Below are 57,471 nucleotides of genomic sequence, written 5' to 3'. Positions count from 1 at the left end.
TCGAGGTTAATCTCTTCCACGCTCAGCTCGGCATGGCGCCAGACCACCTGAACCGGTTCGTCGAGGTCTTCCCAGAGTACGCTGGTGCGTAAGATGTCGTGGCGGGCAATCAACGTCTGCAAGGCCGCAGCAAGCTGTTGCACACGTTCCTGGCTGTCAAAATTGAACAGCACTGTTCGCCGGTATGGATCATCCTCGGGGGCCATCAGATGGTGGTACAGAATGCCTTCCTGCAGTGGCGCCAAGGCATAGATGTCCTGCACGTTGACCACGCCACCCGGCACACGGGTCACGATCTGGTCGATGGCACCCTGGCTCAGGTCCACCAGTGGCAACATGCCCGGAGTGATGTATTCGCAGCCCTCAGGGATCAGGTTGGCCGGCACCACGATTTCCGTGCCGCCGCCCACGGCTGCGGCCAGCGCGGCCAGGGTTGGCTGGCTGAATAACACACGCACGTCGGCGCTCATACTTTGTTGGCGCATGCGCTCGATCAGCTTCACGGCGAGCAGCGAGTGACCGCCGAGCTCGAAGAAGTGGTCATGACGACCGACCTGATCAATGCTCAGCAGGTCTTGCCAGATATCGGCAATGGCCCGTTCGGTGGCGCCTTGCGGCGCCTGGTATTCGCGGCTGATCACCGACGACAGATCGGGAGCGGGCAGGGCGTTGCGGTCCAGTTTGCCGTTGGGAGTCAGCGGCAGAGACTCAAGACGGACGTAGGCCGCGGGCACCATGTAGTCCGGCAGGTGTGCCTGCAAATGGGCACGTAGAGTTTCGATGTCCAGCGTTTCGTCCGCTACCCGTGATGTGTAATAGGCCACCAGACGCTTATCACCCGGCACGTCTTCGCGGGCCATGACTACTGCTTCTTTTACCGATTCATGTTTTGCCAGACAGGCTTCGATCTCACCCAGTTCGATACGGAAACCCCGGATCTTGACCTGATCATCGTTTCGGCCCAGGTATTCGATGTTGCCATCGACCAGCCAGCGGCCCAGATCACCGGTTTTGTACATCCGCGCGTTCGGGACTTTGCTGAACGGGTCACGCAGGAACCGCTCAGCGGTCAGGTCATCACGGTTCAGGTAACCCCGAGCGACCCCGGCACCGCCGATGTGGATTTCTCCCGGCACGCCCAATGGCACTGGCTGCATCTGCGCGTCAAGCAGGTAAAACTGTGTATTGCCAACCGGCTTGCCAATGTGCGCCGCAAAACCCTGTTCGCGGTCCATTGATACCCAGCTTGAGTATGTGGTGGTTTCCGACGGACCATAGAGGTTGCACAGACGTTTGACGCTGGTCTGCTCGAACAGGCTTTCCGCCAGGCTGCGCTTCAGCGCTTCACCGGCGACGTTGACGGTGTGCACGCTTCTCAATCCACCTGACTCCAGCAGCGCTTTAAGCGCCGAAGGTACGGTGTTGATCAAGCTAACGTCGTGGTCACCGTGCTGCAGTGCCAGCACATTAGTGACCACATCGACGCTGCCACCGGATGTCAGTGGCGCGAAGCACTCGTAGACCGCGAGGTCGAAGTTCAGCGAGGTGGAGAACAGGGTTTTTGCCAGCACCGTCGAATCAAATGATTGATGCGCCCAGGTCAGGAAGTTCACGGCGTTACGGTGTTCGATCATTACGCCTTTTGGCAGACCGGTCGAACCCGAGGTGTAGATTATGTAGGCCAAGTGGGCCGGTGTCAGGTCTGGGATCAGCAGATTGGCGACCGATTTCCCCTTCCAGCTATCGCTATCCAGCGCAATGGCCGGCACTGAAACGCCCGCAAGCAAGCCCAATGTCGTGCTTTGTGCCAGCACCGCAGTCGGCGCGCTGTCCTGCAACATGTAGGCAATTCGGTCCGCAGGATAAGCCGGATCCAGCGGCACGTAACCGCCGCCTGCTTTCAAAATGGCCAGCAGACCGACGACCATCGACTCACTACGTTCTACGCAGATGGCGACACGAGAATCCGGTTTGACCCCGATATCACGCAAGTGATGCGCCAGCTGGTTGGCCCTGTTATTCAGCTCACGGTAGCTCAGGCGGACATCACCATGCACCACAGCGACCGCTTGCGGTGTGCGCTCGACCTGGGCTTCGAACAGCCCATGAATGGTCTGCTCCAGCGGGTAATCCAGCGCGGTGGCGTTGAAGTCCACCAGCAGTTTTTGTAGCTCCTCCTGCGGCAGGATTGGCAACGTGTTGAGCGCGGATGACGGTGCGTCTTCCAATGCCTTGACCAGGCTTTCCAGTGCTTCCTGCATGTAGTTGCAGACACGTTGTGCACCGATGTCGACAACGGTCTGGGCGTTGAGCACGAAGTCCTCACCCAGATCGTCCACGTTCATAGCCAATGGGTAGTTGCTGCGTTCCTCTGCGTTCAATACGTGAATGCCAGCCCATACAGCATTGGCTTCGAGACTCGACGCTTCGTCGCCGCTGTGCCGGTAGTTGAGCAGGGCGCTGAACAACGGCAGATCGCCAGGTACACCGCTGCAGCGTTGCGCCAGTGCCAGCGAGGCATGCTCATGTTCGAGCAGCGCCGACAGCTGCGCATGAGTAGCTTTGACGCTGGCCTGAGCCCCCTGATGACCCAGGTCAATGCGCATCGGCAAGGTGTTGATGAACATGCCCAGCGCCTTGTCCGTGCCCGCCGAGCCGCTCATGCGGCCCATCAGGACGGTGCCGAAGACCACGACGTCGCGTCCGGAAAAGCGTCCGACGACCTGGGCCCAGGCGAGGTGCACCAGGCTGGCTGCGCTCACACCGGACAGCCGAGCCTGCTTGCGCAGGCGCTGGCTCAACGTGTCATCGATACGGTGATGCACTTCTTCGATCGTGCGGCCGTCGCCTTGCACATCGCGCAGGTCGAACGGCAGGGTGGGCTCGTCGATGTCGCCGAGCAGATCGCGGAAGAAGGCTTCGTGGGATTCGAGACTGACGCCCAGACGGGCCTGAGCGACGTAGTTGCGGTAAGGCACCGAGGCATGCAGTTCATGGCCTTCACCCGACATAAGGGCCTGTATTTCGTTACGCATTACTTCCAGAGCGGTGTGATCGAGCACGAGGTGATGGCACAGCAGCAACGAGACGATGCGCTGGTTGGGTGCATCGTAGGCACTGACCAGCCGCATCAAGGGTGCCTGCCCCAGATCCAGTCGATAGTGCCGAGGGTCATACCGATCCTGCAGTTGCGCAGAGATATCGCCCTGCGCCGGGTCGAGGTCTAGGGTTTCCATGCTCAGGGAAGCCTGACGCCAGACCACTTGCACAGGTTCATCCAGGCCTTCCCAGAGCAGGGAAGTGCGAAGAATATCGTGGCGCTGGATCAGCTGTTGCAGTGCCTGGCTGAATGCGTCCAGACGTGCTTGATCCTGAAAGGCGAAAACCGATTTCAGTACGTAGGGATCGCCGCGTTCAGCGCTGAGGTGGTGGTACAGAATGCCTTCCTGCAGGGGCGCCAGGGCATAGATATCCTGCACGTTGGCCGCGCCGCCGGGCACCGTGGTCACGATGCGATTGATTGCTGCCTGGGTGAGGTCGGCCAGTGGCAGCATGTCCGGGGTGATGAGCTCGCAGCCCTTTGGTATCAGATTGGCCGGCACCACGATTTCCGTGCCGCCGCCCACAGCTGCGGCTAGCGCGGCCAAGGTCGGCTGGCTAAACAGTACGCGCACGTCGGCACTCAGGCCGATCTCGCGCATGCGCTCAATCAGCTTGACGGCCAGCAATGAATGCGCGCCCAGTTCGAAAAAGTGATCATGGCGACCCACCTGTTCAATGCTCAGCAGTGTTTGCCAGATACCAGCGATGGCGGTCTCGATGTCACCAATAGGCGCCTCGTATTTACGGCTGACCATCGACGACTGGTCGGGAGCGGGCAGGGCGTTGCGATCCAGCTTGCCGTTTGAAGTCTGGGGCAGCGAATCGATGCGCACATAAGCAGAGGGCACCATGTAATCCGGCAGTTGCGCCTGCAAATGCTCGCGCAGTACGTCACGGCCCACTTCAGCATCCGCGGTGAAGTAGGCCACCAGACGTTTGTCGCCCGGCACGTCTTCACGGGCCATGATCACGGCTTCCTTCACCGATTCATGTTTTGCCAGCAGCGCTTCGATCTCTCCCAGCTCGATACGGAAACCCCGAATCTTGACCTGATCGTCATTACGTCCCAGATACTCGAGGCTGCCATCGACCGACCAGCGCACCAGGTCGCCGGTGCGGTACAGCCGGGCATCGGGCTGTTCGCTGAACGGGTTGGCGAGGAAGCGTTGTTCATTCAGCTCAGGGCGATTCAGGTAGCCTCGCGCAACCCCGGCGCCACCCACATACAACTCACCGACCACGCCCACAGGCACGGGCTCGCTGCGGTTATCCAGCACATAGAGCTGCAAGTCCGGTATTCGCCGGCCAATCGGGCTGAGGCCCGCGTTCTGGGCATCGGCAGCCTGCAGCGGGTAATACGTCACATGCACCGTGGTTTCAGTGATGCCGTACATGTTCACCAATTGCGTTCCGGCGTTGGCCGGTCTGGCGTACCAGGGCTTGAGCATGGCGGTGTCCAGCGCTTCGCCACCGAAGATCACTTGACGCAGGGCGTGCGTCTGCTGGCTTTCACCTTGAGTGGCAATCAACTGCCGGAACGCGCTCGGCGTCTGGTTAAGCACCGTGACGCCCGCGTCGCAGAGCAGCGCATAGCATTCCTGCGGCGAACGGCTGACCAGTTGCGGGATGATCAGCAGTTGCCCACCGTGAACCAGCGCGCCCCAGATTTCCCAGACCGAGAAGTCGAAAGCGAACGAGTGGAACAGCGCCCAGACGTCATTGGCGTTGAAGCCGAACCACGCCTCGGTGGCCGAGAACAGACGCGCCACGTTGCGATGCTCGACCTGCACGCCTTTGGGCAAACCGGTGGAGCCGGAGGTGTAGATCACGTAGGCCAGATGGGCCGGGTTCTGGCCCTGCACGTGCGGATTCTGTACGGATTGCGCCTGTAAAGCGGCATCGTCCAGATTGATGACGGGCATCGAGCCAAGCGACAGCACATCCGCTGTCGCAGTTTGCAGCAGCACGGCGACCGGTGCGCTGTCCTGCAGCAGATAGGCCAGACGTTCAGTAGGGTAGGCGGGGTCCAGCGGAACGTAGCCCGCGCCTGCCTTGAGGATCGCCAACAGACCTACGATCATGCCCGGTCCACGCTCTACGCAGATTGCCACCCGATCATCCAGGCCGATGCCCTGTTCGATCAGGTGATGCGCCACTTGATTGGCTTTACGGTTCAGTTCGGCGTAAGTCAGTACCTTGCCGGTGTGGTCGCTGACTGCGCAGGCGTCTGGTTGGCGTTCGGCCTGTCGCTCGAATCGGGTGTGAATGAGCTCGTCGTGTGGGTAAAGGTGTTCTGCAGCATTGAATGTCTGCAGCAGTTGTTGCTGTTCGGCCTTCGACATAATCGGAAAGTGCGAAACCGGCGTGTCTTGCCATTCGATCACGTGGGTGAGCATTGAAAGAATGCGCGTTTGAATCTGCTGCACTTCTTCGCGCGTGAAAAACGCCGTATTGAAGTTGAAGTCCAGATAAACGTCTTTGTCCGGGTGATAGTCACAGGTGGAAATCGCCAGCGGCAGGCGTTCATACCCGCTGTACTGGCGGAAGACTTCGGTCGGGCTATTCCCGAATAGCGCATTTGTGTCGAGGCTTTCAAACGACAGTGACAGGTCAAACAGTTGCCGACGGCCCGTCTGGCCAAGTTTCAGGACTCTGTTAAGTTCTTCGATCGGAAAGCGTTGATGCCGGTAGCTGCGGCGCAAGCTGGCGGAAGTAGCCTGCATCAGTTGCAGAAACGAGGCCTCTGGGTCCACGTCGAGACGGACGGGGTTCAAGGAGGAAAACATGCCCGCCGTGTTCTTCTGATAAGCCGTTGTCCTGTTGTGGACCGGCATGCCGATGACGATGGAATCAACACCGGTGGTACGGCAGAAGTACGTGCTGATGATGCTTATGAAAATATGCGCAAGTGACAGGTTTTTGCCGCGTGCAAACTGCGCAAGTTCATTGAACAGCCGCCGGGGAATCTTCATCTGGCTCAGTGCGCTGGGCGCTACGCGGTTGTCGGCCACCGCGACGCGTGGCTGTAGCAAAGGGGGCGGGAGCTCGGCATACAGCTCTTTCCAGAACGCCTTGTCACGTTCGAAGCGGGGTGATCCTGCATAGGCTTGATCTTCTGCGAGGAACGACAGATAAGCGTTCCCCTGAGGTGGGTTGTGGTCATCACGCAGCAAACCGTTGTAAGCATCTGCGACAGCGTGAAGAAGCAAATGGACCGTGACGCCATCACATATCAGGTGGTGGTAACGGTGCAGGCAGTAATACCGATCCGGCCCGCAGCGCACGAGCCGGGCCTCCCAAAGCACCTCACTCACCAGGTTGAATGGCTGACGAAAAGCATCCTGCAGGTACGCCTTTACATGCTGCTCTGAAGCCTGTTCGCCAGAAAACTCGACAACGCTTAACTGCGACTTGACGTAAGGCAGCACACGCTGACGTACATTGCCGCCTTGCACTCTGAGCACCAAGCGCAAGGCGTCATGGCGATCCACGACCAACTGGAACGCTTTCTCGAAAAGCGCAACATCCAGTTCCCCCTTGATCTCCAGGACCATGCCGATGTTGTAGTAGGGCAGTTCAGGGTTCGCGATCTGGTCAAACCAGATACCTTGCTGAGGGGAGGTGAGTTCGAAGTATGGACTTTTATTGTCGAACATTGGCAAGTCAGCGGAGATCATGTTGGTGCCTGCAATTCACATCACTCAGGCTCGTCAACAGCCAATGCACCGGCCGTGAAAAGTCAGAGGACAGGGGATCGGTATGTGCAATGGGGTGGTGTCTGTTCGGTCATCACAGCGAACCGATCGTGACGCCATCGTCGTCGCACGCTTGCTTCAGCAGCCGATATCATCGCGTGACGTGCCGGCGGCGTTGATCCAGAAGCGTGTACGAAATCAGTGGATTCCAGAGCGCAGGCGCAGCCATGAATGAAACGATCAGCTTGAGCTGATTAGACGTTTGGTGAGGGGATAAATCTGCACTGGAAAGCGGGGACTTCTTCGTCATCGAATCGGCAGGATGGAGCGTGGGGCGATGCTTCTGGACAAGGTGGTTGGTCAGGTTGTCTGCTCGAGCATGAGCAGACAACCATTCCGAAAAACCTTAATCCACAACGCCGATACGCTGCTCATCCGGCCAGAACAACGCGGCTTGCCCGCACGCCTGGCCCTGCGAATTCAATAAGGTCCACACCACACCTGCGTAGATCATGAACGGTTGATTATTCGCATCCACTCGCCAGCCGCTGTAGCCCTCAGCGATGCCGTTGGCGGTGACTTGCTCCAGCAATACCTGACGCTGAGCACGATCGAGCTCCGAGGCGCTGAAACGTGAGGGCATGCCGATGAAACTGTCGCGCGGGTACTTGAAGCATTGCAGCGCGCATTCGTTCACGTAGGTAAAGCGCGGGTCCGTGGCGCCATCGTGGGCCAACAGGCTATAGGGAGCTTGTGTATGCAGCCAGGTGAGGCGTTGTTGCGAGTCCAGTTGCCGAGGGGACGGCAGTCCGTGGCCGGTCCAATGTCGGTAGCTTTCATCGAGCATCTGTATGAACTGTTCTTGAGACACCTGTCACCTCGCATCGTCAGTTGGAAACGTTTGCCCTTTGGTTGCCCACCATAGCGAGCGCAAGATCGCCACGATGCTGCCGGCCTCGTCGCTGCTCTTGGCCGCCAGGGGTGTAATCAACGAGCACGCAAAGATACGTTTATTAGAGACTTTATTTCTGAAATAGCACGCTATATCAAGGCGGCAACGGCAAGTTGATGTTGTTTCGCCATCCTGGTCGCCTGGCTTCAATGAAGGAATACGTTATCGAAGAGCCTATTCTCTGGGTTTACATCATAAGTCATTATGATATATTTAGGGCGCGTGATATTTAAAGATTGATAAATTAAATTTAATTATTATTTGTCGGTCAGTGAAGGTAGTCTGGTTTAAATGTTGCCAGAGGGCAAGGATGAGCGTTCTTGCGTCAAGCATCACAGGGATTAACGTAATAAACTGCCCGCTAATATGAGTGACTGTCATGAGTGATATTTTAAACAAAATAAAACATTACAAACTTCAAGAAATAGAGGCGGCGAAAGCTGACTTGCCATTCAGCCGCCTCGAACAGCGTGCCCTCGAACAGTCCAGCCCACGCGGTTTTTATAAAGCACTGAAAGCAAAAGAGCAGCAGGGTCTGATAGGCTTGATTGCAGAAATCAAAAAAGCCAGTCCATCAAAAGGTCTGATTCGCGAAGACTTCAACCCTCCTGAACTGGCGAAGGCTTATGAAACCGGTGGCGCCGCCTGTTTATCCGTTCTGACCGACACGCCAAGCTTCCAGGGCTCGCCGCAGTTTCTCATCGATGCGCGAAACGCTTGCGCCCTTCCTGTGTTACGAAAAGACTTCATGTTTGATACGTATCAGGTGTATGAGGCACGTGCCTGGGGCGCGGACTGCATATTGCTGATCATGGCCTCATTGAGTGATGACCTGGCTGCCGAACTTGAAAGTGCGGCCATGACGCTGGGGATGGACGTCCTGGTAGAAGTGCATGACGAACATGAAATGGAGCGTGCGCTCAAACTGTCCTCCCCGCTGCTCGGTGTCAATAACCGTAACCTGCATACCTTCGAAGTAGACCTCGGCACAAGCGAGCGACTGGCATCCATGGTGCCCGCAGGCAAGCTGCTGGTCGGTGAAAGTGGCATCGGCAACCATAACGATTGCCTACGACTCAAAAAATCCGGCATTACTACCTTTCTGGTCGGCGAAAGCCTGATGCGTAAAGAGGATGTTACTGCGGCGACAAGAACACTGCTGACCGGCAGTGCTGACTGACACGTATTAAGCTCCAGGCCCAGAGGAGCGGTTGTGCGCTCCTCTGACGAGTCATGTAGGCAATTGATTTGCCCTGAATGCTGTGGAATCAGTATCCACAGCATTCCGACCTGAAGCAGTAGAAACCCTTTAAAGCGAAAACCTCGCCACCAGCTTGTTCATGTCTGCAGCAAGTACTGAGAGCTCGGAACTGGCCGCCGCTGTCTGATTGGCCCCCGTTGCACTCTGAATGGAAAGATCGCGGATACTCATCAGGTTGCCGTCGACCGAGCGGGCGACTTGCGCCTGTTGCTCCGATGCAGTCGCAATCATCAGGTTCATTTCGTTGATTTCATTGATCGCTTTCGCGATCAGGGTCAGCGCTGCTCCGGCTTCATGAGCGATGGTGAGTGTGCCATCGGCCTGATCGCAACTTTCGCTCATGGCCTTGGTGGCCTGTGCAGTGCCCGTGAGGATGTCGCCAATCATTTTCTCGATTTCCTGAGTCGAGGTCTGAGTGCGATGTGCCAGCGCTCTGACTTCATCCGCCACCACTGCAAAACCGCGTCCCTGCTCACCTGCCCGGGCCGCTTCGATGGCCGCGTTGAGGGCCAGGAGATTGGTTTGCTCCGCAATCGTACGAATGACTTCCAATACCTTGCTGATGTCCTTGGACTGCACGGCCAGACGCTCTACATCGACACTGGTGCTCTGCACGGTCTTGCTCAGTTTCTCGATGGCGTCGACCGTGCTGGTGACCCGCGCTGCGCCGGTGCGGGTTGATTGATCAGAGGCTTTGGCTGCATCCGATGCAGCGGCAGCATTGCGCGCCACCTCATCGACCGCAGCGGTCATCTGGTTGACGGCGGTGGCTGCCTGATCGATTTCGTTATTCTGGCGCAGCAGACCTCTGCTGGACTCTTCGGTGACCGCGTTCATTTCTTCGGCCGCAGACGCCAGTTGAGTGGATGAATCGCCGATCAGCTTGATCGTATCGCGCAGATTGTTTTGCATCACTTGGGTAGAACGCATCAGATCGGAAAATTCGTCCTTGCCCGTGACAGTAATCACGCTGCGCAGATCTCCCCTGGCGATGGTGTCGTTGACCCGCAGCATGTCGCGCAATGGTGCAACGATACTTTTGGTAAACAGCACGGCCAGCACAATCGTCGCCAGCGTCGCTGCTGCAATAATGAAGATCACAAACGTTAAGCCGCTTTGATACGAATCCTCGGATTCTTTTCCTGAGTTTGCGGCCTCGTCAATGTTCATTTGAACAAGTCCGTTTACAGCGTCGTCGAGAAGACGGGTAACAGGAGTGACGTTGGAGCTCAGGTAGGCCAGCGCTTCGTTGGCTGCGTTTTTACGGATAAGTGCAGTCACCTGATCGAATGCAACCAGTGCTTTATCGGTGTTTTCAGACACGGCCTTGAACAGTTGTCCTTCTTTATCGCTGGCGACAAACGGGGCGTAAAGGGCTACCTGCTTTTTCAACTCTTCGCTCAGCGAAGCGATCATGCCGGTCGTAGTGGCCATGTCCTGCGGATTGGTCTGGGACAGCATTCTGCGGACTTCCAGGCGCAGGCGCAGCATGGTGGCGTTGATTCGGTCTGCAACCACCACGCTGGCCAATGCGTCGTTTTCAAGGTCTCTGGCGGTCTCGCGAATGTCTCCCATTTTCCATACTGAAATCCCCCCCAAGGCGACCAATAGGAGCGCAATAAACATAAAGCTGAGTGCTGCGCGTGCAGATACTTTCAGGTTTCTCATTGCCACTGACCTCCTTGTAGAATTTATTTTTACGGTTTTAGAACTATCGGCGACTAAGGGTTTTACTTGAGGGTGGGGAGGTTAGTTGATTTATTAGTTGTGCGCCTTTTTGTATTCTTGATTTTTTAGTGCGCTATTTTGGGGCGAGAATTTATATAAGTGAGGGATGACTACAGCTTTCTTAATTTGAGCTATTCGTCAGCAGAAGCTTGAAAAATAAGGAAAAAGCTAAACTGTTAGGGTGGCCGGACGCCCACCCTTCAATCATAACGATTCTCTGACCACCAGCGGGCAATCCACCGGCTGAGAGCCCGATACGTCAAGGCTGTCGATCAAGTGCCGAGCGGCGTTGCGACCGATCTCGTAATACGGCAGTTGCACCGTGGTCAGCGCAGGGATGAACAGCTCGGCGATGCCGATCATGTTGTCATAACCCAGTACGGCGACATCGCCGGGGATTTTCAGGCCTTGGCCCAGCAGCAACTGGTAGGCACAAAAGGCAATGCGGTCATTGCCGCAGATCAGAATGTCGAACTGCGGACGGCCGTCCAGCATGTGCCGGGCAAGGATGGCGGCAGTTTCCCAATAGGCGTCATGCTCGGACAGGTTGTATTGCAACAGTTCGTCGCCAGCCAGACCGAATGCCTCGCAGGCACGCTGCATACCCGCTTGGCGGATTTCCCAGGCCAGGCTCTGTTTTGGCAGGTTGATGAACAGCGGGCGTCGATAGCCCTTGCTGAACGCGTGGTGCAAGGCACGGTACTGACCGGTTTCGTCGTCCGGCACATAACTGACCAGGCTGCTGTCATCGGCTACGCAGTTGGCGAGCACCAGCGGTTTGCTCTTCAAGCGCTGGGGGATATTCACTTTGCGTAAGCCCATGGCACTGAAGATCAACCCGTCGGGGCGGTGCGACAGCATCAGATCAATGTTCTGGTCGGTGGGCGGATTGCTCAGCAGGTTGAGGATAAAGACGTTCCAGCCTGCCTGCTGCGCGGTCTGTTCGATGGACAGCAGCAGCTCGACCGCGAACGGCGTCGTTGCGGTGTCCAGGGCGAATACGCCGATGGTTCGGGTCTGCAGGTTGTCGCCGCGAATCCTGCGAGCCGACAGGCTGGGTACGAATTGAAGCTCGTCGATCGCGTTGCGCACTCGCTGATACGTCTCGGGGCTCAGTTTTCCCGGATCATTGAGCGCCCGAGATACCGTCATCAGAGACACACCGGCCAGTTTTGCAACGTCTTTAACTGAGGTCATGCGAGGCGGGGCCTGTCGGGTTGACTGATGATTATCATGCTACAGAGACCTGATTTTTTTCGCGACTTCAATGATTTACCGACAGGTATCCCGAGGAGAGTTGCCATGCGTCGGCAATGCAGACTCGGCCTCCGGTTCCATTGGCAATAAGCTTCACCCCCAGGCTGTCGGTCTGTGGGTAAAGGCGGCTGCTGAAGCTGAAACTGCCGTTTTGCTCGAACACCTCAATGGATGAGCGATCAAGGAAGATCCGCAGTTCAAGCTGATTCTGTTGTGGATCTATCGCTACGCTGCGCTGACCGCTGACGTGGGTGCCCGATTGAGTACGGTCGAGTACCAAACGTTTTAGCGACGCGTCGTAGTAAAGCAGAGTCTGTTCCTGGCCATCCTGACTGCAACGCAATGCCACGCCCAGGTGACCTTCGGCGCAGTCGAGCAGGTCCAGGTGCACGTGGATTTCGAGCATGTCGCCGTGTATGTCGGCCAGCCACTGGCTACCGGCTTCGCTCCACCAGGGAGTGCCTGGCAGTGACTCGTTGCGCAGCGCTGTCAGCTCGCGTGCGGGTTGTACGCAGAGGCGATTTTCGCGCACTTCAAGTTCTCGCGGCAGGCCGAGCATGCCGCGCCAGTGATGCGCTTCGGTTGGGGTCGGGCTCTCCCACATGTCGACCCACGCCCACAGCAGACGTCTGCCATCGGCAGCCACCAGCGTCTGCGCCGCGTAGAAGTCGTGGCCGCTGTCCAGCTCGATAAAAGGCCCGCCGGTGAATTGCCATTGATTGTCGACCTGGCCCACTCGATAGCCGGTGTGGAACCGGTTCAGTCGCTCGTAGCGCTGTGCCGGCATGCCCTGGGGGGAGTAAAGCAGTACGTCGCGTCCATTGAGGCCAAACAGGTCCGGGCATTCCCACATATAGCCGTCGCCTTCGGCGCCTGTGGACACATAGCTGACGAATTCCCAAGCGTGCAGGTCCGTAGATCGATAGATAGGCAGCAGCGGTTTGTCACCCAGACGTGCGCCGGCAATCAGGTACCAGTGGCCATCCTGTCGCCAGACCTTCGGGTCACGGAAATGAATCATCTCGTCTTGCGGCGGGGTGTCGATGACGGCGCCGTGTTTGCTGAAGCTGATGCCGTCGGTACTGGTGGCCAGGCACTGCACCTGACGGATAAAGCGCTCGTCGCCCACTTCACCCAGCCATGTGTGCCCGGTGTAGATCAGCGCCAGGGTGTCGCCACACACCACTGCACTGCCGGAAAAACAGCCGTCCCGATCGAAGTCATCACCGGGTGCCAGGGCAATGGGCAGGTGCTGCCAATGGACCAGATCGGCACTCTTCGCATGACCCCAGTACATCGGGCCCCATTTCGCGTCGAACGGGTGGTGTTGATAGAACACATGATATTCGCCGCGAAAGAACACCACCCCGTTGGGGTCGTTCATCCAGCCTGCCGGCGGGGCCAGGTGATAACCGGGGCGATAATCGTGGACGAGCTGCGACAGGCCCTCTTCCAGCGCATGGTGCGCGCGCTCGAGGGCGGGAGACATCGGGTTGCTCATGGCGTTTGCAGAAAAACTCATAGGGTGCCTGCTTGTACGAGGTGCGGTGTGGTGCCGGGTGTCAGGTGTTGACTGGCGTCTGTGTGGCGCTTCAGGGCCAGGCCATCGGCGTCGAACAGGTGCAGGTTGCTGTCGTCGAATTGCAGCGCGACCTGGTCGCCCACCTGCCAGCCGGCCTTGGCATCGCAGCGACAAATCAAGGGCTCGCTCGCCCCGGTAGCCAGGTGCACGTAGACCTCGCTGCCCAGGTATTCGACACCGGATACCGTGACGCCAACGCTGTTGTTCGCAGCATTGAGGGTGATGTGCTCCGGGCGAACACCCAGGGTCAGTTGCGCATCCTCGGTCAGATTCGAGCTGTCGAAGGGCAGGGATTTCATGCCCAGTGCCGGGATATCGATCAGGCTGTTGCGACCCGGTGCCTGCAAGCTCACGGGCAGAAAATTCATTCTCGGCGAGCCCAGAAAACCGGCGACGAAAAGGCTGGCAGGGCGCTCGTAGAGTTCACGTGGTGAGCCGACCTGTTCGACCTGACCGCCGTTGAGCACGACGATCTTGTCCGCCAGGGTCATCGCCTCGACCTGATCGTGGGTGACGTAGATCATCGTCGAGCCCAGCCGCTTGTGGAGCCGGGCGATTTCGTTGCGCATCTGAACCCGCAACGAGGCGTCCAGGTTGGAGAGCGGTTCATCGAACAACAGGATGTCCGGTTCCCGCGCCATGGCTCTGCCCATGGCCACACGCTGACGCTGCCCGCCGGACAGTTCCCGGGGCTTGCGCTGCAGCAGTTTGTCCAGTTGCAGGATCTGCGCGGTTTTCAGCACGCGTTCGCGCAGGCTGCTTTTTTCCGTCTTGGCCAGCTTGAGGCCAAAACTGATGTTGTCGTAGACGCTCATGTGCGGGTACAGGGCGTACGACTGAAAGACCATGCCGACACCACGCTCGCGTGGTTCCAGGTCATTGACCCGTCGTCCGTCGATCAGCAGGTCGCCAGCACAGATCGAATCCAGGCCGGCGATCAAGCGCAGCAGCGTCGACTTTCCGCAGCCCGACGGGCCGACGAACACAACGAACTCACCTGCAGCGATCTCCAGGCTGACGTCGCGCAGAATACGCGTACCGCCCAATTGTTTGTTGATGTTGGCTAGCTTCAATTTCATCACGATGCTGTTCCTTGTCAGTTGTGTGCATCAACCTTTCAACGCGCCGGCAGTGAGGCCGGAAACGATGCGGCGCTGGAAGATCAGCACCAGAATCACCAGTGGCACGGTCACCAGCACCGACGCCGCCATCAACAGACCCCAGGGCAATTCGTGGGAGCTGCCACCCGAGATCAGGGCGATGGCGACCGGGACCGTTCGTTGCGCGTCTGTCAGGGTGAAGGTCAGGGCAAACAGGAACTCGTTCCACGCGGCAATGAACGCCAGCAGGCCGGTCGTGACCAGTGCGGGCCACAGCAACGGCAGCAGCACGCGGGTCAGTGTGACCCAGGGCGATGCGCCATCCATGATTGCCGCTTCTTCCAGTTCATGCGGCAGTTGCCCCATGAACGTGGTCAGCACCCAGACGGTGAAGGGCAGGGTGAAAATCGTGTAGCTCAGGATCAGCGCCCATGAGGTGTTGTACAGACCCAGTGCGCGGATCACTTCAAACAGCCCCGACAGCACCGCGACCTGAGGAAACATCGAGACGCCGAGCACCATCATCAGCACCGTGCCGCGGCCTCTGAACTTGACCCTGCCCAAGGCATAGGACGCCGTCAGACCGAGGAACAGCGCCAGCACCACCACACTCAGCGCAACCACCAGCGAATTGGCGATGGCCTGCAGGAATGAAGCCTGGCTGAGGACCGCTGCGTAATTGGAAAAGTCGGCTTCGGTGATCCAGTAGCTCACTTCAAACAAGGCACTGGACGGTTTAAGCGAGGTCAGGACGGCGTAATAGAAAGGGAAGATCGCGTACAGCAGCACGACCCCGACCAGGCCCCAGAAGGCCAGGCGCAGCAGCGCTTTCTTCAGTGTGCGCAGGTTCATGAGCGCACCTCCAGCTGGCGACGTCCGAGGTACAGGTAAAGCATGGCAATCACCGCCACGACCAGAAACAGCAGGGTGGAGGCGGCGCTGCCGTAGCCGACGTCCTGAAATTCCACCAGGTGCTGGCGGGCATAGACCGACATGCTCATGGTGCTCGAAGAGTTGGAGGTCAGGACGTAGATGACGTCGAAGACCCGCAACGAGTCGAGGATGCGAAAGATTGCGGCGACCAACAAGGCGGGCATCAGCAACGGCAAGGTGACACGCCAGAACACCCGCACCGGATGAATGCCGTCGACCCGGGCGGCTTCGTAGCAATCGCTTGGCAGCATCTGCAGTGCCGCGAGCATCAGCAGGGTGACAAAGGGTACGGTCTTCCAGACGTCGACAATGATCACTGCCCACATCGACAGGTCCGCATCTGCCGTCCAGGCCAGTGGCGCGTCGATCAGGCCCAGGCCCAGCATCATGTGGTTGATGATGCCGAACTGGTCATTGAGCATCCACGACCAGATCTTCGCCGAGACGATGGTCGGAATCGCCCACGGGATCAGAATCAACGCACGCACCAGCGCGCGTCCGGTGAACTTGACGTTCAACAGCAACGCCACCATCAGTCCCAGAACCATTTCCAGCCCGACCGACACCACGGTGAAATGCAGGGTGTTGCGCACCGCGTTCCACCATTGCGGATCGACCAGAACGCCAGACCAGATGACGCCGTCGTAGAGCAGATAATTGCTCAGGCCCACGAATGAGCCACTGTCGGTATCCGACAGATCGGCGTCGGTCAGGCTGAACCAGAATGTGCGCAGCAACGGCCAGGCCGCCACCAGGACCAGGCACACCAGCATCGGCGTCAGAAACAGCCAGGCGGCGCGTAGCCTGCGACGTTGTACAGGCGTTTCCCGGGTGACGAGTTCGTCGTCTCCGGGGTAGTCGGTAGAAGAGACAGGCATGTTGATTTCCTTACGTGTGGCTTACCAGTTCCGGCGTTTGATGCGGGTCAGTTCGCGTTCCAGTTCGACCAGTGCCTGATCGACCGGAATATCGCCCGCCAGCACGCTATGCACCCGATCGAAGAATGCGTTGGAGACGCGTGGGTAGCCGTTGGCCGTGATGGCGGCGGGGCGCATGACCCCATTGCTGAGGATGCTGTGCAACTGGGGGTAGTAAGGCATCGCCGCGAGCAACTCGGGGTCGGCATACAGGGACTCGATGACCGGGTTGTAGGCACCTGCCAGAGCACGCTGTTTTTGCTGTTGGGCGCTGGTCAGGTAGGCAACCAGTTCTGCCGCAAGTTTGGGGTTGCGGCTGTAGCGCGAAACCGCCAGGCCCCAGCCTCCGAGCGTTGAAGCGTGGGTGCCGTTCGCGCCGCCACTGGGCAGGGGCGCGACGCCGACCTTGTCTTTTATCGCGCTGTCCTTGCTTTGCACCAAGGCCCAGACGTAAGGCCAGTTACGCATGAACAGCGCATTTCCCGACTGGAATACGCCACGGCCTTCTTCCTCGGTGTAATTGAGGACGCCGGGCGGGGAGATGTCGCCGACCCAGCTTTTGGCCAGGGTCAGCGCGACTCTTGAGGCCTGGCTGTTGACCACGATGTCTCCGCGCGGGTTGACCAGTCCGCCGTCCGGCTGGCTGCTGATCCATTCCAGGGCGTTGCACGTCAGGCCTTCATAGGCGCGCCCTTGGAACACGTAGCCCCACATAGTGGCGTTCCCGGCATCGCGTTCGGCTTTTTGCACCTTTTTGGCAGTAGCGGTCATGTCCTCCCAGGTTTGGGGGACCGGCTGTTGGTACTTGTCGAGCAGATCCTTGCGGTAGTACAGCAGCCCCGAATCGGTAAACCAGGGCATCGACACCAGCCGGCCGTCGACGGTGGCGTTGTCCACCTGGGCCTGGAAATAGCCTTGTGTCGCAGTCGCCGGAAGCAGTTCGCGCAGGTCCGTCAGGTGTTTGGCGAGCATCCCCGGCCACACCATGTCGATTTGAATGATGTCGATGTCGGTGGACTGGGCACTGAGGATCTGCTGGTAGAACGACAGGCGCTCGGTCGCAGAGTTAGGCGTGGAAACCACCTGAACGTTGTTGCCGGTCTGTTTTGACCAGCTATCGACTGCCTCCTTGCACAGTTGCAGTTCAGCGCCGACGGCCCCGCACGAGATCGTCAGCTCGGCTGCGTTCGACAGCGCAGAACATCCGGCAGACAGGGTGAGCAGCGCGGCGGAAAGAAGAGATTTCAGCTGTTTCATAGAGCCCTCTTTATTTTTGTTTTTATAAAAGTTAACGTTAACATCGTCAATGTAGCAGCGTATTTTCGATGTGGCACCCTTTTTTCGTCGGTTTGCACAATTTTTCGCTGAAGAGAAAAGGCTCGGCCAACGTCACGAAAACAATAAAAACAAAACAGGAAGTCCACATGCAGAACGCATCAAGATGGCTACTCGCAGGGGTACTCGGTACGTCGACAACCGTCGCTCAGGCCGCGACGCTGGAAGAGCGGATGGCCGCATTTGAAGCCCGTGCCAGCGCTGCGGAAAAACGTGCAGCCGCAGCCGAACAGCAGACCCAGGCGCTCGCCCGGGAGCTTCAGCAACTCAAACTCGCCACCCCCGCTGCGCAGCCTGCCGCGCCCACTTCCACGCCGACTGTGGCAGCCAGTCCCCAGCCCGCTCTGGATGATCGCGTGGCAAAACTCGAAGCCCGCCAGCAAAGCATGGAGAAGCCAAGCGGTGCCGGACACCTCACCGACGGGTTCAGCTTCAAGGGCTATGCTCGCTCCGGTCTGTTGATCAACGACGGTTTGGGCGGCGGTCGCGGCGGGCCTTATACAACCCCCGCGGGTTCAGTCGGTGGGGCGGTCGGGCGCCTGGGTAACGAAGACGACACCTACATGCGCTTCGATCTGTCGAAAGAAATCTATGCGCAGAACGGCACGCGTTCCAAGTTCACCGTCTCCATCGCCGATGGCGTTGAAAGCTACAACGACTGGACGGCCACCGAAAGCAAGCTGAACGTGCGTCAGGTATTTACCGAACTCGACCACATCGCCGCCTTCAAGGGTAATTCAGTGTTCGAGAACTCCACCCTGTGGGCCGGCAAGCGCTTCGACAGGGATAATTTCGATATCCACTGGCTGGACTCGGACGTGGTCTTTCTGGCCGGGACCGGTGGCGGTATCTACGATGTGCAGATGACCAAGGACTGGCGCTCGAACTATTCCCTGATCGGACGTAACTACGGAGATTTCAGTGAGGGCGGCGTCGATGCCGATGTGGAAAGCTACATCCTGACCTCCAACCAGTTCTTCGACAATGGTCAGTGGCAGTGGATGTTCAACGCCATTGGCGCAAAGAAAAACGACGTCGGTACGCGCACCAATCAAGCCGGTTTCGCACCCGCAGATTCAGGCTTGCACACCATGTTGGCCAATCACCAGAAGGACTTTTTCGGCCGCGAAGGCTTCTTCAAGACCGCGTTGCTCTATGGGCAGGGCCTGGGTGCACAGGTCAAGGACATTGGCTCGGATGGCGAACTGCTCGACGAAGCCCGCGCGTTGCGTCTGGCCATGTATGGCGAGACGCCTATCGCGCCGGGATGGCGCATCGGCCCGAGCCTGCTGGCCGAGCAGAGCAAAGACCGCTATGTCAAAGGCGACGATTACCGCTGGCTTACGCTGAACATGCGCCTGGCCAACGAGATCAACAGCAACTTCGAGATGGCCTACGAGCTGAGTTGGCAAACCATGGACCTCGACCCCAAAGGCTATCTGCAACGCAATGCGGTCGACGGTAACTTCTGGAAGTTTACGGTTGCGCCGACCTTCAAGCCGGACATGGGTGACCTGCTCACGCGCCCCGAACTGCGAGTCTTCGCAAGTCTCATGAACTGGTCTTCGGACCTGGATCGCTACAGCACGACCGGCAACTTCGGCAAAAGCGACTTCAACGCCGGTGGTGTTTGGCAGTTCGGCATTCAGATGGAGACTTGGTTCTAGGCACGGTATTCAAAGCCCGGCGCGATGTGCCGGGCTTTGAATCTGTCTAGCAATGGCGAGCCTGACTAAATGAGCATCGAGGCAGTCTTACTGACCTGCGACGCCCTTCATCACCTCCACCCTGAGCACCTTGTTGGCAGCGGTAATGTACGCCCAGCTTGTCTGCTCGCTGGAGCAGAACGTCAGGTTGCTGGTATCGGCAGCCGAGACCAGCAGTTTGCCGAGTGGCTTGCCTGCTGCGGAAAACACCTGAATACCTTCCTTGCTGCTGCTCCACAGATTACCCAGCGCGTCGACTGCGATCCCGTCAGGGATGCCGGGCTCGATGTCAGCGAACACTTTGCCGTTGATCAAGCGACCGTCGCGCACCTGATAGACCATGATGCGATGTGCCAGCTTCTTGTTGGTGAAGTCGTGGGCCATTTGTGAGTCGGCCACATAAAGCAGCTGTTGATCCGGCGAGAAGGCCAGGCCGTTGGGCGAGTGGACTTCGGGGGTGTCGAGGCGTGTGATTTCCCCGGTGTCGGGTACATAGCGATAGATGAACTCGCCGCCTTGCTCGGGCTTGCCGCCATAGCCCTCGCTTTTGCTCAGCACCCCGAAGGTGGGATCGGAAAACCAGAGAGCGCCGCTCTTATCCGCCACGACATCGTTCGGGCTGTTCAGCCGTTTGCCCTGGTAGGTGTCGACCAACGTATGCCACTCACCATTAGGCTCCTGTCGCACGATGCCGCGCTTGCCATGCGAGGCCGCCACCACACGGCCCTGGCCGTCGAGCGTATGCCCATTTTGAAAGTCGGCCTTTTCCAGCCAGGTAGACACGCCACCCTTTGCCTGCCAACTGCTGACTTTGTTGGCCTTGATGTCACTCCAGATCAAACGGCCATCGGCCAGGCACAGCGGGCCTTCTGCCCACTTCGCCTGATCGGTCAGCAGCTCGACGCGGGCCTGGGGGGCAACCAGTTGACTGAAGGCTGGATCGATAACCACTTGCCGAACAGGGGCGACGGCGTCGGTTGCGCCTGCTGAACCTGCGGCCAGGAGCGCACCGCCCAATAACCATGAGGAGGGGCGCAGAAAGTGTTTTTTACCGGTCGGTTTCATGTGTTCAGGTCCGTAGGCGATCAATAGGCACAGCTGCCGTTGGTACGTTTGTCAGCCGCACTTGGTTTAAGTTTGATGATCAGTTGAACATTGGGTTGATCACCCACGGTTCGCGTCAGGTGGCCTACACGCTCGTCATCCGGACGCGGCCGGGACCGGGTGTCGGCATTGAACTGCATCTCTCCCGGTCCTTGCACCAGCACACTGCCATCGGTGGTCTCCACTGACCATCGCCCCTGCAGGGTGATGACCCATTGTGGACCCGGCGCGTGGTGCCAGTTGCCGACGTATCCCACCGGCAGCACCGCATAAGCGATGCTTTCAATATCGTCAGGAGAGACGCCGACCCATTGCGGCGCGGCTGGCGGGGCATAGCTTTTGAACTCCAGGCCTTCCAGGCGGCAGTGGCCCACATGCGTGGCACCTTTTTCGTCAGCCCACAGCGTGGCATACGAAACAGGCGGTTGCAGTTGACCGTTGCTGTGAGTCATTTGCGTAGACTCTTTCGGCACCGATTGCACGTCGGCATTGGCACTCGCCATGCCCGCGCAGGCGGCGCAGGCCAGAGCCAGTGTGTATAGAGATTTCATCGGGTCACTCCGTTTACAGGGAAATTCCATGTGTCTGTCGCAAGGCAGCGTACTGCTCAGGCCGGTCGGGTGTGAGGCAGCCAGCGCTGCTGCAAGTCCCGCCGTATGACTTCGATCACCCACATCCACAGCAAGTGCCCGAACGTTTCAGACAGCAACTCCGACGCGGGCAGCTCCCACAGCGGCGGTGCCCAATGAAACGCTGGCAGGATGACGCCGTGAAACCCCAGGGTCATCAACAGGCCGAAACCCAGACCCTGCCAAAGAGCGGCGCGCGGATACCTGAGTACAAGCAGGCAATAGAACATGGCGAAGAAGATGGAAAAGCCATGGTGGACCAGGGCACTGCCGTAATTCACCACGTGCTCTGAATACACATAAGTCAGTTGCTGAGCGTTGATGCCCAGCGAATCAAGCATCTCCACGGGCGGAACCGGGCGGTCCGGCGTGCGAGGCGGGAAGGGTATTTCCGTGCCCCATTTGATGAAACTGGAAACATTGCCCCCAACAAAGCCGGCCAGTGCGGCGACACCGTACGCTCGCGTGTTCAAATCAGCGCCCCTTCTTGATAGACCAGGCTGTGAGCGATCTCGCCCCAGCCGTTGAACCACGAAGTATGTGCAACGCTCATTTATTTGTAACATACTAATTTGATAGCTCATTGATACTAAAAAAATATCAGATGATTGATTTGAAATTGATGCGTCAGTACGTGGTGGTCGCTGAAACCTTGAATTTTCGCAAGGCCGCGCAGCGCTTGAACATGTCACAGCCGCCCCTGAGCGTTGCGATTCGTCGTCTGGAAGAATGTCTGGGCGTGCAGTTGTTGCAGCGCAGTACGCGCTCCACGCAATTGACCGCTGCGGGCGTCGTGTTTCTGGCCGAGGCTCGGCAGACGTTATTGCAGGCCGAACGGGCCTGCGAAATGGCACGTCGCTCAGCGGCAGGCATGCTCGGTACGATTCGCCTGGGCTTTGTCGATAGCGTGGTCGATGGTTTACTGCCGGCGCTGCTGCGTCGCTATCAGGCAGCGAACCCGAACGTCGATATTCAACTGCAGGAGGCCACCCCACCCGAGCAGCTTGAAGGCCTGCGCAATGACCGGCTGGACGTCGGCATTCTGGTGTTGCCGGTCATCGACCCCGGCAATATTCAGATCGAGCCGCTGTTCGAGGACCGCATGGTTGCGGTGCTGCCGCAGGATCATCCCTTGGCCGAGCAGACGTCCATCGGTCTTGCGGCGTTGGCAGACCAACCCTGGATTCTGTTCGCCCCGCATCATGGCCCGGGCATGCACTCGCACATTCTGCTGGCCTGCGCCAGTGCAGGCTTTACCCCCCGGGTCGTGCAACAGCCTCGCCAGATGCAGACCACCGCCGCGCTGGTCGCCGGAGGAATGGGCGTGGCGCTCATGCCGCAGCGCTATGCCCGACGTCAGCCGGGGCGGCTTGCCTGTCGAGAGCTGACGGGTCCGGGTACACCTGTCGCCTATGTGCTGGCGCTGGCGTATCGCGAGCTGTCTCCGTGTGCGCAGTCCTTGCGCGAAGTGATCATGGAGCTGGTTCAGTCGCCGGCGTTCAAGCTGGCGTCCGCCGAGTCATGACACCGTCGCCTGGGCTCAGGCCCAAACCCGCTATTCGCATGCCGGTTCAAATGCACTGAACGCCTTGCTACGGCCTGACTCCAAATCTTGCCCCGGCGCTCAAACCCATGCATCACGTCGATGGGTGTTCGAATCCTCTGCCAATCAAGGAATTCCCATGACTGATCCACGTAACGTTGCCCACGACAAAAAAGTCCAGCAAGAGAAAAAGAACCACGGCGAAGAAATCGCGCCGAATGCCGAGCACGCGCCTCAGCCAGGTATGAAGCCGGCACTTAAGCACGATGATGACGAGCAGGAAGAGCAGGCGTAAGCCAGTGATCTGATCGTGACCTTTGGCGGTGCTGGCGGATGTCAGCATCCGCTGGGCGCCGCCTTCGAGGTCATCACTTCAGGCAGGCAACAGGGGCTCATAGCATGCTCAAACACATCATTTTTGACGTAAACGAGACGCTGCTGGATCTGGCCGCGCTCGACGCTTTCTTCGCGGGACTGTTCGGCGACAGCCGTTTGCGCACCGAATGGTTCCTGACGCTGCAAGAGTGCTGGATGACCAACACCATAACCGGCCAGTACCAGGCGTTTGGTGATCTGGCGCAGGGCGCTTTGAGAATGGTTGCCGCACGGCACCAGGTGGAAGTGGGCGACGATCAGTGCAAAGCCCTGGCCGCAGGCATCAAATCTCTTCCTGCGCACAAGGACGTTCATCAGGCACTGCAGTTATTGAACGACAACGGATTTGTGCTCATTGCCCTGAGCAATGGCGCGCTGGAGGCGCTGCAGCAACAGCTCGAATTTGCAGGGTTGACCGACTGCTTCGAGCACATCATGGCAGGCAGCGAAATCAGTCAATTCAAGCCAGCCGCGGCAACCTACCAAATGGTCGCACAGCGCCTGGGCATCGCCACCGATCAGATGATCATGGTCGCTGCGCACGCCTGGGACATCGCCGGCGCCGCCCAGGCTGGGTGTCGCACTGCGTTTGTCGAGCGTCCGGGAAAGGTGCTCAACCCGATCGGCACCCAGCCTGACTTGATCGGCAAAGATGTTCAGGATGTCGCCATTAAACTCTGCGCAGGTAAGTTTTAGCGCTGATTCGCGAGTCGTCCTCAAGCCGTCCCTTATTTAAAGGGGATGACCGATATCTCGCCGTTCCTTTCAATGATCGCGTACCTGATGTCCTTCATCTCCACGATCCCTTGCGTGGTTCGTGCTGCCTCCATCACATCGGATTCACTGATGCGCGCCTCTCTCATCCGTTTGGTCAGTGGCTTGCCGTCTTCCACGATCACAGTAGGGCCGCCATCCAGAAACTTTGCCAGCCGCTTCGATCGACGTTTGGCCAGGGAAAAACCGACGTCTATGGCGATAAGCGTGGAGATGATCAGTATCGCGTTAGTCACCGAAAAATCATCGCCCAGCAGCGCTTGCTGAGTGGCCTCGCCAATGATCAGCAACAAGACGAAATCGAAGGTGGTGAGGTCGGTAAGGGAGCGGCGTCCGGCAACACGAAACAAGACCATCAAGACAAAATAAATCGCTGCTGCTCTGAGCACGGCATCCATAAATCGCTTTCTCTCTACGGGTAGATAAACCTGGGCATCGGCAGCGTTGCGCCACCCAGCATATGCATTTGCCCTCGGTACAGTCCCACCCCGTTACTGCGAACAGTCAGGTACAAAGTGGCTAAACCGTCCTTGTCGGCCTGCATCGGAATGACCAGATCACGGCCTTCGCTGTGAAGGGGCGCAGGCTGGGGATTAAGTTTCTCGATCGACACGCCTTCGAGCAGCCCACTGCCAACGACCAGATAACGCATTTCGGAGGGGGCGCCTTTGGACGTGACAATCATATCGTCCTGACTGCCGTTGCGGCTGAAACGCTCGTAGCTCACCTGCAGTTTACCGTCTGCCGTTTGAGGCTCGACCTGGCTCAACGGCCCTTTGGAAAACAAGCCGGCCAGGGTCAGCACTATCAGTACAATCAGGCCTGCCCAGCCGATGCGCTCAAAGCGCCAGACTCGACGCTGCTGCGCCATATCTTCCTGGACGGGATATGACCGGCTGCGGAACTCATGGTCGTCCGCCTCATCACCGCGTAGTGCCATTAACGTGCTGTCCATTAGGGAAATTTTGTAGGCACCTTATTACGCGTTCACCCCGTCCGCTGTCCAGAACGGTTTACATCCTTGTCATGGCTATGCACGTTCCAGGTGAGTGGCCGCCTTGCGCAGCCGGTTTGAATGTGAGCGGAGCGAATGCCGACGAGGAGGGCTATGAAGGGCTGGTAAGAGTCTTGCGTCAGTCGTTCATCGGCGCGTGCATGGCTGTCCAGTCTTCGATCAATCCGGCATACAGCTCGACGCATTGGTGGAGTTTGTCGACTTCACAATACTCATCGACCTTGTGCGCCATGCTGGGCTCTCCCGGACCGAGAATAAGGGTGGGCGGATAGCCGATTGCGGGGAGCAGCACGGCAGCATCGGTAAAGTAGGGCACCGCCTTTTCCTCCAGAGGGGCGTCATGCAAGGCCTGACAGCGTGCAAAAACCTGTTGCACCCAAGGCTCGTCGAGGCTGGCACAAATACCAGGCAGATCAATCAGGGTGCTCAGCTCCGCGCGGCTGCCCAGATGGGCCGCCAGCCGTCCGCGAATCTCGTCGTGGTCCAGATTCGGTGCAGTGCGCAGGTCCAGGGTGAACGCTGCGTAGTCCGGCACCGAGTTGATGTTCAGGCCACCGCTGATGGTGCCGACGTTCAGTGTCGGCTTGCGCATGAGCGGATGTGCAGGGCCTACTTCAAAGGTCCGCGCGCGGCCAATGTGTTCGGCGGCCAGATAGATAGCGTTCACGCCTTCTTCCGGCATGGCGCCGTGGGCCGTCAGGCCATGGCTGGCGCAGCGCAGCCATAGCGCGCCTTTGTGCCCGAGTATCGGGTAGTTGGCTGTCGGCTCTCCGATCAGCAGTGCGCCCAGCTCACCGAGCAAATGGGGCGCGTCACTGCACAGGGCCTTGGCGCCGTCACAGCCGGTTTCCTCTCCGCCGGTGAGTATCAGACGAACGCCGGGCCCGCGCCGAATGGAATCACGGCTGCGCTGGCAGGCCACGATGAAGGCGGCAATGCCCGCTTTCATGTCGCTGGACCCTCGCCCGTACAGCCGGCCGTCGACGATCTCACCGGCAAACGGCGAGTGACTCCAGGTGGCATTGCCGAGCGGTACGGTATCCAGGTGGCCGGTGAACCCCAGCGGTTTGCCGTGTCCGTCGCCCTCAAGCCAGGCGACCAGATTGAAACGGCGCTCACCGAAACGCTGCAGCTCGCAGACAAACCCGTGGCGGGTCAGCTGTTCGGCAAGAAAAGCCGCACACGCTTCTTCATCGCCCGGCGGGTTGAGGGTCTGGAACGCCAGCAGGGCTCGGGTCAGGGCTATCGGGTCATCAAGCATCGGAGCCTCCGGTCAGGTGCGGCGAGTCAGCCAGTCGAGGCTGTTGATCCAGAAGCGGCGATAGCCTTCCCAGTCGAGAAACGCTTCTGGCAGCCAGTGTTCGGAAAGGTCGCTGGTCCACGCCAGAGTGCGTCCGGCACCGACCTCACGCGCGGCGAGCAGCGGGTGCTGAGAGCCTTCGACGGTGGCCAGCAATTGAGCTTCGGGATGCAATTCAACTTCGTTGTAGCCAAGCAGGTACGGCCATTCGCCGCCCAGGCCTTGCAGTATCGGGTGACCACTGTTGATCTGCGGCAGAAAGCCTTCCGGCACTTCGACACGATCGTCGTAAGGCAGGCAGCGCACGGGCAAGACTTCCTCGACAGGCGTTCCGCGGTAGCGTGCGCCGCCGTTGATGCCTTGAAAGCTGAAGTAGCCGCCGACCATCATCAATGCGCCGCCCTGCAAAACGTATTCGCGAAGGGCTTTGAGCCGGTTGGGCGTACGCTTGCCACGCAGCCAGGTGTCCGGGTGCAGCAGCAGGGTATTGGCACCGATGTCGGAGAGGATCACCGCCTGATACTGACTGAGTGCTTCAACTGTGGCCGGAAAGTCGGTCTGGGCCTGATCGGCGCACATCTGCGTGATTTTATAGTCGCTGTCTGCCATCGCCGCGAGCAAGCGCCGCGCGCCATTGTGCGCAGTGACGCTGTCGAACTGATCGAAGCCTTTGATGTGGGTTGACGTGCTGACCCATGATTCGCCAGCCAGCAATACGGACTGTTTCATGACGTTGCATTCCTCTGCGATGAAAAAGGAGCCTGGAAGCCGCGCTGGAAGACCCGGCGCGGGTTGTCGATCAAAAGGTTTTCGAGCTGTTCACCGGTAACGCCATGACGGCGCAGGCGCGGGACAAAGTGTTTCAGCAGGTAGCCATAACCATGGCCGCCGTAACGGGTCAGCATGGTTTTCAGAAAGACGTCCTGAGACAACAGCACTTGCGAGCCGAAACCGTGCTCGATCAGGGCGACGATGGCCCGCGCGTTTTCTTCATCGCTGGGCGACTGTGCGTGCTCGTCGGCGAAGTAGTAACCCATGCCGATCATGTCGTATTCCAGAAACGCGCCGCGTGCTGCCAGCGCATGCTGGTAGGCAGGGTCGCTGTGGCTCGGGTTCATGTGGCACAGCACTGTGTGGCGCAGGTCGGCGCCTTCTGCCTCAACGATGTCCAGTACCCGGTGGCCGAGACGCTCCCAGCCAGGCAGATGCACCGAGAGCGGCACGCCGGTCGCGGCACTTGCACGGGCTGCGGCGCGCAGTGATTTCTCTTCGTCAGCCGTGAATGCGGCAGAAACACCAATCTCACCGATCAGGCCGGCAATCACCTCGGGCTTCTCTGCACCGCCGCCCACGTCATGAATGATCTGCTCCGTCAGTTGTTCAACCGAGCGTTCGTGCACGTAATGCGGGTGCGAGGGCTCCAGATAGAAACCGGCACCCATTATGATGTTCAGGCCGGTCAGGCGGGAAATCCGCTGCAAGGCCTGCGGGTCGCGGCCGATGCCCAGATTGGTCGGATCGACCACCGTTTCCCCGCCCAGCGCCCGGTACTTCAGCAGTTCTTCGCACGCGAGGTCGACATCGAACAACTGACAATTGTCGCGGCTGACCAACGGGTTCATGTGCAGCTCGCCGAGCAGTTCGATGCTTACCGGGTGCTCGGCCAGGTGCCGTTCGCCGCAGCAACTGGGTGCGACCCATTTGCCCGAAGCGTCGAGCAGAATGTGTTCGTGCATCAAGGTGACGCCAAGACGCTCGACAGGCACTGGCCCCAGCACTGTCATGGCATGGCCGCTGTCGACGCCGAGGGGCAGGGGTGAAGGATGACGAAACAGGCTCATGCTCCAGCCCTCCCGAGTGGGCGGCCGGTACGTAGAATGCGAGTGTTCAGCCAGATCGCCAGCAGTACGATCAGGCCCGTGGCGATTTGCGTGTAAAACGGTGAGACGTGGGCCAGAATCAGCCCGTTCTTGATTGCAGCCATGGTGAGCACCCCTAACAGTGTGCCGACAATCGTGCCGAAGCCACCGAACAGGCTGGTGCTGCCGAGGACCACGGCGGCAATCACCTCCAGTTCGAAACCTTCGCCCTGATTCGAGGAGCCACTGCCCAGCCTGGCCGTGACGATCATGCCGGCCAGAGCGGCCGCCATGCCACTGAGCATGTAGACCCGCAGCAATACTCCGCGATGATTCACCCCGGCGCGGCGCACGCTTTCAGCGTTGGCACCGATGCCCGTGAGGTAGCGGCCAAAGCGCATTTTGCCGAGCACCAGCACCCCGCCCAGTGTGACCAGCAAGGCCAGCCAGGCAGTCAGCGGCACACCGAGAAACCAGCCGCGACCCAGGGCCAGAAACGCCGTTTCCTCGCGTGGAACGGGGATCGAATAGCCTTGCGTCAGCAGCATCGCCAGGCCACGAATAATGGTCAGGGTGGCCAGGGTGACGATAAAGGCCGGGATGCCCGCGTAGGCGATGAAGTAGCCGTTCAGCGCGCCGATCATCGCGCCCACAGCAAGCCCGCCGAGCAGAACCAGCGGCCAGGGCAGGTGCCAGGCGTTGAGCGCCATGGCCGCCAGCGCACCGACCAGCGCCAGGGTCGAGCCGACCGACAGGTCGATGCCGCCGGTGGTGACCACCAGCGTCATTGCCACCGCGACAATCAGCAACGGTGCGTTTTGCCGGATAACGTTGAGCAGGTTGGCGCCGCTTAAAAAGTTATCGGTCACCAGCGCGAACAGCACAAAGCACAGGGCGAAAAACAGGCCGATGCTGACCACGCCGGGAAAATCGTGCAGCAGGCGCTTGAACAGCGACTGCGGCAGAATGCGTTGGCGCGTGAGATCGAGCGTTTTCATGGCGTCATATCCTTTCAGGCGCTAGCGGAGCGGGCAGTGAATTTATGCCCGACGATGAGTTCGACGACCTCGTTAAGGTCGGTGTCGGCGATCCTTCGCTCGGCCAGATTGGCGCCGTCATACATCACCATGAGGCGGTCGCAGACCAGAAACAGGTCCTGCAACCTGTGGGTGATCAGAATCACGCTGACGCCCTGGCGGCTGATGGTACGAATCAACTCCAGCACCGCTTCGACTTCGGCTACCGCGAGGGCCGCGGTGGGCTCGTCCATGATCAGAACCTTAGGGCCGAAGGCGGCCGCGCGGGCAATCGCAACGGCCTGGCGCTGGCCGCCGGAAAGGTGTCGTACCTGTGCGCGGGTATCTGGAATGGTGATGCCCAATGCTTCAAGAATCTGCCGTGCTTCGCGGTGCATGCGCGTCTCATCGAGCAACGGCACGCCGAGCACGCGGCGCATCGGTTCGCGGCCCATGAAGAGGTTTCCGGCCACATCGACGGTGTCACACAGCGACAGGTCCTGATACACCATCTGGATATGGCAGCGCTGCGCATCTGCCGGGCCGCTGAAACTGACTTCCTCGCCATCGATGGCGATTCGTCCGCTGGTCGGTAACTCCGCACCTGACAGGATCTTGGTCAGCGTGGATTTGCCTGCGCCGTTGTCGCCCACCAGCCCCAGCACTTCACCGGGCTGCAACAGCAGATCGACACCGCGTAACGAGGCTATCGAGCCGTAGTGTTTAGTGATGGCACTCATCTGTACCCGAGGCACTTCGCCAGGCGTCTGCATGCTGAGCCCCTTATTTGAATTCGGCGCGATAGGCTGCCAGGTTGTCCTTGGTCACCAGCGTGACGGGAATACTCTGTTCGCGAGCCACGGTCTTTCCGGACAACAGCGCCAGTGCCGACTCCACCGCCGTCTTGCCCATGGCCTGCGTGTTCTGTTGCACCACCACCGCGACAGAGCCGTCATCCAGACCCTGCACTGCCTGAGAGGACAGGTCCCACCCGAAAATCCTGACCCGCTCGCCGGCACCTTGCGACACGCTCGCGGCAACCGAGCCAATCAGGGCGGGTTCGCCAGTGGCATAAATGATCTGCAGATCAGGGTTGGCGGTCAGCAGGTTTTCCGCCGCCGCCTGGGCGGTGTCCTGCACATTGTTACCGTCGACGGTATTGACGATCTTCGCCTGGCTGGCGGTCTTTGCCAGACCCTCGCGGAAGCCGTCCAGACGCAGATTCTGCACATAGGAGCCGAGGGCTCCGACCACGCCGATGCTGGCCTTGCCCGCCAGTTCGCGGTTGATGTATTCGCCGGTGTACTGGCCGATCTGCCGGGCTGCCTCACGGTTATCCACGCCGACCTGCACGGCATTGTCGCCATTGATCACAGCATCGATTGCCACCACCGGGATTCCCGCCTGCGCGGCTGCGGTGACCGCCGGCTTGATACCGTTGACGTCGATGGCGCAGACCAGAATGGCGTCGACCTTGTCCTGAATATAGGCCTCGATGGCGTCGTTCTGGGCTGACGGGTTGTCATTGGCGTTGAACACCACCAGCTCTGCTCCGGCAGCTTTCGCCGCAGCCTGTGCGCCTTGGGTAATCTGGGTGAAATACAGCGCCTGTTGGTTGACCTGTACCAGAGCCAGACGTTTGCCGGTCTGGGCCTGAATGATGGGTGACAACGCCAAGGCCAAAACAACGCCGAGGGTCAGGGTGAAACGCTTGCTCAAACGCAGCATTGCCATCCTCCTAGCCTGATTGCCGGTGTGGCAAATCAGATCGGTAAACCGGTTTACCAGTCGTCTCAAAAAAAAGACAAATGAGCTTTGTCTTCAGGTTTAAGAACTGGAGAAAGCAGATTGTGTGCCATTTTTTTCGTGACGCCTTCCAGTGACCATACATCCTTGATGCGCCACAGTTTTCCGCAATCATCGGCTTTTCAGGAGGCAAACGGCAGTGCACTGATTTAATGCCGGGTGTTACTGGTTGCCCCGCAATCAGTCACTGCGCGTTGCTACCGTACCCCGGCAGACCAGCTCTACGGGTACGCGCACGACGTCCTGCGCACAGTCGCCGCCCGTCATTCGCTGCAGCAGTTGCGCCACACCGAGACGGCCAAGCTCTCTGGAGGATTGGCGGATGGTACACAGCGGCGGGGTCAGCAGGCTGGCGTAGACGGCGTCGTCGAAACCCACCAGCGACATGGCATCGGGCACGCTGATATTACGCTCACGCAGGACATCGAGCACGCCCAGGGCGATGAAGTCACTGGCGGCGAAAATCGCCTCCGGAGGATGGGGCAGGGCGAGTAGCTGAGCGGTTGCGATACGCCCGAACTCACGGCTGTAATCCCCGAAGCACTGGTATTCCGGCACCTCTGCGATGCCCGCCAGCGCCAGCGCTTCCCGGTAGCCGGCATAGCGCTCGCGGGCACTCATCAAGGCCGAAGGACCGGACACATGAGCGATGCGTCGATGTCCATGGCGGAGCAGATAGTCCGTTGCCAGGCGACCGCCCTGATGGTTGTCGGCGAAGACTTTGGGCTGCGACGTGCCGGGAACATCTTCGTCGAGCAGAATGATATTGCGGTAGCTCATCAGCTGGCTGGCCAGCGTGCCGTCATCCGGGCGGTTGCTGACCAGTAGCAAGCCATCGACGTTACGTGAATCCAGCCAACGCACAAACGTGCTTTCGCGCTCAAGCAGGTTGCGGGTGACACACAGCACCAGGTTGTAACCATGTGCGGACGCCTCTTCCTCGGCCGCGTCTGCCAGCTCGGCAAAAAACGGGTTGGCGATGTCCGGCAGCACCAGACCAATGGTCTCACTGCCGCCTTTGCTCAGGCGCCGGGCCAGACTGTTGCCCCGGTAGTCCAGCGCCTTGATCGCCGTATCGATACGCTTCGCGGTCTCCGGCGGCAGGCTGATGCTTCGGTTCAGATAGCGCGACACCGCAGCCTTGGAAAGACCTGCATGGTTGGCAACATCCTTGAGCGTTACGGGTCTGGTCATGGCGGTCGGCTTTGATGCCTGAAAAACGAAGCATTGAAGTGAAGTGCCGGTATCTTCTCATGCGTGCCCGAACAGCCCGACGATTTTCTCTGCGGGCTGCGTCGAAAAAATCCATGTGGGGCGTTGGTCCGCCAGCTACCGTTTGCACGTTTGCACGTTTGCGACACGCTCTGCTGGAGCGAATATGTGCCGTCTTGAGCTGTTGGTACGTAACTAAATATGGCTCATTATTTATATGTTGTCGTATGTCTGATCACTTCACACACTACGGTCACGCAAGTAGTCCAGGTATTCCTTGCATTGGCTTTAAGACATTCGCCACGAATGTAGATCACTTACAGTAATAGTTCTCCATTAAAGAAGCCCCTCTTGTGTGCTTAATGGAACCGCATAGCACACTGCGACACTCAGTTACTCAATTTTCCAATAAATGCGGGCGATGAGTGTTTGCGATGAATGCCATTCAGCCAATTATAAGCGCTGCTTATTTTCAATATTCTTTCGGTGATAGCAACTGGCTGCCTTCTCGGGTCTCTTCATTATCAGCAGGCTTTATCCATGATTGGATCAACCCGAAATGTGGCTATTTGCCTTGTGAGTATCGGCTGATGGCGTTCGAGTCTGATAACAGTCCTGATGCCTGTCACTCCAGGGACGAATGTTCATCGCGTGCCGCAAGACGAACGTTCAGGAGGGCTTAATGATAAATCCCGTAAAACACAATTTCAGTCACCTTGGGTTTTCAAACGCTCAAAGTACCTCGGCACTGGGGCCTGCCAGTAATAAAGTGCCCAACTTTGTTTCGCGAGGGCGAGGCAAGGGAGTTCCAGTGGAGGAATTCAATACTGCCGAAGAGTGTCGTTTGGCGGGTCGGCAGGACAGCGTACTGGATTCGATAGACGGCAAAGAGTTCATGCGACTGCTGCAGAAGTACACGGCCTCTGAAACAACCGAGGAGGAATTTGCGGACCTGAGGGCCTCCATACCGCGCTACTCCATTGAGTTGGCCAAGTCGGATCATCCTAAAGTGCTTTATCGGGGGATATCTCTGGATGATGAGGCGGCGTCGCTGTTACTGAATACCTCCAAGGGTTACCGCAGTCGCGAAATAGCCCATGGTCTTATTCACGGCCTGCGCGTGGTTAAAGGCGTTTACACCGCGACTGGGGTGGCCAGCGCCTCGACAGTGTCAGCTGTTTCGCAAGGCTTTGCGCTGGTGAACGCGAACAGGAAAAAAGAAACACCGGTTCTTTTTGTACTGAAAGCGATGCCTGCCGTTCCCGCGCTCAACCACAGTGGTGCAAAGGGTGTGACACTCAGTGAGAGCCGGTTGCCGTTATCGGTAGCCAGCAAGAGTGAACATGAAGTCATTCTGGATATCACCAACCGGTACGAAATTACGCAGGCTCGCCGGAGCGGTGAATTCATTGTCGTCGACATGACGGTTTTAGGGCGGTCCAAGAGGGGAGGTGAATTCGCCCTCGTCGAGACTGACAAATGGAAACAACTCTCTGGCGCCAAGGGCTCTAATCCAGGTGGATTGTTTCAAGCGCCCAATGGCGTCAAGTGGTATGTAAAAACCAACCCGTCTGCCAATAGGCTTCGAAACGAGGTGCTTGCCTCCAGGCTGTACCGTGCCGCAGGAATCGATGTTCCCGACATAGAACTGGCGTCCCGCAAAGGCAAGCCCGCACTGATTTCAAAACTGATAGTAGGGAACCCCAAAGACCTCGATACGCTGGCAAAAAATAGCCAGTTGAAGTGCGGCTTCGCGGTGGATGCCTGGCTGGCGAACTGGGATGTCATCGGTCTGACGGGGGACAATGTCATCTTCAATCACCGTAACAAACCTGTGCGCATCGACCTTGGCGGTGCGCTGGTCTTCCGCGCCCAAGGGGAGCACAAGGGTAATCAGTTCGGTACCACGCCCATGGAGCTGGTCACGATGCTGTCTCGTGAAGACAATTCGTCCAGTCGTGCCTTCCGGAAAGTCGAGCGTAATGACATCCGCGAGGGTATTGCAGCGATAGAAAAAATACCGGACGCGCGTATTGCAGCACTGTGCGCAGAACACGGCCCTGGCAATCACAGCGAACGCATTGAGCTCGGCAAGAGACTGATCAGTCGGAAGAAGTGGCTTGTCGATATGAAGCAGACGCTTCCTTATATTCATCGCCAAAAGAACGAGCGCGGCGATGTTGTCACGGTTAAAAACCCCTCGTCACCCAGCGCGGCGGATACGTGGCGTGATCGATACGCTACAGCCGTTTTTGTACCCCACAGCGCTGTCCGTGGCAGCATGAACAACCTCCCGTTCAGATCATTTACACCCCCGAACACGATGGATGGCTGGCGCCGATTTACAACCCGGGCGGTCAACTTCACAGAGCCGGAATTCAAGCGTTCTCCGCACCTTGCTCCCGCCAGTGGAGCGATCATTTTTGAGCCCGACGGCAGGGTATGGATCACCGAGCCGACCAATCACCCGTTCGGCGCAACGCACGCTTTTCCCAAGGGAAAGCAGGAAGCCGGTCTGAACTTGAGGACCAATGCGCTCAAGGAAGTCTACGAAGAGACGGGGCTTCTGGTGGAATTCCACGGCTTTATCGGTGACTACGACCGAACAACATCCCGTACTCGTTATTACCTTGCCAAACGCATAGATGGCACACCGTCCGACATGGGCTTTGAATCTCAAAGCGTCAAGCTGGCAAACATTACCGAGGCCAAAAGACTGCTACCCAACGCCCTGGATATAGCCATCTTGCGAGACGCAGAACAGGCTTATCTAAAGGGCCCTTTCAAATGAATTTCATCTGCTTGAACGCGGAAAGACGATAAAGAGGATTTCTGAAACCCTGCACAAAAAACCGTTCACCCAAACGCGTTACCTCCACAAAAAAGGAGTAATGAAATGAGCATGAATACCTCTGTAAGCAACAACAGCCCGGGGTGGTCCCCTGTCTCACCGGGCAACCAGGCTCCGAGTCCGGACTATTCAGGTAAATCGTCGAGCAATGCCGTGCACTTTCTTCCTCCGGAAAGTACCCAGCGCTCGCCGAACACGGTGAGTTGGGGGAATGGCGCGCCGACAACCGCCACCACCGGGAATGGACGAGCAGGAGGGGGCGATCAAAGTGACTTGATCGAGGCGTTGACGACGCTGATTCAGGCGCTGCTGAAACGCTTGCTCGGTGATTCTTTCGCAAGTAACTCTTCTGCAAATAACCCTTCCGAGAACCCGTCCCCTGCTTCGTCCGGGCCAGGTCGGGCTTCTGCTTCTCCCGGCGGTGCTGCCAGTTCGACGCCAGACTCAGGACTGTCTGAGCAGCCAAATCAAGCCCAATCGTTCAATAACACTGGCTTGGGTTCTCATGGCGGCGCGAATACGGTTCCTGACCGGATTGCGTCTCCTGAGGCAGCGCAAAAAATGGTCGAAGATGTGAAAAATGCCGGAGGGGAAACACTTCGCATCCAGATGACCCATGACCAGATCAATGACCCGGCGCAAATGGCCAAACTCAAGGCGATGGTCGATGCCGGCGACAAACAAGGGGTCAAGATTCAGTTTACGTTTCGTGACAACGCCAATGGCGGTGGTGGCAATGTCTTGTCCGGCGACAAGCTCCGACAAGCCGCCGACGATGTCAAAAACGTGGTATCTGCCCTTGGAAACCATCCGAGTTTTGTACTCGATACGTTCAATGAGGGCGGCAAGAGTGCCACTCAAGGTTGGGCCGATATGCAGAGCACGTTGATCAAGTCAGCCCGCGACGCAGGTTACAAAGGCGACATCGTGGTGGAGGACAGCAATTGGGGTGGTGGTCTGACAGCCGGCGGGGAAAGCGGACTGGTCAAATACGCTGATCAGTTGAAAGCCGCCAACGGCAGCAACAACCCTGGCCTGATTGGCAGCATCCATGAGTACGCCAGCGGTGCCGATGCCTCCTCGCGTTTGTCATCGGAGATCAAGGCGCTTACGAGCGCGGGCTTCAAGCCGCAAATCGGTGAAGTCGGTAACGCCAACTGGACCGGAGGCGGTAACTTCGAACAGCGCGACGGCGCCAACCAGGCCGTGAAGGACAACATGGGCGCCCTGAAAGCGGCCGGCGCCGATGTGCTGCCATGGATGGACCAGTTCGAGAACGGCAAGATCAAACACGATGTCGGTTTCTCGAAAGGCGATCAGTTTTCCTGATCCTGTTTCATGGAACCTGATTTGTCTGTTGACCACTCAGCGGGCAGCTATCTGTGAGGTCGACAACGACCAGTGCAGAGCGGCGAGTTGGAGAGGTTGCACAGATGCTGCGCTGTCTGCGCAACCCCCTTTTTTCATGACCGATAAGTAGCTGGTATAAAAGCTATGCCTATCAACAGACCCGCCTTCAATTTAAAACTCAATACGGCCATTGCCCAGCCGACTTTGAAGAAGGATGCAGGTGCGGAATTGCGCCGTTTGAATCAGAGCGAAGTGCGTGCCAACACACAGACACGTTTTGCCGTTAATCACCGTGCCCCCACTTATGACGTCGCGCAAAGCGCGCTGGGTGAAAATCACGGTGGCTGGACTGCCGCCAATCATTTCAAGATGACGGGGTCTGAGGTCTTCATCCATATGGATCGCCTGGAGCCGAACTGCAAGGGGGAGTTTGCCGGAGACAAGATCCACCTCAGCGTTGCACCTGAGGATGTACCGGATGCATTCAATGCGATAGGCAAAATACTGCAGGCGAGCGACAGCCCGGTTGACTCGTGGAAAGTGACTGACATGAAATGCCTGCAAGCAGAGATGCCGGCGGCAAAGCAGCGCGTGGCGCTGGGCGCTCAGTTCACGATCTACGCCAAGCCCGACCGTGAAGACAACACCTACAGCCCAGAGTACATGGGCAAAATGAGGGGGATCAGCAGTATCGAACAGGAGCTGAGCGCCGCCGGTGTAAGGCAGAGCAGCCATCGCCCGGACTCCGATGTCTCCCCGGGGCACTGGAGCTATGCGTCTTATCGCAATGAGCATAAAAGCAACAGATCAGGGACTTCCAATCAGCACAGGAACCTGGAGGCCGAGCCTTTTTTCCAGTTGGTCTCATTCTCTGACGGGGCTTCAGGGTCATCCAGGTCCAGCGCTGACCATCAGGCCTTGCTGCCGCCGCCGTGGGCCCGGTAAGGCTGTTTTTCTGAGCACTGCCGTGCTGTGCGCCCGGGGTTTCTGTCGTGAAACGTGGGTGTCGAAAGAAACGCTGGCTGCACGGCTACAGCTTCGGGTTCACCGGTGCAGGATCGCCTGATGAATCTCCTGCAGCGGAATGATCCGCTGCGCCGCGTTCAGTTTGATCGCTTCCTTGGGCATGCCGAACACCACGCAGCTGGCTTCGTCCTGAGCCACTGTCGCGCTGCCGGCGTCGAGCATTTCCTTGAGCCCGCGTGCGCCGTCGTCGCCCATGCCGGTCATGATGATGCCGGTGGCGTTCTTGCCGGCGAATTTGGCCACCGAACGGAACAGCACGTCCACCGAAGGACGATGGCGGTTGACCAGCGGGCCGTCGATGACCTGGACGTGGTAGTAGGCGCCGCTGCGCGTGACCATCATGTGTTTGCCGCCGGGGGCGATCAGTGCGAGGCCGGGCAGGATGCGGTCGTTGTTTCTGGCCTCGCGCACCTCGATCTGACTCAGGCTGTTCAGGCGTTCGGCGAACGATGCGGTGAATTTCTCCGGCATGTGCTGGACGATGACCATGCCCGGGCACACGCGAGGCAGGGCCGTAAGCACCGCTTCGAGTGCCTGTGTACCGCCTGTCGAGGTGCCGATGGCGACGATGCGTTCAGTGGTCTGCGCCATGGCATGGCCGCTGGCAGCCGGCAGAATGGCATCGGCTGTCAGTTTGCTGGCCGGGGTCAGCACCGGGGCGGCGATGCGCTTGCCGAGGTTTCTGACGTTGGAGTTGGCTGCTGCGCGTACTGCGGCAACCAGCTCGGCGGCCGAATCGATGAGGAAGTTCTTCAGGCCGGTGGTGGGTTTGGTGATGATTTCCACCGCCCCGGCAGACAGCGCCTGCAATGAGGTTTCCGCGCCTTTCTGAGTCAGCGACGAGCAGATCACCACCGGTGTCGGCCGCTCGCTCATGATCTTCTTGAGAAAGGTGATGCCGTCCATGCGCGGCATTTCCACGTCCAGCACAATGACGTCCGGCCATTCCTGAGCGAGCTTGCTCATGGCGAATATCGGGTCTGACGCCGCACCCATGACATGAATGTCGGGGGTATCGTTGAGAATGGCCACCAGTACCTGACGAACTACAGCCGAATCATCGACCAGCAGTACGCTGATTTTTTTGTTTGGCATCTTTTTCCATTGCTTCCATTGGTTGGTGCCTGACCCATACGTTTCCGTCCCACAGGTCGAAGATGATGCTGCGATGGCCGGTGCTGCCCAGGTCCTGAGCCATCAGTTTCAGACGGTTTTGTTCGGCCAGCGCAAGTGCCGCGTGAACGTTGCTGGCAGCGACGTTCTGCATGTGCGGGTCATGGCGATGATCTGGAAACATTTCGCCACCGCCGAACAGCTTGACCTGATATTCCTCGGGCAGGGTGCCATTGGCCAGTGCATGGCGAATGAGTATTTCCATCGCCTCGTCAGCGTACCTGCCGTCCAGTGGCTGATGCCGGCGTATGCGCCCGGGCAGCATGAAGTGGCACATGCCGCCAATACGCCGCCACGGATGCCAGAAGGTAATCGCCACGCATGAACCCAGCAACGTGCGCAGGCGAGTCGGCCGGGTCTGAAAGACCACTTCGCCAGGCCCGAGCACTATTTCGGCGACACCCACAGGCGTGTTCATGGTTTGCGGTAAATCGAAGGGGAGACCATTTTCAACATGTCATTTATACCGTTCAGGCTTTCTGAGTGGCTGATGATGAAATAGCCTCCTGGCTTGAGACGCGGGATCAACCGCGCGACCACTTTGCTTTTGGTTTCCTGATCGAAATAGATCATCACGTTGCGCAGGAAAATGACGTCGAACTCGCCCAGATCGGGCAGGGTGTCATTGAGATTGACCTGCACGAAACTGACCCGGCTGCGCAACGACTTGTCGATCAGAAAGGTCCCTTCCTGGCGACCTATGCCTTTCAGACAGTATTTGAACAGCAAAGGTTGCGGCAACGTTTCGGTGCGCTCCAGAGGGTAGTGCCCGCTGCGCGCTTTGCTCAGCACGCGGGTGCTGATGTCCGAACCGACCACTTCCCAAGGCGTGGTGCCCAGTTGTTCGGCCAGAGTCATGGCCAGGCTATAAGGCTCTTCGCCAGACGAACTGGCGGCGCTCCAGATACGGAACATTTTGCCGTGTGTGACCTTGGGCAGCACCTGCTGACGCAGAAAATCGAAGTGCTTGGGTTCGCGGAAGAAATACGTTTCGTTGGTGGTCAGCAGGTCCAGCGCTACTTGCAGCTCGCCGTTGCGCTGATCGTTCATGATCAGCTTGAAATACTCGCCATAGCTGTCCAGTTCGTAATGCTTGAGACGCTTGAACAGACGGCCGGCGACCAGCGCTTTCTTGGCCAGCGTCAGTTTGATGCCCGCAGCGTTGTACAGCCAGTTCTGGAACTGGCCGAATTCGCGATCGGTGAGCGACGCTGTATCAGGCATGTGCAGACCTCACGTCGCGTCGACGTCGGTCGGCAGCGACTGGCTTGCCTCGGCCAGGCTGGACATTTCATCGATGGACAACACGCGGTCGACCTCAAGAACGATCACGAACTTGCCGTCGACCTTGGCCATGCCGCTGATGAAGTCGGCGCGAATTCGCGCACCGAAGTTCGGCGGCGGCTCGATCTGCGACGCCGGAATCTCCAGCACCGCCGAGACATTGTCGACCAGCAGGCCGATGTCCTGCGGCTGGCCGTCCTCGCTGTTGGCCTCGATGATGATCACGCACGAGCGCCGGGTGATGGCCGAGTTCTGCCGCCCGAAGCGCGCCGACAGATCGACCACCGGCACCACCGCACCGCGCAGGTTTATCACCCCGCGCACGAAGGCGGGCATCATCGGCACCACTGTCAGGCTGCCGTACTCGATGATTTCCTTGATGCCCAGAATGCCGATGGCGAACATCTCGCCACCGAGCATGAAAGTCAGGTACTGCGCCTCTTCTTCGACCGTCGCTGCGGCCTGCCGAGTCGTGACCAATGAGCCCATGTCGTTCTCCCCTGGAGTCTCTATCGAAGCCGGCAATCAGAAACGGGTAAATTCCGATTCGTCCGGTGCGCCCGCCATGCTTTGCGCAAATGCCTTGCGCGGAGCCTGTTGCGGTGGCCGCGGAGGCTGACGGTTCGGGCTGTTGCGGCTGTCGAAAGTAGCGCTCTGTGCGACGGCCCTTGGCGATGCGTCGAGGGTAAAGAAACTCATGGCCTGTTGCAGTTGTTCGGCCTGGCTGCTCATTTCTTCCGCAGTAGCCGCCAGTTCTTCGCTGCTCGATGCGTTTTGCTGGGTGACCTGGTTGAGCTGGGTCATGGCGGTGTTGATCTGCGCCACACCGGCTGCCTGCTCTTCCGACGCGGCACTGATTTCCTGCACAAGGTCGGAGGTCTTGTTGATCGAAGGCACCATCTCGTCCAGCAACTTGCCGGCCTTCTCGGCCATGTCCACGCTGCTCGACGACAGCTCGCCGATTTCCTGCGCGGCCACCTGGCTGCGTTCGGCCAGTTTGCGCACCTCGGCGGCCACTACTGCGAAACCCTTGCCATGTTCGCCGGCACGGGCGGCTTCGATGGCGGCGTTGAGGGCGAGCAGGTTGGTCTGGTAAGCGATGTCGTCGATGATGCTGATGCGCTGGGCGATTTTCTTCATCGCCACGACGGTCTGCTGCACCGATTCGCCGCCATCGGTGGCTTCTTTGGCGGCCTTGCTGGCCATGCCATCGGTGACTTTGGCGTTCTCGGTGTTCTGGTTGATGCTGGCGCTCATCTGCTCGACCGATGCGCTGGTCTCTTCGACACTTGCGGCCTGCTCGCTGGTGGCCTGGCTCATCGACTGCGCGGTGGCGCTGACTTCTTCTGACGCGCTGGCCAGGTTGTCGGCGGCGTTACGCACTTCGCCGATGATGTGCGACAGCTTGCCGACCATGTTGCGCATGGCGTTGAGCACCATGCCGGTCTCGTCCTTGGAGCCGTGGCCGATGTGGGCGTTGAGATTGCCCTCTGCCAGTTGCTCGGCGGCCGTTGCGGCCTCCTTCAGCGGGCGGGAGATGATCCGGGCGATGAACAGCGCCAGGCCCAGACCGATCAGCAAGGCTGCAATCAGTACCACGATGATCGAGATGCGTGCGTTTTCGTACAGCTTCGTGCCCTTGTCACCCGCGACAGTCGCACCGGCGTCGTTGAGCTCGACCATTTTTTGCAACTGGCCGGTCAATTCGTCGAAATGCGTTTTGGAATCGCCCTTCAGCATCGCTCGTGCCTGGGCTTCGAGGCCCTGACGGGACATGTCGAACAACTCGCCGCTGCTCTTGAGGTACGCAGCCCATGTCGCTGTAGCGCTATTGAACAACTGGCGATCCTCATCACTGACCACCAGCTTGTCATAGGTGGCCAGGCGGGTTTCGAACTGTTTGCGAGCGTCCGCTGCTTCAAGCTCCATCTGTGCCTTTTCCTGGGCGGTGTCGGCTGCAATGTGGCGGTTTTCCTTCAAGCGATAGTTGGCGGCGAAGAAGCGCATGCCCGCGGCCGCACGCATCGACGGCATCCAGTTTTCCTTGATGTCCTGAGCGGCCTGGTTGACCTGGCCGAGCTGGAGGATGGCAAAGACTCCCATGGCCGCGGTCAACGCCAGAACCACCAGAAACGAGGTAATCAGCTTGGTGGAAATCTTCAGATCGTAGAACCATTTCATTGAAGTAACTCCTTGGGAATTGCGAATCCGTCAGCGAGAAGTGGGCAACAGGGATTGAGGCGCCTGGGTCGAGCGGGCCTCCATGTGTACGATCTGGTTGAGCAGGGCGGGGATGTCGAGAATCAACGCCACCGCGCCACTGCCCAGGATCGTCGAGCCGCTGATGCCGCGCAGCGCGCCGAACAGCTTGCCCAGAGGTTTGATAACGGTTTGGAACTCGCCAAGCAGGTCGTCGACCACCAGCCCGGCCTTGTGCTCGGCGTAACGCACCACCACCACGTTCTGGCGCCTGGCGGCCGGGCCTTCATGATTGAAGTGGTCGCGCAGGTAGACCAGCGGCAGCACTTCGCCACGCAGGTCCAGGTAGCCGCTGTCGCGGGTCAACTGCCGGTTGTGTTCGTCCAGCTCGATGCATTCCTGCACCATGTCCAGCGGGATCACGTAAGTCGACTGATCGATACCGACCAGAAAGCCGTTGATGATCGCCAGCGTCAGCGGCAGGCGGATGCGCACGATGGTGCCCTGACCGGGCTGGCTGTCCAGATCCACCGTGCCGCGCAGCAAGGTGATGTTGCGCTTGACCACGTCCATGCCGACACCCCGCCCCGAAAGGTTGGTGACGGCCTCGGCAGTGGAAAAACCGGGTTCGAAAATCAGGTTGTAGATTTCCTGATCGGTGAGGTTTGCGCCGGCCGCCACCAGTCCGCGTTGCTGGGCCTTGTCGAGGATGCGCTCGCGGTTGAGTCCGGCCCCGTCGTCGGCGATTTCAATGACGATGCTGCCCGAGTCGTGGTACGCGTTGAGGCTCAAATGACCTTTGGCCGGTTTGCCTGCCGCGCGACGTGCTTCGGCGCTCTCGATGCCGTGATCCATGGAGTTGCGCAGCAGGTGCATGAGCGGGTCGCCAATCTTTTCGACGACGGTCTTGTCCAGTTCGGTCTCCGCACCATTGATGATCAGGTCGATGTCCTTGCCCAGTTCCTGGCTGACATCGCGCACCACACGGCGGAAGCGATTGAAGGTGTCGCCGATGGGGATCATGCGCAGGTGCAGCGCGCCATCCAGGATCTGCTCGACCAGCCCCGATACGGTGGAACTGGCTTCCTGAAGCGGGTCGTTGTCGCACGACTTGGCCAGCAGGCTGGCGCCGGCGCTGGCAATGACCAGCTCGCCGACCAGATTGATCAGCTCGTCGAGCTTGTCGGCGTTGACGCGCACATAGCGGCCATCCTTATTTTTCTGCTCGCTGCCCGAAGAAGGGCGTTCTACAGCGGTTGCCGTTGCCGTTGCGGGCGTTCGTGGCACTGCGCGCTGATCGCCCAGCAGTTCGCCGCTGGCCACCATAGGGCTGTGCTCGGGCTGCGAGACCAGTTCGGTGCCGGTGGGCTCGACGTGGTCTGGCGTCTCGTTCACCGGGGTGATCTCCACTGCGCAGTCTTCACGCACGAAATCGAAGACTTCGTTGATCGCGGCGTGCCCGGCAGCAGAGCGGAAATCGATCTCGAAACCCAAGTGGCAGGATTCCGGGTCCCACGCCTCAACTGCTGGAATACTGTCGGTTACCGTCGTGACCTGGACCATCTGCCCCAGGGTATTGAGGTAGCGCAGGAACGACAGCGGGTCCATGCCGTTGCGAAACACATCCACGCCAAAGCGCAGCGAGATATGCCAGAGCACTTCGGCTGACGGTTCATCATCACTGACGACCGCTGCACTCGCGCTGTCAGCGGCCCCGGCGCTGGCCGGTGCCTGGAAGACCTGCAACGCCTGACGCAGCGCTGCCTCGCGCTCCAGTGCAGGTTGCTGCATCTGCTGGCCACGGCTGGCGACCACGTCGATCAACTCAAGCATGTGATCGCCGGATTTGAGCAGCACGGCGATCAGCTCGGCGTCTACCGAAACGCTGCCTTCACGCAGACGATCCAGCACGTCTTCGACGATGTGAGTAAAACTGACGATAGGCGTCAGCCCGAACAGTCCGGCCGAGCCTTTGATGGTGTGCGCTGCGCGGAAAACCGCGCCGATCGCATCCTGGTCGCCGGGCTCGCTTTCGAGTTGCAGAAGGGATTCCTCCATCGCCTGCAAAAGCTCACGCGCTTCAACGATAAACGTCTGCTGTGCCTGATCGAGATTAATACTCACGATGACTTCCTTGATCGATCACTGGGCAGTACTGCAAATGGACGCGCTACAGCACCACACCCGGATTACATAACTCGAAGGTTTCGCTGACCGCCTTGCTTTGCCCGGTCAGGTGCAGCGAAGTCCCGGTCTTGCCGGCTTCGCGCTGAATCACTGCCAGCAGTTGCAGGCCGGCGCCGTCCATCTCGGTGACCTGTGAAAGATCAACCTCCAGGCGTGCCGCAGCGCCGATCTGTGGCAATAGCCTGGCGGCCAGTTCGGTCACGGTGTAGATCGTCAACTCGCCGTCTATCTGCACGCGTGCAGTGTCGGTAGCGTTTTCGTCTGGCGTGGGCATGCTGGCCTCCATGGGCCTGGGTCTCAGGGCAGGATGAGCTTGGAAACCGCTGCGAGCATTTGTGCCGGCTGAAACGGTTTGACGACCCACGCCTTGGCGCCTGCGGCCTGACCTTCCGCTTTTTTCGATTCCTGGGATTCGGTGGTCAGCATGATGATGGGCGTGAACTTGTAGCTGGCCAGCTTCTTCACTTCCTTGACGAAAGTGATGCCGTCCATGTTCGGCATGTTCACGTCGCTGATGATCAGGTGCACTTTCTGCCCGGTGAGCTTGCCCAGTGCATCCTTCCCGTCACAGGCTTCGATAACGTCGTATCCGGCACTCTTCAGCGCGATACCGACGACTTGCCGGACGCTGCTTGAATCGTCGACCACCAATACACTCTTAGCCATGATTTACTCCTAGAAAAACGTGATTTCCTGCGAATCCTGCTGTGCTGCCGATTCACCTCGGTGAGTGCGACGTTGCTCGTCGGTCGCGTAGGTGGACTCCATGCGCGCCAGCCATTGCCGGGCGTCGATGGCGACCGCCTCATCAGGGGATTGGCTAGCCTGCAGAAGGTGCGCGTGCAACGAGTCGATGTTGTCGCGTACGTGGGCGAGAATCTGGCTGACCCGGTCCTGAAACTGCAGGTTCACCAGGACCTCGGTCATTTCGTCGCGAATCCCGTAGCTCTCCTGCTTGAGCAGGTCGGCGGACTCGGCCAGGCGACCGGTGATGCTCTGGAAGCGCTCCAGAACGTTCTGAATGCTTTGTTCGGAAGCGGCCACCGAATGGCTGTCCTGATCGGCGCCGCTCGATGCAGCCTGCACCAGCTGGGTGATGGCGTTGTTGATGATGTCGACCTTGGCGGACATCTGCTGACCGGTTTCGCTGGATTTGCTCGACAGGCTGCGCACCGCATCGGCCACCACGGCAAAGCCACGGCCCGCTTCACCGGCACGCGCCGCCTCGATGGCCGCGTTGAGGGCCAGCAGGTTGGTCTGTGCGGCAATCGCTGCAACGTCGGCGGCCATGGTGCGCAATTCGCCGGTATAAGCGGTGAGGCTGCGGACCTGGGAGAGCGTCTGGTCGCGGCTGGCCTGAGTGGATTTGAGCGAGTCGATTACCCGGCTCAGTTCGCTGTCACTCTGCGACAACACTTTCAGCGCACCATCGGCGTTCTGACCGTCCAGTTCACCGGCAGCGTGCTGCGACGCCTGCACGGTTTCCTGCAGGCGCTCGGAAATGCCCATGAAACGCGTGCTCAGCTCGACAATTGCGGTTTCGGTCTGCTGGCGCGAGCTTTCGACCTGCTTGGCCCAGATCGGCATGGCACCAAGGAGGATTTCATTGAACTGGGCGCTGGAGGCCATGGCGCTGCTTTGAGCGCTATGTACCTGATGATGGTCCAGCGCCTGAGCCACTGCGTGGCGCACTTCGTTCTGCTGTGAGCGGGCAGCCCAGGCACACGCGCCTAGACCGATCGCCAGCAGTGCAGCGCAAGCCACCAGATTGGCCGTACCCGTGCCGAACTGCGTGAGAATCCAGGCGATGGCGGGTATGACGGGAATGAGTGAGAACCAGACGAAACGCGGATGATTTTGTGCAGGAGTACTACTGGATTGATTCGACATCATGGGTTCGATCCCTGAACAGTGCAGCGTTGTACACGACTCAATGGTTATCTGCGCGCCGCAGACAAACTTGATACCAGTACGAGAGCCTTCCGTCCGATTGCTTGGCGCACAACCCGATCCTGTTAAAAATAGCGGGTATTCGGGGCACCGCAAGTCGGCGCAGCAAACGCGTTGGCAGAACAGCCGAATTCTCTTGAGAGAGGACGCAGAGCGTCCGGAACTGCATGCGACGCAGAGCGCCGCACGATAGTGAGGTGATCGTTCCTCACTCCAGCGTGGGAATGCAGTTCACGACGCTCTGCGTCGCAAGGTCTGCGCTGCCCCGCACAGTCAAGATAAGACGCAGAGCGTCCAGAAAGGCATGCCCACTTCAGAGCATGGGCACGAGAGTGCTCTCCCGTGCACTTCTCGTCTGGCGTGCCTTAGTGCAGCTTCATCCGCGGCTCGGTGCCTTTGCCGATCTTGCTGCCCAGCATCAGCATCAGGGTACGGAAAGTGCCGTACAGCGCCATCTGGTGCATGCGGTACAGCGACACGTAGAACATCCGCGCCAGCCAGCCTTCGAGCATCACGCTGCCCATCAGGTTACCCATCAGATTGCCGACGGCCGAGAAGCTCGACAACGAGATCAGCGAGCCGTAGTCCTTGTAGGTGTACTCCGGCAACGTCTTGCCTTCGATCCGCAAGCGCAGCGATTTGACCAGCAAGGATGCCTGCTGGTGGGCGGCCTGAGCGCGCGGCGGGACGTTGCGGTCGGTGCCTTTTTGCGGACAGGCTGCGCAGTCACCGAAGGCGAAGATATTTTCGTCACGGGTAGTTTGCAGCGTCGGCAGCACTTGCAACTGATTGATCCGGTTGCTTTCCAGGCCATCCAGTTCATGCAGGAAGGCCGGGGCACGAATACCTGCCGCCCAGACCTTCAGGCTGGCCGGAATGACCTGCCCGGTAGCGGTGATCAAGCCATCAGCCGTCACCTCACTGACTGCCGCATTGGTCAGCACTGTCACGCCGAGTTTTTCCAGCGTCTTGTGCACCGGCGCGCCGATGCGCTCAGGCAGCGCGGGCAACACCCGTGGCCCGGCTTCGATCACCGTGATGCGCAGGTTTTCCGGCTTGATCTGACCCAGCCCGTAAGCCGCCAGCTCATGCGCCGCGTTGTGCAGCTCTGCCGCCAGCTCGACACCGGTTGCACCGGCACCCACGATGGCCACGGTGATTTCCTGCGCGCTGTCGGCCTGACCGGCGTGGGCGCGCAGGTAGTGGTTAAGCAGTTGCTGGTGAAAGCGCTCGGCCTGCTTGCGGCTGTCGAGAAACAGGCAGTGCTCTGCCGCGCCCTTGGTGCCGAAGTCGTTGGTGGTGCTGCCCACGGCGATGACCAGCGAGTCGTAACCCAGGCTGCGTGCCGGAACCAGTTCTGCGCCGTTTTCATCCAGCGTCTCGGCCAGATGAATCTGGCGGCTGGCGCGGTCCAGACCGGTCATGCGCCCGAGTTGAAACTGAAAGTTGTTCCACTTGGCCTGAGCCACGTAGTTCAGCTCGTCCTCATACGAGTTGAGCGAACCGGCAGCCACTTCGTGCAACAGCGGTTTCCAGATATGCGTCAGGTTGGCATCAACCAGCGTGACACTGGCCGTGCCTTTCTTGCCCAGACTGGTAGCCAGCTCCAGACCGCCAGCGCCTCCGCCAACGATAACAATACGATGCGTCATAAGGATTACTCGGAAGGTTTAAGGAATTCGGGGGGAGCTCGATCTTCGCGAGCGCAAGGCAGCTCATAGCGTCAGAAGGCTCAATAATGGGTTCATCACGACACTGTCCGGGGCAGGAGCGGCCTGCGCTCGACTGGATGCCGGTGTGCCTGAAGGTACTCTTCGACACACCTTTGCGGTTCCGGGTTCAGGTGTCTGCTCAATTTATCCGTTGCCTCAGGCGTGCTGTCGGGCAGGGGGCCAGGGATCGGTGATTTCCAGCGGCTCGACCTGCAGCGTATCGTCCAGGCGGATGATTCCGCTTTGTAACACTCGCGCGGTGATTCCACCATGCCCGCGCACCGCCTGGAACGTCCCGTGACCAAGGCGTTGCTCAAGTCGCGCACACGGCTGACACCAGCCGGTGGTTTCGAAAATCGCCTGACCGATCCGGAAACGTCGATTCTTCAGGCTGAACAGGTTGATGCCACTGATCACCAGATTGCGCCGCAAATCCTGCGGCACGATAGGGTTCTCCGCCGCGCGGTTCAGCAACGAGCCAACCACCGCCAGATGTTCCCACTGGATCAGCGTCACCTGCCGCGCATTGCGCGGGCCGGGCCGCGAGTGATCGCCGGTCAGACCCGCTTCGCGACGCGCTTCCACGGCATCCAGCTCGATCATCTCGACCCGCGATTGCGGACGCACGCCTATCCAGCGCACACGACCTTGTTGCGGCACATCGGCCAGCAGTTCCTGCAAGGGGCTCATAAACTGATTCCAACATCGAAAACGACACTGCGCCCCAGATTGGTACGCAGAAAATCCGGAGCGCCGGGATGCGCGAACAATACCCGAGCGAAGGTCGGCCCCACCAGCGACAACGAACGCCAGCCCTGACGCAGGTACTCGGTCGGTGGTGGAAAGTGACTGTTGAGGTCCAGCACCTCGCGCTTGAGGCTGGCGAAGGCGATGATATCCAGCCCGCCCAGATCAATGCCGCGTTCGCGATAGTTGGTGGATTTCTTGCGCAGGGTAGGGGCGAGTCGGTGCAGCAGTTCAGAGGCCGGAATGCGCTTAGGCTTGGCCTCCCGACGTACCAGCTGGCTCAACGAGAACGCGCTTCGTCGTCGCGCCAGCTCCTCGCGCCACTCGTCATTGAGACGCCGACCCTCATCCAGCACGAAAAACACCTCGAAGCGCCCGTCACGAAACAGCACATCCGGCGGCTCCTGAGTGGCAGGCGTGAAGTCCTCATTGCGATGGGCAATGTTCAGCCCCTGCAACAGGCGCTGACAAACCCAGCGCTCACGCTCCCACTTCCGCGCATTGGACAGAAAGGCGTTGGCTTGTTCGGCCTGGATCGTCAACAGGCGCAGGTAGTCTGAGTCATCCATAGGGCCAAGCTTAGCGTTCAAGTTGCCATGACTGGAAGAGTGAATGCAGGGGTGTAGACTGGCAATTCATTTTTTGATCGCTTGCGATAAATGTCGCAGGCGCTGCTTTTATCGAGGATCGACCTGTGAAGCTCCTGCCCATCTTGCTACTGGCCTTGCTGCCCCTCACCGCCAATGCCCTGCAAGTCGGCGAGCGTCTGTCTTCTTGGACACTGCTCGATCAATATGACCAGCCCTACACCCTGAACAACCAGACACAAACCCTGCTGGTCGCACGCAGCATGGACGCCGCCAAGCTGGTGAATGCCGCCCTTCAGGACAAGCCAAAAGGCTTTCTGGAATCACGCCACACGGTGTTTGTCGCTGACATCCAGAAAATGCCAACCATCATCGCCAAAATGTTCGCCATCCCCAAAATGCGCGATTACAGCTACCGCGTAATGCTCGATCGAGACGCGCGCATCGTGCCGCAGTACGCAGGCGATGACGATAAAGTGCTGTGGTTACAGTTGCGCGACGGGCAGTTGGTCAGTCAGCAGCAGTTTGGCAGTGCTGATGCGTTGAGGGCTGCGTTGGAGCATAAATGATCGCGGGACATGAGCGTCGTGGGAGCGAGCTTGCTCGCGAAAGGGCCATCACAGGCGTCCTGAGATGCGGCTGAAAGATAGCCCTCGTAGTTGCGTAAAGCGAGTTGCTTCACATCGACTTGTTATCAATGTCCCCTGTGCGGAGCCTCCAGATCACCCGAGAACAACTCATCCTCGGCATCCGGGCTCACCGGAATCGCATGCTCTTCAGAAGCCCAGGCCCCCAGGTCGATCAGTTTGCAGCGCTCGGAGCAGAACGGGCGGCTCGGACTGGCTGCGCTCCATTCCACCGGGGCGTCGCAGGTTGGGCATTGAACGGTCATTGGTTGGCTCATGATTGGCCTCCACGCAAAGTAAGGTAAAAGTGGTGCAGTCGCTCGACTTCGCTGGTAAGCCAAGCGTGATCGCGGTCGTTGACCAGCACATCATTGGCATGACGCAGGCGGTCTTCACGCTGGATCTGCACCTTGAGAATGGCTTCGACCTGCTCCTGGCTGGAGCTGTCGCGCAGCATGGTGCGTTCTATCTGCAGGTGTGCCGGAGCATCGATCACCAGCAGCCTCTGAACCATGCGGTATTGCCCGGACTCGACCAGCAATGGCGAGACCAGAATGGCATACGGCGATTTGGCCTCGGCCAGATGGCTGACGATTTCCTGATTGATCAGCGGATGCAGTAGCGCTTCCAGCCAGCGCCGCTGCTCGGGGTTTTCGAAGATCAGCTTGCGCAGCGCGCCTCGATCCAGCTCGCCGCTGGTCTGCAACACGCCTGTACCGAAGTGCGCCGCTATCTGCTCCAGCGCCGGGCGCCCGGGCTCGACTACCCAGCGGGCGGCATGATCGGCATCCACAGTGTCGACGCCAAGGTCGCTAAAACACTTCGCCGCTGCACTTTTACCGCTACCGATGCCGCCAGTCAGGCCAAGAATCCAGGGTTTTTCATCAGGGTGAGTCATCTGAAACCGGCAAACTGCATGTAAGAGTCGGTTATTTGACCACCCCAGAGCAAAGCGATCCACCCCGCAATGGCCAGATAAGGACCAAAGGGGATCGGCGTACCGCTTTCGACCCTGCGCACACGCATCATGATCACCCCAAGCACCGCGCCCACCAGCGACGATAACAGGATGGTCAACGGCAAAATCTGCCAGCCGCCCCACGCGCCAAGCATGGCCAGCAACTTGAAGTCGCCATAACCCATGCCTTCCTTGCCGGTCACCAGCTTGAACAGCCAGAACACCGACCACAGCGCCAGATACCCGGCCACTGCACCCCACAGCGCATCATTCAGCGAGGTGAACAGCCCGAAGGCGTTGACGATCAGGCCCAGCCACAGCAGTGGCAGCACCAGAGAATCAGGTAACAACTGGTGATCAGCATCTATCAGACTCATCGCCAGCAGCCCCCAGCTCAGTACCAGCATTGCCGCCGCCTGCCAGCCAAAGCCGAAATGCCAGGCCACGTAGGCCGACAACACTGCGCAGGTCAGCTCGACCAGCGGATAGCGTTTGCTGATCGGCGCTTTGCACTGCGAGCATTTGCCGCGCAGCAGCAGATAGCTGATCACCGGCAGGTTCTCCCACGGGCGGATTTTGTGTGCGCAATGCGGGCAACTGGAACGGGGGCGGTTCAGGTTGAAGACGGGCTGATCGGGTTCGGCGGGCAGGCCGAGCAGTTCACGGGATTGTGCTTTCCAGTCGCGCTCCATCATTATTGGCAGGCGATAGACGACCACGTTGAGGAAGCTTCCGATGATCAGGCCGAGGATGCAGCAGGTGATGACGAAGGCCAGGGGGGAGCTGGCCAGGAGGTCGAGGAGGGGCATGTCAGGCAACGTCCCCTAGTTTGAATATTGGCAAATACATCGCAATCACTAAGCCGCCGACAACGACGCCGAGTATGGCCATGATCATTGGCTCCATTAGGCTGGTCAGGCTATCAACCATGTTATCGACTTCATCCTCATAGTAGGTCGCGACCTTATCCAGCATGTTGTCCAGAGCACCGGACTCTTCACCGATCGCAGTCATCTGGATTGCCAGGCTTGGAAAAACTCCCGTTGCACGCATTGAAAAATTCAACTGCATCCCTGTGGACACGTCTTGTTTAACTTTATTTACCGCATTTTTAAAAACCACATTACCTGTTGCACCTGCGACCGAGTCCAGCGCTTCCACAAGCGGAACGCCGGCAGCGAAGGTAGTTGCCAGTGTTCGTGCGTAACGTGCAACGGATGACTTAAAAATCAACGGTCCGATAACCGGGATCTTCAACAATATTCGATCAATACTATCTCGAAAATTCTGTGATTTTTTATAAGCCTTTTTGAACAAAAAGAAGCTAGCAAAGAACGCCACAACAATAGCTATCCACCATTGCTGGATGACCTCGGAAAGCCCGATAACCATCAATGTGAACATTGGCAACTCGGCGCCAAAACCCGCAAAAACCGATTGAAATTGTGGTACAACTTTTATGAGCAGAATACCTGATACGATCACCGCAACGATCAACACGGCCGCAGGATAGGTCATTGCTTTCTTGATTTTGGCTTTGAGTTTTTCTGTTTTTTCTTTATAGGTCGCGACTCGGTCCAACAGACTTTCGAGTGCTCCCGCCTGCTCTCCCGCATCTACTAAATTACAGAACAGGTCGTCAAAGTACTCAGGCTTTTGCCGTAAGGCTGTTGCAAAACTATTTCCCGCCGAAACTTCCTGCTTGAGCGAGTTTACCAATGCTCGCATATTTGGGTTTTCTGCCCCCTCGCTAATAATGTCGAACGACTGTAGCAGCGGCACGCCAGCTTTCATCATTGTCGCCATTTGCCGAGAAAAAAAGGCGATGTCCAATGGTTTTATTTTTTTACCTTTACCGAAGATAGAAGCAGATTTTTTACGCACCTTGGTAGGGTTTACACCCTGTTTACGCAGTTGTGCCTTGATGAGTGCCGGGTTATGGCCGCTCAATTCACCGCTGAGTTTTCCGCCTTTTTTATCTACGCCTTCCCAAGTATAGATATTGACTTTAACTGCCTTGCTGGCCATGCTTAATCCTTGGTCACGCGGTTGACTTCTTCAAGGCTGGTGATGCCTTGCATGGCTTTCGAAAGCCCCGATGTGCGAAGGTCATTGAAGCCGTCCTTGCGCATTTGTCTGGATATTTCCAATGAGTTGCCTTCTTCCATGATGATGCGCTCCAGCTCCGGTGTTTTTTTGACCACTTCGTAAATACCTACTCGGCCCCTGTAACCACCATTGCAGTGCTCGCAGCCCACCGGACCATAGATCTTGAAGGTGCCAATTTTCTGTTCTGGAAAGCCTTCCTGAATCAGTGTGTCGCGAGGGATATCCAGTTCTTTTTTGCAGTGGCTACACAGCTTGCGCGCCAGTCGTTGCGCAATAATCAGGTTGATCGCTGTTGCAATATTGAATGCTGCAACGCCCATATGGTGCAGGCGAGTCAGCGTTTCCGCGGCGCTGTTGGTGTGCAGAGTTGAGAGCACCATATGGCCAGTCTGCGAGGCCTTGATGGCGATTTCGGCAGTTTCCAGGTCTCGTATCTCGCCGACCATGATCACGTCGGGATCTTGACGCAAAAATGCGCGCAAGGCTTGGGAAAAGTCCAGTCCCTGGCGCGGGTTGACGTTGACCTGATTGATGCCTTCCAGGTTGATCTCCACCGGATCTTCGGCTGTAGAAATATTGATATCCACGGTATTGAGTATATTCAGCCCGGTATACAGGGACACTGTCTTACCGGAGCCTGTCGGGCCGGTTACGAGAATCATACCTTGCGGCTGCTTCAGCGCCTCCAGATACAATGCCTTTTGTTCTGGCTCGTAGCCCAGCGCATCAATGCCCATCTGCGCACTGGTCGGATCGAGGATCCGCATTACGATCTTCTCGCCCCACAACGTGGGTAAGGTGTTCATACGAAAATCGATGGCTTTTGTTTTGGACACACGTAACTTGACGCGTCCGTCCTGCGGTTTGCGTCGTTCCGAGATATCCAGGCTGGCCATCACTTTCAAGCGCGCGGCGATACGGTTCGCCAAATGAATTGGTGGTCTAGCGACTTCATGCAAGATGCCGTCGGTACGCAACCGCACGCGGAAGATCTTTTCGTAAGGCTCAAAGTGCAGGTCGGACGATCCTAACCGAATAGCGTCCATCAACATTTTGTTGACGAAGCGCACCACCGGGGCATCGTCTGCGTCATTCTGCGTAGCGAGGGAAGTTTCCTTGCCATCAGCCGGTTCAATATCCAGACCCAGATCCACATCTTCCAGGTTGCCCAGACCGCTATCACTGTCAAAGAATCGATCTATCGCGGTAGTCAGCTTGTCATCTTCGACCAGAATCGCTTCGGTATTCAGGCCAGTACTGAACTGAATATCGGTGACCGCCTGATGATTGGTCGGATCTGAAATTCCGATAAATAGCTTGTTACCGCGTCGCCACAGGGGCAGCGCGTGATGTTGGCGAACCAGTTTTTCACTGACCAATCCTTTAGGCTGGCTTTCCTTGTCAAGGCTGGCGAGATCCATGAATGGCACGCCAAACTGCTCGGAAGCCATTTCTGCCAGCGTCAGGCTTTTGACTAATTTGTTCTGAACCAGATAGCTCACCAACGAAATCTTGTCACGGCGCGCCTGTTGATACGCTTGTTGCGCAACAGATTCAGTAAGTAGCTCGGCGAGGACCAATTGTTTGGCCAAGCCAGTGAGGACAGCATCAGTCATAAAACCACCAGACACAGACAATGAATGGGTTATAGCGCAGTCGGGCTTTGCTGCCAAATGACAGTGAGGGATGTGACGAAAATTGTCAGTTTCTGCGGATTTCAGAACGTCTATCGCTGCAGATAGAGCGTATTGGCGATAACGGCAGTTGAAAATGAGTTCTGGCACGACCTGTGCTTCCCCGCTCCCAAGGCACTACCTAATTGACGCCTCGGAGAAGTACGCGATGAAAGCACAAAAAGGTTTTACATTGATCGAATTGATGATCGTTGTAGCGATTATCGGTATTTTGGCGGCGGTTGCGCTGCCTGCCTATCAGGACTACACAATCAGAAGTAAGGTTACTGAAGGTTTGACGCAGGCGGCTTCAGCAAAGCTGGCAGTTGCCGAAACTGCTGCGAACGTTGGCGGTGTTGCTAACGTCACGGCTGCGAACTCAGGGTTTGTATTTAACCAAGTTGCTGGTCCGAACTCATACGTTGCTGCCGTGGCTGTAGGGGCGGGCGGTGCTATCACTGTTACTACCAAGGAAACCGGAGCTACAGTACAGCCCATCTTCAACCTCAATCCGGTGCAAGCTTCCCCTAACGACCAGATAACCTGGACTTGCGTAAGGGTTGCCGGCCTTGCCAAGCACCTTCCTGCTAACTGCAGGTAATTGAAGGTAATGACGCTTGAAATTTGCCAGCACCATGCTGATTTTTTGGACCGTTAAAGTCTTTAAGATTTCGACGCTCCTAAAGCGCTGGAAACGGGTGTGATTGCTACTTTTGTTCCTCTAAACGATGAGGCCCGGAACTTTTTGACCGGGCCTCATTTGTTTAAATTGATTACCAAGTCGCTATTTATCGCAGCCTCGGATCTGTGCTGATACCTTAGGTAGCCATATCGTGGCACTCGCCTCGCAACTCAGACCTTTTAGTTTCGCTCACTCGCTTGCAACAATTCCAACCCCAACGGCGAAAGACCGTACTCAACCCAAGGCAGCGACTTAGCCAGCACATCCCGAACAACAACACCTTTCTCCTCCATCTCATTAGGCCGCACGGCAGAATATTTGCCGAAATGCCCGGAATGTCGACGCGAAGCTTGCCAAATCGCCTAGGGCCGCCACTCACACTCCACAAAAGATTTGTTCAAACGAAAACGCCTTGGCAAATTGATCCGCCGGGACATTTTGTTTTTAGTACGCGGTTTTATTGCGTGCCATGGTAGGACATTTCAGCTTTTGCATTAGGTCACTTCCTGATCCGCTTCGGTTATCAAAACGTCCGTTGATAGATATCCGAATCAAGCCCAGAATTACCCACCTGATTACTCCACACATGAGAAGAGAGGGGCTATGAACACCACCGCATTACCCGGTCGCCTCCTCGGTGTGGGCCTATACACCCCAGCAGAAGCGTCCTCATACACTGGCATTCCAGCAAAGGACATTCGTACATGGATGTTTGGCTATAGCGCGGCAGGCGTCGATCACCCCGGCCTCTGGACGCCAGAGGTCGCATTTCTGAACGACAAGCTGCTCGGCTTCCACGACCTGCTGGAAATTCGTTTTGTTCATGCATTTCGCCAGCACTGCGTCAGCTTGCAAGCGATTCGCAGCGCCTCGTTACAAGCCAGAGAAATGTTCGGTCAGCTCTACCCGTTTACGTGCAGACGCTTTCAAACCGACGGTCGGGATATTTTCGCGACCGTCCTGGATGAAACGGGTGATGAGGCTCTGCTGGATCTGGTGAAGCGGCAATACGCGTTCAAGCAGGTCATTACGCCCTCTCTGTACGAGGGCATTGATTACGCAGGTGAAGAGTCGGCAAAGCGCTGGTATCCGGTAAAGCGAAGCAAGGCAGTTGTTTTGGACCCGGCAAGGAATTTTGGCAAACCGGTGTTGGCAACAACGGGAATCGACACAGCAACGATCTATCATTCTTATCTAGCTGAAGGCCAGAACGCGAAGCGTGTGGCTTTACTCTATGAGATTGCGCCTGTCGCAGTGAAAGCAGCCGTTAACTATGAGCGTAGCCACGCAGCTTAAGATACGTGGCCAGGCAGTAGTTGACTGCTCAGGTTAGGGATTGGCTTCTACCGCGCCACCCCATCAACCCGCGCCCGCCCTTTAAACCTCCTCCTCACCCCAACCACAACCACCAGCAACCCCACCACCACAAAAAAGATCGTGTTAAAAATCGGAAACGGCTGATCACGACTCGTCACCGCCTCAACCTCTGTCACGTTGGGAAACATCGACAGGATGGTTATCCGCCAGCCGTAGTAGCGAATCAAAGCCAGTTGCTGGGAGTCACGCGAGTAGCCCTGGGCTTTGGCCTGGATGTCGGCGGAGTCGAATTTGAAGTACCACGGGAAGCTCCAGCCGGTGTCTTCGTTGCGGTAGACCACGACTTTCTTGCTGTCCGGGTCTTCGGTGTTGATGAAGTACACGTCGCGGGTCGGGCCGTCTGCGGGGTTTTCGGCGTTGATGACGCCGTCGGCGTCCATTCTTTTGACTTCCACGCCGGTGATCATCACGACATCATGGCGCGGCAGGACGTAGTAGAGGCTTAATGCGCCGATCCCCAGTGCAACGAATACTACAAGCCAAATCGACCTTCTCAGCCACTTCATACCAGCGTCCTCTGTTTAAAATTGCGTGACTTTGCCCTAATCCGAACATTTCGAAGCAAAACAGTTATTACAAAATTCGACAAGGCCGTTGCTGACGGCGTTGTCTCCCGGAGATTGACATGATTTGGTTCCTTGAAGGGCAATCCAGCCAGCGTGAAGTGATCATGGGCGCGCGCGATGCGCTGCCTGCGTCGGTGCAGATCATCGCTTCGCATCGCCAGCAGCGCTCCGAAATCACCGGGCAGGCCGATGTGGCGCTGCAAGAGCCGGTCG

At 58.3% G+C, this 57,471-nt stretch carries 52 protein-coding genes and 1 pseudogene (2 of these 53 only partly in view); 12 read left to right on the top strand and 41 right to left on the bottom strand.

Going from position 1 to position 57,471, the window contains the following annotated elements; genetic code table 11:
- Together JOE29_RS20930 and JOE29_RS20925 are read right to left on the bottom strand one after the other, a co-directional pair.
- On the bottom strand, window positions 1-6,779 hold the start of the coding sequence (locus JOE29_RS20930) for a non-ribosomal peptide synthetase (protein ID WP_210079831.1). Its footprint begins 26,212 nt before the window's first position; 6,779 of the gene's 32,991 nt are visible here — the first part of the coding sequence; its start codon is at window positions 6,777-6,779; its stop codon lies off the left edge, out of view.
- 424 nt (window positions 6,780-7,203) lie between these two features.
- On the bottom strand, window positions 7,204-7,644 hold the full coding sequence (locus tag JOE29_RS20925) for an MEKHLA domain-containing protein (protein WP_003347002.1): 441 nt from the start codon (window positions 7,642-7,644) through the stop codon (window positions 7,204-7,206).
- 484 nt (window positions 7,645-8,128) lie between these two features.
- Between JOE29_RS20925 and trpC the strand changes: the two genes are divergently transcribed.
- Entirely contained in the window at window positions 8,129-8,929 is an 801-nt protein-coding gene (gene trpC, locus JOE29_RS20920; protein ID WP_003317813.1) for an indole-3-glycerol phosphate synthase TrpC, read from the top strand.
- Between the two features lie 129 nt (window positions 8,930-9,058).
- Here trpC and JOE29_RS20915 read toward each other — a convergent pair whose 3' ends face one another.
- The 7 genes from JOE29_RS20915 to JOE29_RS20885 all read right to left on the bottom strand — a co-directional run bounded on the left by JOE29_RS20915 (window position 9,059) and on the right by JOE29_RS20885 (window position 17,784).
- Window positions 9,059-10,678, bottom strand: coding sequence for a methyl-accepting chemotaxis protein (locus JOE29_RS20915; protein WP_210079830.1), 1,620 nt, complete (start codon window positions 10,676-10,678; stop codon window positions 9,059-9,061).
- A gap of 264 nt (window positions 10,679-10,942) precedes the next feature.
- Window positions 10,943-11,935 (bottom strand): LacI family DNA-binding transcriptional regulator, encoded by a 993-nt coding sequence (locus JOE29_RS20910; RefSeq protein ID WP_096133829.1) that lies wholly within the window; start codon window positions 11,933-11,935, stop codon window positions 10,943-10,945.
- A gap of 67 nt (window positions 11,936-12,002) precedes the next feature.
- A complete protein-coding gene (locus JOE29_RS20905) occupies window positions 12,003-13,517 on the bottom strand; it encodes a glycoside hydrolase family 32 protein (protein ID WP_210079829.1) in 1,515 nt (504 codons plus the stop codon).
- The gene (ugpC, locus tag JOE29_RS20900) at window positions 13,514-14,659 is read right to left on the bottom strand and encodes a sn-glycerol-3-phosphate ABC transporter ATP-binding protein UgpC (RefSeq protein ID WP_348635028.1); all 1,146 of its coding nucleotides are present in this window, start codon (window positions 14,657-14,659) and stop codon (window positions 13,514-13,516) included. The genes JOE29_RS20905 and ugpC overlap by 4 nt, the downstream gene beginning before the upstream one ends.
- A gap of 27 nt (window positions 14,660-14,686) precedes the next feature.
- Window positions 14,687-15,529: a carbohydrate ABC transporter permease gene (locus JOE29_RS20895; protein ID WP_003392758.1), complete on the bottom strand. Its 843-nt coding sequence runs from the start codon at window positions 15,527-15,529 to the stop codon at window positions 14,687-14,689.
- Entirely contained in the window at window positions 15,526-16,488 is a 963-nt protein-coding gene (locus JOE29_RS20890; protein WP_210079827.1) for a sugar ABC transporter permease, read from the bottom strand. The genes JOE29_RS20895 and JOE29_RS20890 overlap by 4 nt, the downstream gene beginning before the upstream one ends.
- 21 nt (window positions 16,489-16,509) lie before the next feature.
- Window positions 16,510-17,784: an ABC transporter substrate-binding protein gene (locus tag JOE29_RS20885; protein ID WP_198713839.1), complete on the bottom strand. Its 1,275-nt coding sequence runs from the start codon at window positions 17,782-17,784 to the stop codon at window positions 16,510-16,512.
- 167 nt (window positions 17,785-17,951) lie between these two features.
- On the opposite strand from JOE29_RS20885, the gene JOE29_RS20880 reads away from it, so the two are divergent.
- On the top strand, window positions 17,952-19,529 hold the full coding sequence (locus tag JOE29_RS20880; RefSeq protein WP_210079826.1) for a carbohydrate porin: 1,578 nt from the start codon (window positions 17,952-17,954) through the stop codon (window positions 19,527-19,529).
- A gap of 87 nt (window positions 19,530-19,616) precedes the next feature.
- Here the strand turns inward: JOE29_RS20880 and JOE29_RS20875 are convergent, their stop codons facing one another.
- The 3 genes from JOE29_RS20875 to JOE29_RS20865 are packed head-to-tail and all read right to left on the bottom strand — an operon-like array spanning window position 19,617 to window position 21,774.
- The gene (locus tag JOE29_RS20875; protein ID WP_074956005.1) at window positions 19,617-20,633 is read right to left on the bottom strand and encodes an SMP-30/gluconolactonase/LRE family protein; all 1,017 of its coding nucleotides are present in this window, start codon (window positions 20,631-20,633) and stop codon (window positions 19,617-19,619) included.
- A 20-nt stretch (window positions 20,634-20,653) separates the two neighbouring features.
- On the bottom strand, window positions 20,654-21,223 hold the full coding sequence (locus JOE29_RS20870) for a hypothetical protein (protein WP_122572440.1): 570 nt from the start codon (window positions 21,221-21,223) through the stop codon (window positions 20,654-20,656).
- 56 nt (window positions 21,224-21,279) lie between these two features.
- Window positions 21,280-21,774, bottom strand: coding sequence for a DUF1440 domain-containing protein (locus JOE29_RS20865; protein ID WP_032697878.1), 495 nt, complete (start codon window positions 21,772-21,774; stop codon window positions 21,280-21,282).
- A gap of 131 nt (window positions 21,775-21,905) precedes the next feature.
- Here JOE29_RS20865 and JOE29_RS20860 point away from each other — a divergent pair, with 131 nt between their 5' ends.
- From JOE29_RS20860 to JOE29_RS20850, 3 genes are all read left to right on the top strand, one after another.
- A complete protein-coding gene (locus JOE29_RS20860; protein ID WP_003317800.1) occupies window positions 21,906-22,826 on the top strand; it encodes a LysR family transcriptional regulator in 921 nt (306 codons plus the stop codon).
- 157 nt (window positions 22,827-22,983) lie between these two features.
- Window positions 22,984-23,139 (top strand): hypothetical protein, encoded by a 156-nt coding sequence (locus tag JOE29_RS20855; RefSeq protein ID WP_003317799.1) that lies wholly within the window; start codon window positions 22,984-22,986, stop codon window positions 23,137-23,139.
- 104 nt (window positions 23,140-23,243) lie between these two features.
- Complete coding sequence (locus JOE29_RS20850; RefSeq protein WP_058445953.1) at window positions 23,244-23,915, top strand: haloacid dehalogenase type II; 672 nt, start codon at window positions 23,244-23,246, stop codon at window positions 23,913-23,915.
- Between the two features lie 32 nt (window positions 23,916-23,947).
- Here JOE29_RS20850 and JOE29_RS20845 read toward each other — a convergent pair whose 3' ends face one another.
- The 9 genes from JOE29_RS20845 to JOE29_RS20805 all read right to left on the bottom strand — a co-directional run bounded on the left by JOE29_RS20845 (window position 23,948) and on the right by JOE29_RS20805 (window position 32,183).
- Entirely contained in the window at window positions 23,948-24,391 is a 444-nt protein-coding gene (locus JOE29_RS20845) for a YetF domain-containing protein (RefSeq protein WP_003317797.1), read from the bottom strand.
- 14 nt (window positions 24,392-24,405) lie between these two features.
- Complete coding sequence (locus JOE29_RS20840; RefSeq protein ID WP_192875653.1) at window positions 24,406-24,933, bottom strand: hypothetical protein; 528 nt, start codon at window positions 24,931-24,933, stop codon at window positions 24,406-24,408.
- A 193-nt stretch (window positions 24,934-25,126) separates the two neighbouring features.
- Window positions 25,127-26,269 carry a M20 family metallopeptidase gene (locus JOE29_RS20835; protein ID WP_210079825.1) on the bottom strand — a complete coding sequence of 381 codons (1,143 nt, stop codon included), beginning with the start codon at window positions 26,267-26,269 and terminating at the stop codon, window positions 25,127-25,129.
- Between the two features lie 12 nt (window positions 26,270-26,281).
- Entirely contained in the window at window positions 26,282-27,037 is a 756-nt protein-coding gene (locus tag JOE29_RS20830; RefSeq protein WP_024663916.1) for a glutamine amidotransferase, read from the bottom strand.
- The gene (locus JOE29_RS20825; protein WP_058445957.1) at window positions 27,034-28,149 is read right to left on the bottom strand and encodes a phosphotriesterase-related protein; all 1,116 of its coding nucleotides are present in this window, start codon (window positions 28,147-28,149) and stop codon (window positions 27,034-27,036) included. Before JOE29_RS20825 ends, JOE29_RS20830 begins: the two co-directional genes overlap by 4 nt.
- Complete coding sequence (locus JOE29_RS20820; protein ID WP_004415063.1) at window positions 28,146-29,165, bottom strand: ABC transporter permease; 1,020 nt, start codon at window positions 29,163-29,165, stop codon at window positions 28,146-28,148. Before JOE29_RS20820 ends, JOE29_RS20825 begins: the two co-directional genes overlap by 4 nt.
- 14 nt (window positions 29,166-29,179) lie before the next feature.
- A complete protein-coding gene (locus JOE29_RS20815; RefSeq protein WP_003371222.1) occupies window positions 29,180-29,956 on the bottom strand; it encodes an ATP-binding cassette domain-containing protein in 777 nt (258 codons plus the stop codon).
- A 10-nt stretch (window positions 29,957-29,966) separates the two neighbouring features.
- Window positions 29,967-30,911, bottom strand: coding sequence for a substrate-binding domain-containing protein (locus JOE29_RS20810; RefSeq protein WP_044313519.1), 945 nt, complete (start codon window positions 30,909-30,911; stop codon window positions 29,967-29,969).
- 258 nt (window positions 30,912-31,169) lie between these two features.
- Window positions 31,170-32,183 (bottom strand): LacI family DNA-binding transcriptional regulator, encoded by a 1,014-nt coding sequence (locus JOE29_RS20805; RefSeq protein WP_017278662.1) that lies wholly within the window; start codon window positions 32,181-32,183, stop codon window positions 31,170-31,172.
- 700 nt (window positions 32,184-32,883) lie between these two features.
- On the opposite strand from JOE29_RS20805, the gene JOE29_RS20800 reads away from it, so the two are divergent.
- The 3 genes from JOE29_RS20800 to JOE29_RS20790 all read left to right on the top strand — a co-directional run bounded on the left by JOE29_RS20800 (window position 32,884) and on the right by JOE29_RS20790 (window position 37,347).
- The gene (locus JOE29_RS20800) at window positions 32,884-34,992 is read left to right on the top strand and encodes an NUDIX hydrolase (protein WP_080397607.1); all 2,109 of its coding nucleotides are present in this window, start codon (window positions 32,884-32,886) and stop codon (window positions 34,990-34,992) included.
- A gap of 105 nt (window positions 34,993-35,097) precedes the next feature.
- A complete protein-coding gene (locus tag JOE29_RS25675; RefSeq protein WP_348635027.1) occupies window positions 35,098-36,381 on the top strand; it encodes a cellulase family glycosylhydrolase in 1,284 nt (427 codons plus the stop codon).
- A 165-nt stretch (window positions 36,382-36,546) separates the two neighbouring features.
- Entirely contained in the window at window positions 36,547-37,347 is an 801-nt protein-coding gene (locus tag JOE29_RS20790) for a type III effector phosphothreonine lyase (RefSeq protein WP_003392727.1), read from the top strand.
- Between the two features lie 99 nt (window positions 37,348-37,446).
- Here JOE29_RS20790 and JOE29_RS20785 read toward each other — a convergent pair whose 3' ends face one another.
- The 13 genes from JOE29_RS20785 to JOE29_RS20730 all read right to left on the bottom strand — a co-directional run bounded on the left by JOE29_RS20785 (window position 37,447) and on the right by JOE29_RS20730 (window position 49,249).
- Window positions 37,447-38,523 carry a chemotaxis response regulator protein-glutamate methylesterase gene (locus JOE29_RS20785; RefSeq protein WP_210079824.1) on the bottom strand — a complete coding sequence of 359 codons (1,077 nt, stop codon included), beginning with the start codon at window positions 38,521-38,523 and terminating at the stop codon, window positions 37,447-37,449.
- Window positions 38,486-39,019 (bottom strand): chemoreceptor glutamine deamidase CheD, encoded by a 534-nt coding sequence (gene cheD, locus JOE29_RS20780; RefSeq protein WP_210079823.1) that lies wholly within the window; start codon window positions 39,017-39,019, stop codon window positions 38,486-38,488. Before cheD ends, JOE29_RS20785 begins: the two co-directional genes overlap by 38 nt.
- Window positions 39,016-39,825, bottom strand: a complete 810-nt coding sequence (locus JOE29_RS20775) for a CheR family methyltransferase (RefSeq protein WP_010415609.1) — start codon at window positions 39,823-39,825, stop codon at window positions 39,016-39,018. Before JOE29_RS20775 ends, cheD begins: the two co-directional genes overlap by 4 nt.
- 9 nt (window positions 39,826-39,834) lie before the next feature.
- Complete coding sequence (locus JOE29_RS20770; RefSeq protein ID WP_010415607.1) at window positions 39,835-40,374, bottom strand: chemotaxis protein CheW; 540 nt, start codon at window positions 40,372-40,374, stop codon at window positions 39,835-39,837.
- A 36-nt stretch (window positions 40,375-40,410) separates the two neighbouring features.
- Entirely contained in the window at window positions 40,411-42,066 is a 1,656-nt protein-coding gene (locus JOE29_RS20765) for a methyl-accepting chemotaxis protein (protein WP_210079822.1), read from the bottom strand.
- A gap of 30 nt (window positions 42,067-42,096) precedes the next feature.
- Window positions 42,097-44,208 (bottom strand): chemotaxis protein CheA, encoded by a 2,112-nt coding sequence (locus JOE29_RS20760; RefSeq protein WP_210079821.1) that lies wholly within the window; start codon window positions 44,206-44,208, stop codon window positions 42,097-42,099.
- Window positions 44,209-44,254: 46 nt separating this feature from the next.
- A complete protein-coding gene (locus tag JOE29_RS20755; RefSeq protein WP_003347075.1) occupies window positions 44,255-44,545 on the bottom strand; it encodes an STAS domain-containing protein in 291 nt (96 codons plus the stop codon).
- A gap of 23 nt (window positions 44,546-44,568) precedes the next feature.
- Window positions 44,569-44,937 carry a response regulator gene (locus JOE29_RS20750; protein ID WP_002553206.1) on the bottom strand — a complete coding sequence of 123 codons (369 nt, stop codon included), beginning with the start codon at window positions 44,935-44,937 and terminating at the stop codon, window positions 44,569-44,571.
- A gap of 9 nt (window positions 44,938-44,946) precedes the next feature.
- Window positions 44,947-46,161 (bottom strand): methyl-accepting chemotaxis protein, encoded by a 1,215-nt coding sequence (locus JOE29_RS20745; protein WP_210080028.1) that lies wholly within the window; start codon window positions 46,159-46,161, stop codon window positions 44,947-44,949.
- Between the two features lie 425 nt (window positions 46,162-46,586).
- Window positions 46,587-47,873: an NAD(P)/FAD-dependent oxidoreductase gene (locus JOE29_RS20740; protein ID WP_210079820.1), complete on the bottom strand. Its 1,287-nt coding sequence runs from the start codon at window positions 47,871-47,873 to the stop codon at window positions 46,587-46,589.
- Between the two features lie 95 nt (window positions 47,874-47,968).
- Complete coding sequence (locus JOE29_RS25670; protein ID WP_348635026.1) at window positions 47,969-48,205, bottom strand: DUF3094 family protein; 237 nt, start codon at window positions 48,203-48,205, stop codon at window positions 47,969-47,971.
- Window positions 48,090-48,623 carry an MOSC domain-containing protein gene (locus JOE29_RS20735; RefSeq protein WP_046269799.1) on the bottom strand — a complete coding sequence of 178 codons (534 nt, stop codon included), beginning with the start codon at window positions 48,621-48,623 and terminating at the stop codon, window positions 48,090-48,092. Before JOE29_RS20735 ends, JOE29_RS25670 begins: the two co-directional genes overlap by 116 nt.
- On the bottom strand, window positions 48,620-49,249 hold the full coding sequence (locus JOE29_RS20730) for a DUF1780 domain-containing protein (RefSeq protein WP_003430735.1): 630 nt from the start codon (window positions 49,247-49,249) through the stop codon (window positions 48,620-48,622). The genes JOE29_RS20735 and JOE29_RS20730 overlap by 4 nt, the downstream gene beginning before the upstream one ends.
- A 125-nt stretch (window positions 49,250-49,374) precedes the next feature.
- Between JOE29_RS20730 and JOE29_RS20725 the strand changes: the two genes are divergently transcribed.
- Entirely contained in the window at window positions 49,375-49,836 is a 462-nt protein-coding gene (locus JOE29_RS20725; protein ID WP_003345128.1) for a hypothetical protein, read from the top strand.
- A gap of 125 nt (window positions 49,837-49,961) precedes the next feature.
- On the opposite strand, the gene yacG is transcribed toward JOE29_RS20725, so the two are convergent.
- Genes yacG through pilB form a run of 5 tightly spaced genes read right to left on the bottom strand, consistent with a single transcriptional unit; the run spans window position 49,962 to window position 54,576 of the window.
- A complete protein-coding gene (yacG, locus tag JOE29_RS20720; RefSeq protein ID WP_002552020.1) occupies window positions 49,962-50,171 on the bottom strand; it encodes a DNA gyrase inhibitor YacG in 210 nt (69 codons plus the stop codon).
- A complete protein-coding gene (gene coaE, locus JOE29_RS20715; RefSeq protein ID WP_058823244.1) occupies window positions 50,168-50,791 on the bottom strand; it encodes a dephospho-CoA kinase in 624 nt (207 codons plus the stop codon). Before coaE ends, yacG begins: the two co-directional genes overlap by 4 nt.
- A complete protein-coding gene (locus JOE29_RS20710) occupies window positions 50,788-51,660 on the bottom strand; it encodes an A24 family peptidase (protein WP_024638544.1) in 873 nt (290 codons plus the stop codon). Before JOE29_RS20710 ends, coaE begins: the two co-directional genes overlap by 4 nt.
- Before the next feature lies 1 nt (window position 51,661).
- A complete protein-coding gene (locus tag JOE29_RS20705) occupies window positions 51,662-52,879 on the bottom strand; it encodes a type II secretion system F family protein (protein WP_100073388.1) in 1,218 nt (405 codons plus the stop codon).
- A 2-nt stretch (window positions 52,880-52,881) separates the two neighbouring features.
- Window positions 52,882-54,576 carry a type IV-A pilus assembly ATPase PilB gene (pilB, locus tag JOE29_RS20700; protein ID WP_103694577.1) on the bottom strand — a complete coding sequence of 565 codons (1,695 nt, stop codon included), beginning with the start codon at window positions 54,574-54,576 and terminating at the stop codon, window positions 52,882-52,884.
- A gap of 226 nt (window positions 54,577-54,802) precedes the next feature.
- Here pilB and JOE29_RS20695 point away from each other — a divergent pair, with 226 nt between their 5' ends.
- Entirely contained in the window at window positions 54,803-55,234 is a 432-nt protein-coding gene (locus JOE29_RS20695; RefSeq protein ID WP_103694589.1) for a pilin, read from the top strand.
- Between the two features lie 260 nt (window positions 55,235-55,494).
- Here JOE29_RS20695 and JOE29_RS25665 read toward each other — a convergent pair.
- Window positions 55,495-55,727: pseudogene (locus JOE29_RS25665) on the bottom strand (helix-turn-helix domain-containing protein); the annotation flags it as partial.
- Window positions 55,728-55,918: 191 nt separating this feature from the next.
- On the opposite strand from JOE29_RS25665, the gene JOE29_RS20690 reads away from it, so the two are divergent.
- Window positions 55,919-56,611, top strand: a complete 693-nt coding sequence (locus JOE29_RS20690) for a DUF433 domain-containing protein (protein ID WP_338129179.1) — start codon at window positions 55,919-55,921, stop codon at window positions 56,609-56,611.
- Between the two features lie 47 nt (window positions 56,612-56,658).
- Here the strand turns inward: JOE29_RS20690 and JOE29_RS20685 are convergent, their stop codons facing one another.
- Entirely contained in the window at window positions 56,659-57,198 is a 540-nt protein-coding gene (locus JOE29_RS20685; RefSeq protein ID WP_210079819.1) for a DUF1523 family protein, read from the bottom strand.
- 119 nt (window positions 57,199-57,317) lie between these two features.
- On the opposite strand from JOE29_RS20685, the gene JOE29_RS20680 reads away from it, so the two are divergent.
- Window positions 57,318-57,471: the 5' end (the start) of an ATP-grasp domain-containing protein gene (locus JOE29_RS20680; protein ID WP_046266186.1), read on the top strand. The gene runs 845 nt beyond the window's last position; only the first 154 of its 999 coding nucleotides appear in the window; it begins with the start codon at window positions 57,318-57,320; its stop codon lies off the right edge, out of view.

The sequence above is a fragment of the Pseudomonas sp. PvP009 genome (assembly GCF_017832995.1).
GTDB classification, from domain to species: Bacteria; Pseudomonadota; Gammaproteobacteria; order Pseudomonadales; family Pseudomonadaceae; genus Aquipseudomonas; species Aquipseudomonas syringae.
This window is presented reverse-complemented; position numbering and strand designations above follow the sequence as displayed.

Coding starts and splice junctions, on each gene's coding strand:
- JOE29_RS20925 (WP_003347002.1), bottom strand. CDS start 7,644: ATGCTCGATGAAAGCTACCGACATTGGACCGGCCACGGACTGCCGTCC.
- trpC (WP_003317813.1), top strand. CDS start 8,129: ATGAGTGATATTTTAAACAAAATAAAACATTACAAACTTCAAGAAATA.
- JOE29_RS20915 (WP_210079830.1), bottom strand. CDS start 10,678: ATGAGAAACCTGAAAGTATCTGCACGCGCAGCACTCAGCTTTATGTTT.
- JOE29_RS20910 (WP_096133829.1), bottom strand. CDS start 11,935: ATGACCTCAGTTAAAGACGTTGCAAAACTGGCCGGTGTGTCTCTGATG.
- JOE29_RS20905 (WP_210079829.1), bottom strand. CDS start 13,517: ATGAGTTTTTCTGCAAACGCCATGAGCAACCCGATGTCTCCCGCCCTC.
- JOE29_RS20895 (WP_003392758.1), bottom strand. CDS start 15,529: ATGAACCTGCGCACACTGAAGAAAGCGCTGCTGCGCCTGGCCTTCTGG.
- JOE29_RS20890 (WP_210079827.1), bottom strand. CDS start 16,488: ATGCCTGTCTCTTCTACCGACTACCCCGGAGACGACGAACTCGTCACC.
- JOE29_RS20885 (WP_198713839.1), bottom strand. CDS start 17,784: ATGAAACAGCTGAAATCTCTTCTTTCCGCCGCGCTGCTCACCCTGTCT.
- JOE29_RS20880 (WP_210079826.1), top strand. CDS start 17,952: ATGCAGAACGCATCAAGATGGCTACTCGCAGGGGTACTCGGTACGTCG.
- JOE29_RS20875 (WP_074956005.1), bottom strand. CDS start 20,633: ATGAAACCGACCGGTAAAAAACACTTTCTGCGCCCCTCCTCATGGTTA.
- JOE29_RS20870 (WP_122572440.1), bottom strand. CDS start 21,223: ATGAAATCTCTATACACACTGGCTCTGGCCTGCGCCGCCTGCGCGGGC.
- JOE29_RS20860 (WP_003317800.1), top strand. CDS start 21,906: ATGATTGATTTGAAATTGATGCGTCAGTACGTGGTGGTCGCTGAAACC.
- JOE29_RS20855 (WP_003317799.1), top strand. CDS start 22,984: ATGACTGATCCACGTAACGTTGCCCACGACAAAAAAGTCCAGCAAGAG.
- JOE29_RS20850 (WP_058445953.1), top strand. CDS start 23,244: ATGCTCAAACACATCATTTTTGACGTAAACGAGACGCTGCTGGATCTG.
- JOE29_RS20845 (WP_003317797.1), bottom strand. CDS start 24,391: ATGGATGCCGTGCTCAGAGCAGCAGCGATTTATTTTGTCTTGATGGTC.
- JOE29_RS20840 (WP_192875653.1), bottom strand. CDS start 24,933: ATGGCACTACGCGGTGATGAGGCGGACGACCATGAGTTCCGCAGCCGG.
- JOE29_RS20835 (WP_210079825.1), bottom strand. CDS start 26,269: ATGCTTGATGACCCGATAGCCCTGACCCGAGCCCTGCTGGCGTTCCAG.
- JOE29_RS20830 (WP_024663916.1), bottom strand. CDS start 27,037: ATGAAACAGTCCGTATTGCTGGCTGGCGAATCATGGGTCAGCACGTCA.
- JOE29_RS20825 (WP_058445957.1), bottom strand. CDS start 28,149: ATGAGCCTGTTTCGTCATCCTTCACCCCTGCCCCTCGGCGTCGACAGC.
- JOE29_RS20820 (WP_004415063.1), bottom strand. CDS start 29,165: ATGAAAACGCTCGATCTCACGCGCCAACGCATTCTGCCGCAGTCGCTG.
- JOE29_RS20815 (WP_003371222.1), bottom strand. CDS start 29,956: ATGCAGACGCCTGGCGAAGTGCCTCGGGTACAGATGAGTGCCATCACT.
- JOE29_RS20810 (WP_044313519.1), bottom strand. CDS start 30,911: ATGCTGCGTTTGAGCAAGCGTTTCACCCTGACCCTCGGCGTTGTTTTG.
- JOE29_RS20805 (WP_017278662.1), bottom strand. CDS start 32,183: ATGACCAGACCCGTAACGCTCAAGGATGTTGCCAACCATGCAGGTCTT.
- JOE29_RS20800 (WP_080397607.1), top strand. CDS start 32,884: ATGATAAATCCCGTAAAACACAATTTCAGTCACCTTGGGTTTTCAAAC.
- JOE29_RS25675 (WP_348635027.1), top strand. CDS start 35,098: ATGAGCATGAATACCTCTGTAAGCAACAACAGCCCGGGGTGGTCCCCT.
- JOE29_RS20790 (WP_003392727.1), top strand. CDS start 36,547: ATGCCTATCAACAGACCCGCCTTCAATTTAAAACTCAATACGGCCATT.
- JOE29_RS20785 (WP_210079824.1), bottom strand. CDS start 38,523: ATGCCAAACAAAAAAATCAGCGTACTGCTGGTCGATGATTCGGCTGTA.
- cheD (WP_210079823.1), bottom strand. CDS start 39,019: ATGAACACGCCTGTGGGTGTCGCCGAAATAGTGCTCGGGCCTGGCGAA.
- JOE29_RS20775 (WP_010415609.1), bottom strand. CDS start 39,825: ATGCCTGATACAGCGTCGCTCACCGATCGCGAATTCGGCCAGTTCCAG.
- JOE29_RS20770 (WP_010415607.1), bottom strand. CDS start 40,374: ATGGGCTCATTGGTCACGACTCGGCAGGCCGCAGCGACGGTCGAAGAA.
- JOE29_RS20765 (WP_210079822.1), bottom strand. CDS start 42,066: ATGAAATGGTTCTACGATCTGAAGATTTCCACCAAGCTGATTACCTCG.
- JOE29_RS20755 (WP_003347075.1), bottom strand. CDS start 44,545: ATGCCCACGCCAGACGAAAACGCTACCGACACTGCACGCGTGCAGATA.
- JOE29_RS20750 (WP_002553206.1), bottom strand. CDS start 44,937: ATGGCTAAGAGTGTATTGGTGGTCGACGATTCAAGCAGCGTCCGGCAA.
- JOE29_RS20745 (WP_210080028.1), bottom strand. CDS start 46,161: ATGTCGAATCAATCCAGTAGTACTCCTGCACAAAATCATCCGCGTTTC.
- JOE29_RS20740 (WP_210079820.1), bottom strand. CDS start 47,873: ATGACGCATCGTATTGTTATCGTTGGCGGAGGCGCTGGCGGTCTGGAG.
- JOE29_RS25670 (WP_348635026.1), bottom strand. CDS start 48,205: ATGGTGGAATCACCGCGCGAGTGTTACAAAGCGGAATCATCCGCCTGG.
- JOE29_RS20735 (WP_046269799.1), bottom strand. CDS start 48,623: ATGAGCCCCTTGCAGGAACTGCTGGCCGATGTGCCGCAACAAGGTCGT.
- JOE29_RS20730 (WP_003430735.1), bottom strand. CDS start 49,249: ATGGATGACTCAGACTACCTGCGCCTGTTGACGATCCAGGCCGAACAA.
- yacG (WP_002552020.1), bottom strand. CDS start 50,171: ATGAGCCAACCAATGACCGTTCAATGCCCAACCTGCGACGCCCCGGTG.
- coaE (WP_058823244.1), bottom strand. CDS start 50,791: ATGACTCACCCTGATGAAAAACCCTGGATTCTTGGCCTGACTGGCGGC.
- JOE29_RS20710 (WP_024638544.1), bottom strand. CDS start 51,660: ATGCCCCTCCTCGACCTCCTGGCCAGCTCCCCCCTGGCCTTCGTCATC.
- JOE29_RS20705 (WP_100073388.1), bottom strand. CDS start 52,879: ATGGCCAGCAAGGCAGTTAAAGTCAATATCTATACTTGGGAAGGCGTA.
- pilB (WP_103694577.1), bottom strand. CDS start 54,576: ATGACTGATGCTGTCCTCACTGGCTTGGCCAAACAATTGGTCCTCGCC.
- JOE29_RS20695 (WP_103694589.1), top strand. CDS start 54,803: ATGAAAGCACAAAAAGGTTTTACATTGATCGAATTGATGATCGTTGTA.
- JOE29_RS20690 (WP_338129179.1), top strand. CDS start 55,919: ATGAACACCACCGCATTACCCGGTCGCCTCCTCGGTGTGGGCCTATAC.
- JOE29_RS20685 (WP_210079819.1), bottom strand. CDS start 57,198: ATGAAGTGGCTGAGAAGGTCGATTTGGCTTGTAGTATTCGTTGCACTG.